The sequence below is a fragment of the Streptomyces sp. NPDC046862 genome (genome assembly GCF_040704615.1).
GTDB lineage: Bacteria > Actinomycetota > Actinomycetes > Streptomycetales > Streptomycetaceae > Streptomyces.
Genome location: NZ_JBEYXP010000053.1, coordinates 1 through 57671, shown reverse-complemented (window position 1 = coordinate 57671; position 57671 = coordinate 1). Strand labels below are relative to the sequence as shown.

At 72.2% G+C, this 57671-nt stretch carries 45 protein-coding genes and 1 pseudogene (1 of these 46 running past the window's edge); 33 read left to right on the top strand and 13 right to left on the bottom strand.

Translation table 11 applies throughout. The features are described from left to right. On the bottom strand, positions 1 to 96 hold the 5' portion of the coding sequence (locus AB0959_RS41495; protein WP_366832008.1) for a sulfite oxidase-like oxidoreductase. It extends 510 nt beyond the left edge of the window; only the first 96 of its 606 coding nucleotides appear in the window; it begins with the start codon at positions 94 to 96; the stop codon falls past the left edge of the window. 247 nt (positions 97 to 343) lie between these two features. Between AB0959_RS41495 and AB0959_RS41490 the strand changes: the two genes are divergently transcribed. The 5 genes from AB0959_RS41490 (at position 344) to AB0959_RS41470 (ending at position 5830) form a co-directional block, all read left to right on the top strand. Then, a complete protein-coding gene (locus AB0959_RS41490) occupies positions 344 to 1264 on the top strand; it encodes an NADP-dependent oxidoreductase (protein WP_366832007.1) in 921 nt (306 codons plus the stop codon). Beyond that, positions 1261 to 2025 (top strand): GNAT family N-acetyltransferase, encoded by a 765-nt coding sequence (locus tag AB0959_RS41485; protein WP_366832006.1) that lies wholly within the window; start codon positions 1261 to 1263, stop codon positions 2023 to 2025. Before AB0959_RS41490 ends, AB0959_RS41485 begins: the two co-directional genes overlap by 4 nt. A gap of 200 nt (positions 2026 to 2225) precedes the next feature. Beyond that, positions 2226 to 3014 carry a putative protein N(5)-glutamine methyltransferase gene (locus AB0959_RS41480; protein ID WP_366832005.1) on the top strand — a complete coding sequence of 263 codons (789 nt, stop codon included), beginning with the start codon at positions 2226 to 2228 and terminating at the stop codon, positions 3012 to 3014. Between the two features lie 111 nt (positions 3015 to 3125). Further along, positions 3126 to 5141: an NADPH-dependent 2,4-dienoyl-CoA reductase gene (locus AB0959_RS41475; RefSeq protein WP_366832004.1), complete on the top strand. Its 2016-nt coding sequence runs from the start codon at positions 3126 to 3128 to the stop codon at positions 5139 to 5141. A gap of 134 nt (positions 5142 to 5275) precedes the next feature. After that, positions 5276 to 5830: a PadR family transcriptional regulator gene (locus AB0959_RS41470; protein ID WP_366832003.1), complete on the top strand. Its 555-nt coding sequence runs from the start codon at positions 5276 to 5278 to the stop codon at positions 5828 to 5830. Between the two features lie 247 nt (positions 5831 to 6077). Here the strand turns inward: AB0959_RS41470 and AB0959_RS41465 are convergent, their stop codons facing one another. Both AB0959_RS41465 and AB0959_RS41460 read right to left on the bottom strand, forming a co-directional pair. Continuing rightward, on the bottom strand, positions 6078 to 6647 hold the full coding sequence (locus tag AB0959_RS41465; protein WP_366832002.1) for a hypothetical protein: 570 nt from the start codon (positions 6645 to 6647) through the stop codon (positions 6078 to 6080). Positions 6648 to 6828: 181 nt separating this feature from the next. Then, positions 6829 to 7791: a fibronectin type III domain-containing protein gene (locus tag AB0959_RS41460; RefSeq protein ID WP_366832001.1), complete on the bottom strand. Its 963-nt coding sequence runs from the start codon at positions 7789 to 7791 to the stop codon at positions 6829 to 6831. 428 nt (positions 7792 to 8219) lie between these two features. On the opposite strand from AB0959_RS41460, the pseudogene AB0959_RS41455 reads away from it, so the two are divergent. Continuing rightward, positions 8220 to 8909, top strand: a pseudogene (locus tag AB0959_RS41455) (glycoside hydrolase family 75 protein); the annotation flags it as partial. Between the two features lie 112 nt (positions 8910 to 9021). Here AB0959_RS41455 and AB0959_RS41450 read toward each other — a convergent pair. The 4 genes from AB0959_RS41450 to AB0959_RS41435 all read right to left on the bottom strand — a co-directional run bounded on the left by AB0959_RS41450 (position 9022) and on the right by AB0959_RS41435 (position 12854). Beyond that, positions 9022 to 9453, bottom strand: coding sequence for a PTS fructose transporter subunit IIA (locus tag AB0959_RS41450; RefSeq protein ID WP_366832000.1), 432 nt, complete (start codon positions 9451 to 9453; stop codon positions 9022 to 9024). A 4-nt stretch (positions 9454 to 9457) separates the two neighbouring features. Continuing rightward, complete coding sequence (gene dhaL, locus AB0959_RS41445; RefSeq protein WP_366831999.1) at positions 9458 to 10066, bottom strand: dihydroxyacetone kinase subunit DhaL; 609 nt, start codon at positions 10064 to 10066, stop codon at positions 9458 to 9460. 81 nt (positions 10067 to 10147) lie between these two features. Beyond that, positions 10148 to 11140 carry a dihydroxyacetone kinase subunit DhaK gene (dhaK, locus tag AB0959_RS41440; RefSeq protein WP_366831998.1) on the bottom strand — a complete coding sequence of 331 codons (993 nt, stop codon included), beginning with the start codon at positions 11138 to 11140 and terminating at the stop codon, positions 10148 to 10150. Between the two features lie 520 nt (positions 11141 to 11660). Next, entirely contained in the window at positions 11661 to 12854 is a 1194-nt protein-coding gene (locus AB0959_RS41435; protein WP_366831997.1) for an FAD-dependent monooxygenase, read from the bottom strand. Positions 12855 to 13343: 489 nt separating this feature from the next. On the opposite strand from AB0959_RS41435, the gene AB0959_RS41430 reads away from it, so the two are divergent. From AB0959_RS41430 to AB0959_RS41395, 8 genes are all read left to right on the top strand, one after another. After that, positions 13344 to 14402, top strand: a complete 1059-nt coding sequence (locus tag AB0959_RS41430; RefSeq protein ID WP_366832038.1) for a LacI family DNA-binding transcriptional regulator — start codon at positions 13344 to 13346, stop codon at positions 14400 to 14402. A 412-nt stretch (positions 14403 to 14814) separates the two neighbouring features. Beyond that, the gene (locus AB0959_RS41425; RefSeq protein ID WP_366831996.1) at positions 14815 to 16200 is read left to right on the top strand and encodes an extracellular solute-binding protein; all 1386 of its coding nucleotides are present in this window, start codon (positions 14815 to 14817) and stop codon (positions 16198 to 16200) included. A 130-nt stretch (positions 16201 to 16330) separates the two neighbouring features. Next, the gene (locus AB0959_RS41420; RefSeq protein ID WP_366831995.1) at positions 16331 to 17272 is read left to right on the top strand and encodes a sugar ABC transporter permease; all 942 of its coding nucleotides are present in this window, start codon (positions 16331 to 16333) and stop codon (positions 17270 to 17272) included. Further along, positions 17269 to 18204, top strand: a complete 936-nt coding sequence (locus tag AB0959_RS41415; RefSeq protein ID WP_366831994.1) for a carbohydrate ABC transporter permease — start codon at positions 17269 to 17271, stop codon at positions 18202 to 18204. Before AB0959_RS41420 ends, AB0959_RS41415 begins: the two co-directional genes overlap by 4 nt. Positions 18205 to 18294: 90 nt before the next feature. Next, complete coding sequence (locus AB0959_RS41410) at positions 18295 to 20454, top strand: beta-galactosidase (protein WP_366831993.1); 2160 nt, start codon at positions 18295 to 18297, stop codon at positions 20452 to 20454. Positions 20455 to 20638: 184 nt separating this feature from the next. Then, positions 20639 to 21577 (top strand): 5-dehydro-4-deoxyglucarate dehydratase, encoded by a 939-nt coding sequence (locus AB0959_RS41405; RefSeq protein WP_366831992.1) that lies wholly within the window; start codon positions 20639 to 20641, stop codon positions 21575 to 21577. Between the two features lie 57 nt (positions 21578 to 21634). After that, positions 21635 to 22972: a gluconate:H+ symporter gene (locus AB0959_RS41400; RefSeq protein WP_366831991.1), complete on the top strand. Its 1338-nt coding sequence runs from the start codon at positions 21635 to 21637 to the stop codon at positions 22970 to 22972. Between the two features lie 132 nt (positions 22973 to 23104). Then, positions 23105 to 24433 carry an enolase C-terminal domain-like protein gene (locus tag AB0959_RS41395; RefSeq protein ID WP_366831990.1) on the top strand — a complete coding sequence of 443 codons (1329 nt, stop codon included), beginning with the start codon at positions 23105 to 23107 and terminating at the stop codon, positions 24431 to 24433. A gap of 61 nt (positions 24434 to 24494) precedes the next feature. On the opposite strand, the gene AB0959_RS41390 is transcribed toward AB0959_RS41395, so the two are convergent. Beyond that, positions 24495 to 26924 (bottom strand): family 43 glycosylhydrolase, encoded by a 2430-nt coding sequence (locus tag AB0959_RS41390; RefSeq protein ID WP_366831989.1) that lies wholly within the window; start codon positions 26922 to 26924, stop codon positions 24495 to 24497. Between the two features lie 190 nt (positions 26925 to 27114). Next, entirely contained in the window at positions 27115 to 27957 is an 843-nt protein-coding gene (locus AB0959_RS41385; RefSeq protein WP_366831988.1) for a (2Fe-2S)-binding protein, read from the bottom strand. A 221-nt stretch (positions 27958 to 28178) separates the two neighbouring features. Between AB0959_RS41385 and AB0959_RS41380 the strand changes: the two genes are divergently transcribed. The 10 genes from AB0959_RS41380 to AB0959_RS41335 all read left to right on the top strand — a co-directional run bounded on the left by AB0959_RS41380 (position 28179) and on the right by AB0959_RS41335 (position 41019). Next, on the top strand, positions 28179 to 29207 hold the full coding sequence (locus AB0959_RS41380; protein ID WP_366831987.1) for an iron ABC transporter permease: 1029 nt from the start codon (positions 28179 to 28181) through the stop codon (positions 29205 to 29207). Continuing rightward, positions 29204 to 30265 (top strand): iron ABC transporter permease, encoded by a 1062-nt coding sequence (locus AB0959_RS41375; protein ID WP_366831986.1) that lies wholly within the window; start codon positions 29204 to 29206, stop codon positions 30263 to 30265. The genes AB0959_RS41380 and AB0959_RS41375 overlap by 4 nt, the downstream gene beginning before the upstream one ends. Positions 30266 to 30460: 195 nt before the next feature. Beyond that, on the top strand, positions 30461 to 31345 hold the full coding sequence (locus AB0959_RS41370) for an ABC transporter ATP-binding protein (RefSeq protein WP_366831985.1): 885 nt from the start codon (positions 30461 to 30463) through the stop codon (positions 31343 to 31345). Then, positions 31315 to 32334: an iron-siderophore ABC transporter substrate-binding protein gene (locus AB0959_RS41365; RefSeq protein ID WP_366831984.1), complete on the top strand. Its 1020-nt coding sequence runs from the start codon at positions 31315 to 31317 to the stop codon at positions 32332 to 32334. Before AB0959_RS41370 ends, AB0959_RS41365 begins: the two co-directional genes overlap by 31 nt. 164 nt (positions 32335 to 32498) lie before the next feature. Then, positions 32499 to 33680 carry an ATP-grasp domain-containing protein gene (locus tag AB0959_RS41360; RefSeq protein ID WP_366831983.1) on the top strand — a complete coding sequence of 394 codons (1182 nt, stop codon included), beginning with the start codon at positions 32499 to 32501 and terminating at the stop codon, positions 33678 to 33680. 62 nt (positions 33681 to 33742) lie between these two features. Continuing rightward, positions 33743 to 35533, top strand: a complete 1791-nt coding sequence (locus AB0959_RS41355) for an IucA/IucC family protein (RefSeq protein ID WP_366832037.1) — start codon at positions 33743 to 33745, stop codon at positions 35531 to 35533. After that, entirely contained in the window at positions 35530 to 36717 is a 1188-nt protein-coding gene (locus AB0959_RS41350; RefSeq protein WP_366831982.1) for an MFS transporter, read from the top strand. The genes AB0959_RS41355 and AB0959_RS41350 overlap by 4 nt, the downstream gene beginning before the upstream one ends. Then, complete coding sequence (locus AB0959_RS41345; RefSeq protein ID WP_366831981.1) at positions 36717 to 38438, top strand: IucA/IucC family protein; 1722 nt, start codon at positions 36717 to 36719, stop codon at positions 38436 to 38438. The genes AB0959_RS41350 and AB0959_RS41345 overlap by 1 nt, the downstream gene beginning before the upstream one ends. Then, entirely contained in the window at positions 38435 to 39646 is a 1212-nt protein-coding gene (locus tag AB0959_RS41340) for a type III PLP-dependent enzyme (protein ID WP_366831980.1), read from the top strand. The genes AB0959_RS41345 and AB0959_RS41340 overlap by 4 nt, the downstream gene beginning before the upstream one ends. Before the next feature lie 173 nt (positions 39647 to 39819). Beyond that, complete coding sequence (locus AB0959_RS41335; protein WP_366831979.1) at positions 39820 to 41019, top strand: 4-hydroxybenzoate 3-monooxygenase; 1200 nt, start codon at positions 39820 to 39822, stop codon at positions 41017 to 41019. Here the strand turns inward: AB0959_RS41335 and AB0959_RS41330 are convergent. Continuing rightward, positions 41013 to 42425 carry a glycoside hydrolase family 43 protein gene (locus AB0959_RS41330; protein WP_366831978.1) on the bottom strand — a complete coding sequence of 471 codons (1413 nt, stop codon included), beginning with the start codon at positions 42423 to 42425 and terminating at the stop codon, positions 41013 to 41015. The two genes, AB0959_RS41335 and AB0959_RS41330, sit on opposite strands and share 7 nt — an antisense overlap. A gap of 326 nt (positions 42426 to 42751) precedes the next feature. Between AB0959_RS41330 and AB0959_RS41325 the strand changes: the two genes are divergently transcribed. The 7 genes from AB0959_RS41325 (at position 42752) to AB0959_RS41295 (ending at position 55148) form a co-directional block, all read left to right on the top strand. Further along, positions 42752 to 43558: an SDR family oxidoreductase gene (locus tag AB0959_RS41325; RefSeq protein ID WP_366831977.1), complete on the top strand. Its 807-nt coding sequence runs from the start codon at positions 42752 to 42754 to the stop codon at positions 43556 to 43558. Between the two features lie 73 nt (positions 43559 to 43631). Beyond that, positions 43632 to 46886, top strand: coding sequence for an ABC transporter permease (locus AB0959_RS41320; RefSeq protein ID WP_366831976.1), 3255 nt, complete (start codon positions 43632 to 43634; stop codon positions 46884 to 46886). A 280-nt stretch (positions 46887 to 47166) separates the two neighbouring features. Further along, on the top strand, positions 47167 to 49980 hold the full coding sequence (locus tag AB0959_RS41315) for a hypothetical protein (RefSeq protein ID WP_366831975.1): 2814 nt from the start codon (positions 47167 to 47169) through the stop codon (positions 49978 to 49980). A gap of 65 nt (positions 49981 to 50045) precedes the next feature. Then, entirely contained in the window at positions 50046 to 51068 is a 1023-nt protein-coding gene (locus AB0959_RS41310) for an ABC transporter ATP-binding protein (protein ID WP_366832036.1), read from the top strand. A 209-nt stretch (positions 51069 to 51277) separates the two neighbouring features. Next, positions 51278 to 52633, top strand: a complete 1356-nt coding sequence (locus AB0959_RS41305) for an FAD-dependent monooxygenase (protein ID WP_366831974.1) — start codon at positions 51278 to 51280, stop codon at positions 52631 to 52633. A 322-nt stretch (positions 52634 to 52955) separates the two neighbouring features. Then, on the top strand, positions 52956 to 54317 hold the full coding sequence (locus AB0959_RS41300; protein ID WP_366832035.1) for an MBL fold metallo-hydrolase: 1362 nt from the start codon (positions 52956 to 52958) through the stop codon (positions 54315 to 54317). A 90-nt stretch (positions 54318 to 54407) separates the two neighbouring features. Then, positions 54408 to 55148: a sulfite exporter TauE/SafE family protein gene (locus tag AB0959_RS41295; protein WP_366831973.1), complete on the top strand. Its 741-nt coding sequence runs from the start codon at positions 54408 to 54410 to the stop codon at positions 55146 to 55148. 55 nt (positions 55149 to 55203) lie between these two features. On the opposite strand, the gene AB0959_RS41290 is transcribed toward AB0959_RS41295, so the two are convergent. Further along, complete coding sequence (locus AB0959_RS41290; protein ID WP_366831972.1) at positions 55204 to 55491, bottom strand: metal-sensitive transcriptional regulator; 288 nt, start codon at positions 55489 to 55491, stop codon at positions 55204 to 55206. A gap of 90 nt (positions 55492 to 55581) precedes the next feature. Between AB0959_RS41290 and AB0959_RS41285 the strand changes: the two genes are divergently transcribed. Next, the gene (locus tag AB0959_RS41285; RefSeq protein ID WP_366831971.1) at positions 55582 to 55998 is read left to right on the top strand and encodes a YgaP-like transmembrane domain; all 417 of its coding nucleotides are present in this window, start codon (positions 55582 to 55584) and stop codon (positions 55996 to 55998) included. A gap of 64 nt (positions 55999 to 56062) precedes the next feature. Here AB0959_RS41285 and AB0959_RS41280 read toward each other — a convergent pair whose 3' ends face one another. Further along, positions 56063 to 56413, bottom strand: coding sequence for a hypothetical protein (locus AB0959_RS41280; RefSeq protein ID WP_366831970.1), 351 nt, complete (start codon positions 56411 to 56413; stop codon positions 56063 to 56065). Positions 56414 to 56518: 105 nt separating this feature from the next. Beyond that, positions 56519 to 56866 carry a DUF6479 family protein gene (locus AB0959_RS41275; protein WP_366831969.1) on the bottom strand — a complete coding sequence of 116 codons (348 nt, stop codon included), beginning with the start codon at positions 56864 to 56866 and terminating at the stop codon, positions 56519 to 56521. 301 nt (positions 56867 to 57167) lie between these two features. Here AB0959_RS41275 and AB0959_RS41270 point away from each other — a divergent pair, with 301 nt between their 5' ends. Further along, positions 57168 to 57548: a ferredoxin gene (locus AB0959_RS41270; protein WP_366831968.1), complete on the top strand. Its 381-nt coding sequence runs from the start codon at positions 57168 to 57170 to the stop codon at positions 57546 to 57548. Positions 57549 to 57671 lie beyond the last annotated feature (123 nt).

Genomic DNA, 57671 nt, shown 5'->3' with positions numbered 1-57671 from the left:
CAGCACCGGCCAGTCGTCGCGCGCGTCGTACTGGCCGGGCGGCAGTCCGGCGTCGGGGACGCGCGGGCGTCCGGTGAAGCCTCGGGTGACGTGCATGACGGGTGGGTGCCTCCAGGCCGGACGTGGTGAGGGGTGCGAGGGGGTGACCGTGCGCACGCGTCCCACGGTACGTCCGCGGGCACGGTGCTCCGGTCCGCGGGCCCGCGGTGATCATTGCGGCATCATGAACTCTCCGGACCGACGGGAATAGCCCGCGCGCGATCTTCCTTGCCGCAAGGTGCCGACCACGGTGGTTCCGCGGTGCGACCGGTGACCTGGTGACAGCGAAGGAGAGTGGAAACCCATGCCCAAGGCGTATGTCTTCACGCGGTACGGCGGCCCGGAGGCCGAGGCCCTCGTCGAGCAGGAGAAGCCGGTCCCCGGCCCCGGCGAGCTGCTCGTCGCGGTGCGCGCGGCCGGCGTCAACCCCGTCGACTTCAAGCAGCGCAGCGGCTATGCCCGCCCCGGCCAGAGCGCCCGGGAACTGCCCGCCGTCTTCGGCAACGAGGCCGCCGGAGTCGTCGAGCAGGTGGGCCCGGACGTGACCGGATTCGCCGTCGGTGACGAGGTGTTCGGCAACCCGGTCGCCGGCGGATACGCCGAGTACGCGCTGCTGCCCGTCGCCGTGACCGCCCACAAGCCCGCGGAGATCTCCTTCACGGACGCCGCCGCCCTGCCCGTCGCGGCGGCGACCGCCTACGACGGCGTCCGCCAGCTGGACCTGCCCGCCGGTGCCACCCTCGTCGTCACCGGCGCGGGCGGCGGCGTCGGCGTGGCCGTCGTGCAGATCGCCCGGGCCCTCGGGGCGAAGGTCATCGGTGTGGCGGGCGCGGGCAAGAAGGCGTTCGTCGAGTCCCTCGGCGCCGTGCACGTGCCCTCCGGCCCGGACTTCGTGACGGACGTACGGGCCGCGGCGCCCGACGGCGTGGACGCGGTCTACGACCTGGTGGGCGGCGAGGTTCTCGAGGCGGCGGCCGAGTTGCTCGACGACCGCACGAAGCTGATCACCGCGGGCGGCAAGGACATCGTGGGACGACTCGGCGGCGCGCCCGTCGCCCGCGCCCGCACCGCCGCCGTGCTGGACGAGGTGGCCAAGCTGGTAGTCGACGGCAGCCTGCGGCCCCATGTGACGCGGACCGTCCCCCTCGACCGGGCCGGCGAGGCACTGCGCACGGTCGAGGAGGGCCACGCCCGGGGCAAGATCGTGATCGAGGTCGGCACATGAGCCGTACGAGTCGCACGATCCGCACGAACCGCACGAGCGCGGTCCCCGCGAGTCATGTCCTGGACAATCCCGCCCTGGCCGCGCTGACCGGCCCCCACGCCCATTTCGCCGAGCGGCGCGGCCGGGTCCTCCGCTACCCCGTCGACGTGTCCCCGTGGCTGGCCCTGCCCGACGAGCCCGACGCCGGCGACTGGGCGGACGTGGCGGCGCTGGCGGGCCCCGGCGCGGAGGTCGAGCTGCCGGGCTTCCGGGGGACGCTCCCGGACGGCTGGGACGTGACGTTCAGCCTCGACGGCGTCCAACTCGTCGACGACAACGTGGACACCGCCCCCGACCCGGAGGCCGTACGGCTCGGACCCGCCGACGTACCCGACATGCTCGACCTGGTCGCACGCACCAGACCCGGCCCCTTCCTGCCCCGCACCGTCGAGCTCGGCACCTACCTCGGGATACGCCGCGGCGGCGCCCTCGTCGCGATGGCGGGGGAGCGGATGCACCCGCCCGGATGGACGGAGATCAGCGCGGTCTGCACCGACCCGGACTTCCGCGGTGAGGGCCTCGCGACCCGGCTGATCCGTGCCGTGGCCCACGGCATCCGCGAGCGCGGCGAGACCCCGTTCCTGCACACGGGTGCGGGCAACACCGGCGCCATACGGCTGTACGAGTCGCTGGGCTTCCGGCTGCGTCGTACGACCACATTCCGGGCGGTGCGGGTGCCCGCGAGTGAAGGGCTGGAGGAGCGCGTGACTGTCGGGCGGTGAGACGTGACGGTGCGTCGGCGAAACGGGAGTGGCGGTGGGCGCCCGTGAGGTACTGTGGACGGCCAGTCGTCACGTCTTCGGGGGAGGTGGGAACCATCACCGCTGTGTCAGGTCGGGTGCTCTCACCTCAATGCGGCACGGTGCGCTGAGACCGCACCGCCAGAGCACCCTTCGGCCCACCGAAAGGCTCTCGGCTATCCATGCGTTTTCTCTCGACTCCCGCCGTCGTCACCGCGCTTCGCTCCGCGGGCTGCGTCTTCGCCGAGGACGAGGCGGAGTTGATCCTTTCCTCCGCCCGTACGCCCGACGAGGTCACTGCCATGCTGGACCGGCGCATCGCGGGCCTGCCTCTTGAACACGTCCTCGGCTGGGCCCGGTTCCGGGGGCTGCGCATCACCGTCGATCCCGGCGTGTTCGTACCCCGCCGTCGTACGGAGTTCCTCGTCGAACAGGCACTGGCCGCGGCGCCCGGCGCGTCCCTCGTCGTGGACCTGTGCTGCGGCTCGGGCGCGGTGGGGGCGGCGCTCGCCGCTGCCCTCGACGGTGCCGCACTGCACGCCGCCGACATCGAGCCGACGGCGGTGCGGTGCGCCCGCCGCAACGTCGCCGACTTCGGGGGCCACGTCCACGAGGGCGATCTCTTCGCCGCCCTGCCCGGCACCCTGCTCGGCCGGGTCGACCTCCTCGCGGCCAACGTCCCGTACGTCCCCACCGACGAGGTCCCCCTCCTGCCGCCGGAGGCCCGCGACCACGAACCGTGGGTCGCTCTCGACGGCGGCGCGGACGGGCTCGACATCCTGCGCCGGGTCGCGGCCGAGGCGCCCCGCTGGCTGGCGCCCGGCGGTCACCTGCTCGTCGAGACGAGCGCACGGCAGGCACCGCTCGCCGTGGAGACCTTCAGGCACTGCGGGCTGAGCACACGCCTCGCGGTGTCGGAGGAGTGGGACGCCCACGTCGTGATCGGCACCAGAGCCGAAACCCTCGGTTAGCCGTGCCCTCCGCCCGGATGTGGGCTTGCCCTCACCCGTTGTGCAACTAGTTGCAAAAACCGCGTGGCGTCGTCTACAACGGTCGGGACGACGCCACGCACGGAGGGCCCGATGAGCCGATTTCCCCACCTGCTTCAGCCCCTTGACCTGGGCTTCACCACGCTCCCCAACCGCGTGCTCATGGGCTCCATGCACGTCGGCCTGGAGGAGGCCGAGCGCGGCTTCGAGCGCATGGCGGAGTTCTACGCGGCGCGGGCGCGCGGGGGAGTGGGCCTCATCGTCACCGGCGGCATCGCGCCCAACGAGGCGGGCCGGCCGTACGAGGGCGGCGCCAAGTTCACCACCGACGCGGAGGCCGAACAGCACCGGCAGATCACCGACGCCGTGCACCGCGAGGGGGGCCGGATCGCCCTGCAGATCCTGCACTTCGGGCGCTACGCCTACCACCGCGATCTCGTCGCCCCGAGCGCCCTCCAGGCGCCGATCAGCCCCTACGTGCCGCACGCCCTCACCGACGCCGAGGTCGAGCAGACCATCGACGACTACGCGCGGACGGCCCGTCTCGCGCGCCGGGCCGGCTACGACGGCGTCGAGATCATGGGCTCCGAGGGCTATCTGATCAACGAGTTCATCGCCCGCCAGACCAACCGGCGCGAGGACCGCTGGGGCGGCTCGTACGAGAACCGCGTGCGCTTCCCCGTCGAGATCGTGCGGCGGGTGCGCGAGGCGGTCGGCGAGGACTTCATCGTCGTCTACCGCCTGTCGATGCTCGACCTGGTGCCCGGCGGCTCCACGCTCGACGAGGTGATCACCCTCGCCAGGGCGGTGGAGGCCGCCGGAGCGACGATCATCAACACGGGCATCGGCTGGCACGAGGCACGCATCCCCACCATCGCCACGTCGGTGCCGCGCGGCGCCTACACGTGGGTGACGAAGAAGGTCATGGGCGCCGTCTCCGTACCGCTCGTCACGACCAACCGCATCAACACCCCCGAACTCGCCGAGCAGTTGCTCGCCGAGGGCCACGCCGACATGGTGTCGCTGGCCCGGCCCATGCTCGCCGACCCCGACTTCGTCGCCAAGGCGCGTGAGGGCCGGCCCGACACCATCAACACCTGCATCGGCTGCAACCAGGCCTGCCTCGACCACACCTTCAGCGGACAGATCACCTCCTGCCTGGTCAACCCGCGCGCCTGCCACGAGACGGAACTCGTCCTCTCCCCGACACGGCGGCGCAAGCGCGTCGCGGTGGTTGGCGCCGGCCCGGCCGGACTCGCCTGCGCGGTCTCCGCCGCCGAACGCGGCCACGACGTCACGCTCTTCGACGGCGCGAAGGAGATCGGCGGCCAGCTGAACGTCGCCCGCAAGGTCCCCGGCAAGCGGGAGTTCGACGAGACGCTGCGGTACTTCCGCGCCCAGCTCGAACTGCGCGGTGTGGACGTGCGGTTGGGTGCCTACGTCACCGCGGACGACCTCACCCCGTACGACGACGTCGTCGTCGCCACCGGTGTCACCCCGCGCACGCCCGACATCCCGGGCGTCGACCACCCGAGCGTCCTCGGCTACCTCGACGTCCTGCGCGACGGCGCGCCGGTCGGCGAACGGGTCGCGATCCTCGGCGCGGGCGGCATCGGCTTCGATGTCGCCGAGTACCTCACCGACGGCGGAGACGAGGCGAGCGAGGACCCGGCGGAGTACTTCCGCCAGTGGGGCGTCGACATGGACTACCGCGCCCCCGGCGGCCTCGCCGCACCCGAGCGGCCCGCCCCGCCGCGCTCCGTGCACCTCCTGCAGCGCAGGACCACCAAGGTCGGCGCCGGCCTCGGGAAGACCACCGGCTGGATCCACCGCACCGAGCTCAAGCACCGCGGGGTCGCCATGGTTCCGGGCGTCCAGTACGACCTGATCGACGACGCCGGACTGCACGTCACCGTCGACGGCGTCCGCCAGGTCCTCCCGGTCGACACGGTCGTGCTCTGCACCGGACAGGAACCGCGCCGCGACCTGTACGAGACCCTGGTCGCCGCGGGCCGCAGCGCGCACCTCATCGGCGGCGCCGACGTGGCCGCCGAACTGGACGCCAAGCGGGCCATCAAGCAGGGCACCGAGCTGGCGGCGGCGCTCTAGCCCTGTCGCCGAACTCCCGTCTGCCCTGCGGCGCCATGCACGCACTCTGACGTCGCAGGGCCCGCCCTTCCGCGGACGACGGGAGTTCGGCGACAGGCCCTGGGAGGCCGGCGGGGCGAACCTAGGATGAGGCCATGTCACTCCCGCACGCGATCCTCACCGCTCTGCTCGAGAAGCCGTCGTCGGGGCTCGATCTGACCCGCCGGTTCGACCGCTCGATCGGCTACTTCTGGTCGGCGACGCACCAACAGATCTATCGCGAGCTGGGAAAACTGGAGAACGAGGGCTACATCCGTGCCCTGCCGTCCGAGCAGCCGACCCGCGGGCAGAAGAAGAGTTACGAGGTGCTGCCCGCGGGCCGTGCCGAGCTGGCCCGCTGGACGGCGGCCTCCCAGGACCCCAAGCCGCCGCGGGACACCCTGCTGCTGCGGCTGCGCGCCTCGGCCGTGGTCGGCACGACGGGCATCGAGGACGACCTGCGCCGCCATCTCGCCCTGCACCAGCGGCAGCTGGCGGAGTACGAGGAGATCCAGCGGCGTGACTTCGGACGCGACAGGGACACGCCCCAGGACCGCCTGCAGCATCTGATCCTGAGGGCGGGCATCGACCTGGAGACGTTCTGGACGCGGTGGCTGACCCACGCCCTGGAGGAGTTCGAGCGCCTGCCCGCGCCCGAGGGCTCCTCCTAGGGCCTGTTCGACAATTCCCGTCTGCCTCGCGACGCCCTGCACGTTCCCCCACTGCCTTAAGGGCGTGGGAGGTGCCCCCACTCGCCGCACCGGGCGTAGACCCAAGTGCATCCAGTACGAGGGTCTAAGCCCGGCACTCCCCCAACCTTCGGCCGGGGGGACCCCCAGAGCACGCACCTGACGCCGCGAGGCCGCCCTCCGGGCGACGACGGGAATTGTCAGACAGGCCCTGGCGCGGCACCAGGTGTCACAGGCGGTGCGGCTTGGCCCGGCGGCGCAGGTACCAGACCGTCGCGCCCAGGCCTGAGGCCACCAGGACCCCGCCGCCCACCAGCGTGAGGGTGCCGTAGTCCTTGGCGGCCCCGCCGACACCACCCATGACGCCGCGCGAGGGTGAGGCGGTCGCGGAGATGGTGCGCGTGGGTGTGGGTGTGGGGGTACGGGTGGGCGTGGGGGTGCCGGAGACGATGATGGACTGCGTGCCGGCCGTGGTTCCGTCGTTGCACACCACGGTCACGGTGTAGGTGCCCGGACTGACGTTGCCGAAGACGGCCGACTGGGTGGTGCTCGACCCGGTCAGCGTCGCCTGGCGTCCCTGGGCGGAGCTCGTCTGCCCGCTGGACATCAGCGAGGCCCTGCCGAACCTGCCGTTGGCGTCCATGGTGGGGCACGCGCTGGTGGTGACCGTGACGGTGGACCCGCTGGTGCTCACCGAGATCCCCGGCGCGGCGATGGCCGGAGCGGCCAGGGCGAGCGGCAGCGCGGCGGCGGCGGTCGTGGTCAGGCAGGAGCGGACGAGTGGCTGAATGCTGCGCATAGGACTGCCCTCCAGCGGCACGGTTGGCGGTACGTCCCTTGCGCCGCCGAGGATCGGGAAACCCCGTGCTGCCTCAGGGCGAGCCAACGTGCCTCCGGCTCCCGCCGCATGCGGACCGCCCCCGGCCAGGTGACGGATTCCTTCCTCCGGGGGACCCCTACAGGTGCATACGCGGGACCGCTCATCGTCCCGTGGTCACGGTGCGCTCCGCCGAGAACCCGCCCCACGTTCCGTCCGGCAGCTTCGCCCTGATCCGCACCCGGTGCGTCTCTCCGGCCTCGCGCCCCAGGTAGAAGCCGTACTCGGCCCGGTCCTGGGGCGCCGTGCCGCCCCACACGAGCGAGGTGGCGACCTTCCCGTCGAGGTGGACCTCGTACTCCGTGATCGCCCCGTCGGCGCGCGGCGGGACCCAGGCCAGGTCGATGTAGTACGACCCGTCGGCGCGCCGCGTCGTCGCACGGAACCCGGTGGGCGCGGTGCCCCGGCCGTCGTCCGTTCCCGGCGCGGTGGTGAGCCGCACGGCTTCGCTCACGGGTGAGACGTTGTCCGTCGCGTCCCGGGCCCGCACGGTGAAGGAGTAGCGGGTGCCGGGCCGCAACCCCGTCACCACGGCCGCGGTCTGTCCGCCGCCCACACTGTGCACCTTGGACTCCCCCTGGAGGATGTCGTACGAGACCACGCCCCGGTCGTCCGCCGACCTCCCCCAGGACAGCTGAACCGCCCGGCTGCCGGCCACCGTGCCCTTCGGGCGCTCCGGCCGGCTCGGTGCCCTGCTGTCGGCGGCGACCGCGTGGGGCGTCGTGGCCCGTATCCGCCGGCTGGGTGGCCCCACCTCCCCTGCGGTGCTCCGCGCCCGCACCGTGAACACGTACGTGGTGGCCGGGGCGAGGCCGGTGACGTCCACCATGTGCTCGCCGCCGGGCACGTCCTTCACCTTCGTGGTGCCGCGATACACCTCGTACCCGGCGACCTCCGGCTTTCCGGACGCTCGATTCCACATGACGTGCACGCTGGTGGCGCTGCCCGCCGCGGCGGTGACTCCGACGGGCGCCCCGGGCGTGCGGCCCTCGGGCGCCCCGTCCCGGCCGCAGGCCACGGCGAGGACCAACGAGCCACAGATCACCAGCACAGGAACGCGACGCACGGCTCTGCCCTCCCCGACACCGGATTGGTCTGTACCTATAGGGCGCCTGTCAGCATGCTCTCGTCAAGGGGGGCGGTGGGTCATGGCCCGGAGGTGTCGCTCACGCGGCCGATGGCGCGTCCTCACGCGCGCGACCATTCCGCGGGATCGGCACGACGACTACGTATGCTGAGGCTCTGACGCGGCGTGAACTCACCCTCGCCCGAGGACGCTTCACGCTGCCCGGCGCGGCCCGCTGTCGTCGCTGATCCCGCGCCGACGAGAGTGGCCGAGTCGCCCGGCCCGCAACGGGCCGGGCGCTCGGCCGCACGCGTGCACCGAGGTGACGTCGTGCCGCATCCGGACGTGTCGCACTGGCCTCGCGCCGTGACTTTCCCTCACCGTGGGCGGGTGATCATCCCTGTCCGCCGACGAGAGGATCCCTCATCGTGCGTGCCCAGTCGCTGGCGCCGGCCACGGTCGGCGCCGTCCTGCTCGCCCTCACGACGGTGCCCGCCGAGGCACACCGACGGGAGTCCGCCCGGTTCGAGGGGGGTAGCTTCGAGGGGGTCAGCGCCGCCGACCTGCTGACCAGGCTGGACGAGTGCCGGCCTGTCTCGAAGGGCCGCTACCGGAGTGACGCGGGCGCCCCGGCCGACATCCCCGTCTGCGACACGGAACGCGCGGTGTTCTGGAAGGCCGACATGGACATCGACTGCGACGGCCAGTCGGGCCCCCGCTGCAACCGCGGGACCGACCCCTGGTTCACGCCCACCACCGCCTACACGCAGTCCGACGGGCGCTACCTGAACGCCGAGACGCTCCCCTTCATCGTCATACCCGCTCCGAGCGGCATCTGGGACCACCGCGCTCACGGTGTCCGGGGCGGTTCCGTCGCCGCCGTCATCTACGGCGACCGCGTCCAGTACGCCGTCGTCGGGGACACCGGCCCCCGCCACCTCATCGGCGAGGCCTCGTACGCCACGGCCAAGGGCCTCGGGATCCGCCCCGACCCACGCACCGGCGGCGCCGCCTCAGGGGTCACGTACGTCGTCTTCAAGAACACGCGCGTGACCCCCATCGAGAACCAAGCGGAAGCCGTTGCCCAAGGGGAGGTGCTGGCGCGCAAGCTTGTGGGGGAGGGGCGGACCGGGGGGCTGCCCGGTGGGCGCGGTGCCGTGCGCACGAGCCGGGGCGGGCCCGGCGCCGGAACCCGCCCCGGGCGGGCCCCGGCCTGGCTGCGGGCTTGGATCACTCCTTCCGGTAGGAGTACGCCTCCGTGGCTGCCGCCTCCACTGTGGCGAGGTCCGCTCCCGCCGAGGCCGTGACGACCGCGGCGACGGCGCCCTCGACGAAGGGGGCGTCGATCAGGCGGGTGTCCACGGGCAGCTCGTCGCCCTCGGCGAGGAGGGCCTTCACGGTGAGGACGGCGCTGCCGAGGTCGGCCAGGACCGCCACCCCGGCACCGCGGTCCACGGCCGCGGCCGCCGCCGACACCAGCTCGGTGCTGGTGCCCAGTCCGCCGTCCGGGGTGCCGCCCGCGGGGGCGACCGGGGCGGTGGGGCCGCCGCCCGCGAGGCCCTTCGCCAGTTCGGCGACCGAGGATGCGACGGCGGCACTGTGCGAGACGAGCACGATGCCGACCAGGGTGCCCGCGGCGTCTGTGGCGTCTGTGGTGTCCATGGCGTCACTCACCGGCGGCCTCGGCGGCCTCGACGAGGGTCGCGATCAACAGCGCGCTGGACGTGGCGCCGGGATCCTGGTGCCCGATGCTGCGCTCGCCCAGGTAGCTGGCCCGGCCCTTGCGGGCCTGCAGAGGTGTCGTCGCCTCCGCGCCCTGCTCGGCGGCGGCCCGCGCCGCGGCGAACGAGTCGCCGAGCGCCTCGACGGCCGGCACCAGCGCGTCGATCATGGTCTTGTCGCCGGGGGCGGCACCGCCGAGGGTCATGACCGCGTCGACGCCCGTACGCAGCGCGTCCGTGAGCTGCTCCTCGGTGACCTCGGCGTCGTCACCCAGCGCCTTGCCGGTACGGCGCAGCAGCGTGCCGTACAGCGGACCGGAGGCGCCTCCCACCGTCGAGATCAGCTGCCGCCCGGCGAGCACGAGGACCGCGCCCGGCGTCCCGGGGGACTCCTTCCCCAGCGTGGCCACCACGGCGGTGAACCCGCGTTGCAGGTTGCTGCCGTGGTCGGCGTCCCCGATCGGTGAGTCCAGGGCGGTGAGCCGCTCGGCCTCACGGTCCACGGCCGCCGCGGTGGCCGTCATCCAACGGCGGAAGAAGTCGGCGTCGAGCACGGAATCTCCTTGCGTGGTACGGAAGTTGATGCGCTGAACGAGTTCGGGGCGTGGCCGTCGGCGAGTGCCTGGGCGCGACGCTCAGACACCCCACCGCAGCCCCGGCGTCTTCACCGGCGCGTCGTACAGCCGCAGCAGCTCCTCGTCGACCTGGCACAGGGTCACCGACGCGCCGGCCATGTCGAGCGAGGTGACGTAGTTGCCGACGAGGGTGCGCGCCACGGCCACTCCGCGGTCGGTGAGCGCGCGCTGCACCTCCGCGTTGAAGCCGTACAGCTCCAGCAGCGGTGTGGCGCCCATGCCGTTGACGAGGAGCAGCACCGGGTTGCGCGGGTTCATGTCCTCCAGGATGGCGTTCACCGCGAAGTCGGCGATCTCGCCCGAGGTCATCATCGCGCGCCGCTCACGCCCCGGTTCACCGTGGATGCCGATGCCCAACTCCAGTTCCCCGGGCGGGAGATCGAAGGTGGGGCTGCCCTTGGCGGGGGTCGTGCAGGCGCTGAGCGCGACACCGAAGGTGCGGGAGTTCTCGTTGACCTGCCGTGCCAACGCCTCGACGCGCTCCAGCGGCTGCCCCTCCTCGGCGGCGGCCCCGGCGATCTTCTCCACGTACAGAGTGGCACCGGTGCCGCGCCGCCCCGCGGTGTAGAGACTGTCGGTCACGGCGACGTCGTCGTTGACGAGCACTTTGGCGATCTGGATGCCCTCGTCCTCGGCGAGCTCCGCCGCCATGTCGAAGTTGAGCACGTCGCCGGTGTAGTTCTTCACGATGAACAGCACGCCCGCGCCGCTGTCCACCGCGGCGGCCGCACGCGCCATCTGGTCCGGCACGGGTGAGGTGAACACCTCACCGGGGCATGCCGCGGACAGCATTCCCAGGCCCACGAACCCACCGTGCAACGGCTCGTGTCCCGACCCCCCACCCGATACCAGCGCCACCTTTCCCGCGACCGGAGCGTCCCGCCGCACGATCACCCGGTTCTCCACATCCACGTTCAGCTCGGGATGCGCCGCCGCCAGTCCGCGGAGCGCGTCCGCGACGACGGTTTCCGCGACGTTGATCAGCATCTTCATGGGTACCTCCTGGAAAGAGTGGCAGATGGCCCTCTGGTCTCAATTATCGCTGGTCAGAGTGGTTGGGGCCAGTTCTCGATCTTGGCGGTCGGTGGTGGGTGGGAAGGGGGCTCGGCGGTATGGCGCCGACCTGTCGCCGACGGTGATGACGGGTCGTCAAGATCCTTTGCTGCGTGGACGTGGGCCTGCTGACGCGCTGCTGTCGGCAGTATCGACCTTGTGGCAGCGAAGGTCACGTGCGGGGGCAGGTCCGGGCGCGCCCCGGCCCTGAAATCGGCGGCTCGCTCAAGGGGGTGACCGGCGGAGGCCGGACGGGGTGCGCAGGTTGATCAGCAGGGTTAGTGTGAGAGCTGGGCGATGCGGGGCGGGTGTCTTCGCGCGGGGCCGACCCTCTGCGTGACCGGGAGCCAATGGGCGCCGTCCGGCGCCGAGTTGGCGGCGACCCGCTCGCTCGTCTGCCCGCCACGGCGGGAGCCCCGTTGCCTGCCCCCTGCCGTTTCGGCTCGGTCCGCGATCCCGGTCAGGGGGTGAGCGCCGCCTCGGCGTCGTGGCCGTAGATCCAGCCGTTGCTCACCAGGGGGTCGGAGCCGGCGAGTGCCGTGTCACGGGCCTGCTGTTCGGGGCCGTCGGGCAGGTGGTTGATGTCCCGGCGGGCGTGACTGACCTGCTGGAGCCGAGTGGTGCGTTCGATCCGCGCCGACTGGTACCGCTTCAGCGCCTGCCCGGGGTCGTCCGCGGACGCGGCCAGGCAGTGCGCCAGTACCGCGGCGTCCTCGATGGACTGGGCCGCGCCCTGGCCGAAGAAGGGGAACATGGGGTGGGCGGCGTCACCGAGCAGCGTGACCCTGCCCCGACTCCACCGACGCAGGGGCGCCCGGTCCATCAGCGCCCACCGCCCGGGGGCACCGCCGGCGGCGATCAGGTCCGTCACGCGCGGATCCCAGCCCGCGAACTCGGCGCGGAGCTCCTCGATCGTGGCCGTCGCGCTCCAGGACTCGTCGGTGAAGTCCCCGGCAGGGGCGACAGCGACGACGTTGACGGCCTGCCCGCCCGCGATCGGATAGTGCACGAAGTGCCGCCCGGGCCCGAGCCAGAGGGTCTGGGCCCGCCGAAGGGCGAAGTCCGGCGCGGCGTGGCCGGGCACGATGGTGCGGAAGGCACAGAGGCCGGAGTACTCCGGCGGCGCGGGTTCGGTCACCGCTTCGCGGACGACGGAGTGCATGCCGTCGGCGCCGACCACGACGTCCGCCTCGATGTGGCCGCCGTCGGTGAAACGCACGAGCGCCCCGTCGGAGACCGCTTCGACCGAGGCGCACCGCGCGCCCAGACGGATCCACTCACCGGGCACGGCCGCCAGGACGGTGTCCAGCAGGTCGGCCCGGTGGACCACGTAGGTGCGCTCGCCGTAGAGCCGTTCGCACACTCCGCTCAGGTTCTCCACCGACAGCACGCTCCCGTCCGCCCAGCGGCGGAACTCCCAGCCCCAGTCCAGCGGCACGGCCCGGCGCAGCAGCTGCTCCATGACGCCGAGGCGGCGCACCAGCCGTACGGCGTTGGGAGCCACGACCAGCCCGGCGCCGACCTCGGTGAGCGCGCTCGCCTGTTCGTGGACGGTGGCGGTCAGCCCCGCGCGGCGCAGGAAGGCGGCGGCGGCCAGACCGCCGATGCCGCCGCCGATGATGACGATCCGCGGGCCGTGTACGACGTCGGGCATGGATCCACTCCTCTTCCTGGAGGGCGAACATCACGGTGGGGCCTCGACCTCGGCGATGTCCCGCATCGCTGAGGACGGGTCGTGCTCATTCAATGAACGCCCCCTTTCGGCAGTCGTCACGGTCAGTCCCGGCCTGATACGGGGAGTCCCGGCCTGATGCCGCTTTCCGGCCGGCCCTGTCGCAGCGTGGGTTCACGGCTGTTCGGACACCGCTCTGAAGCACCTCCGAGCTGCGCGGATCGCTGCCTCCGGCGCGGTGGGGGCCCCGCCCGCTGCCGGGAGGGACATTACGGATGCGTACCGGAGTCTTGACGGCCGCCTTATGACTGCGTAGACATGACTGCGTAGACATGACAGCGCAGTCAGGCACGCGACCGTCTGACATCATGGGCTCGGTATCGGGCCCTTGTCGGGCACTGTCGTCGGCCACCGGGAGACACCATGACGCGAGGAACAGGGCGGGGCGGAGGTCCCGCCGCGCCGCGCAGTGTGGACGTCGCCCGGCTGGCCGGTGTCTCGCAGAAGACGGTGTCGAGGGTCTTCAACGACGAGCCGTACGTCTCCGCCGACGTGCGCAGGCGCGTGCTCGAAGCCGCCGGCCAACTCGGCTACCGGCTCAACAACGCGGCCCGGGCCCTGGCCTCCGGCCGGACCCGTTCCATCGGTGTGGTGACGCTGGGGACCGCCCTGTACGGTCCTGCGACGTTGCTCATGGGCGTCGAGCGGGTCGTCCGGGACACGGGGTACGCGCTCCGCGTGGTCAACACGATGGAGGGCGACCCCGCGGGCATCGCGGGCGCCGTGGACTCGCTCCTCGACCAGGGAGTGGACGGCATCGTCATCTCCGAGCCGATCGACGAGGAGGGGGGCGGGGGAGAGGTCTCCGTCCGTGTCTCCGTGCCCGTCCTGGTCATCGGAGCGCCGCCGCCGTTCCCCGCCACCACGGTCCTGACCGCCGGAGGCCGTGCCGACCTGATGGCACGGGCGGCCACCGAACACCTGCTGGACCTGGGGCACGCGACCGTGCGGCACCTCGCCGGTCCGCAGCGGTGGTACGCCGCACGGGACCGCCTCGAGGGCTGGCGAACCGCGCTGGCCGCGAACGGCAGAGACGTACCGCCGGTCGTCGAGGGCGACTGGTCGGCCGCGTCCGGCTACGCGGCGGGCCGCGCTCTGGCCGCCGACCCGGAAGTGACCGCGGTGTTCGCCGCGAACGACGACATGGCGATCGGGCTGATGCGGGCGCTGGTGGAAGCCGGCCGCCGGGTGCCGGAGGACGTCAGTGTCGTCGGCTTCGACGACATCCCGGTCGCCGGCTATGTGACTCCTCCGCTGACCACGGTGCGGCAGCCGTTCGACACCGTGGCGCAGGAGGGGCTCAAGCGCCTTGTGCACGCCATCGAGAACCCGCAGGCGGATCCCCTGCCGGCGAGCGACCCACCGGTCGACCTCGTCATCCGTTCCTCGACCGCGCCTCCGACGCCCCGGACGACCCCGGGCCACGGGCGCCGCACCGCCGCCGGCTGGCGAGGGGAGGACCGCCCCTGACGCTGCTCCCCGTGACACCTCCATGACGACCCCTGGCGTCCCATGGCGTCCAAGAACGACCCATGGCGTCCCATGACGACCGCTGACCAGCGCTGATCAGCTCGGCCACCACAGCTCACAGCCGGGCATACGGCCCCGGGGATGAGCCGCCCATCCGGCTGCTGCTCGGTGCCGCCCTCCCCGGCCGCGTTCCGCGGGCCCCCAGCCGGGCTTGCGCACCGGTCCCTGTTCCCACCCGCATTCTCCTGCCGGCGGCGGCTTTCCACCTCGGCAGCACGTGGCCCGACCACGGTAATCGCCTGCGTCCTGACCGCAGGACCGTGACGTCCGCGCCAACCCTCCCCTTCCTCACCTCCGTTCGGCATGCCCTCGCCAGGCGTGCCGTCACCCTCACCATCGGCGGGAGTTCACCATGCCCAGTTCCGGATCCTTCGCCAGTTCCTCCCCGATGAGCCGCCGGCTCTTCCTCACCGCGACCGGAGCCGTGTCGCTCGGCGCCGCGCTGACCGCGTGCGGCGGCGACTCCGGCGGCTCCTCCTCTTCCTCCAAGCCGGTCAGCCAGGCCGACATCGACAAGGCCATGAAGACGCCGACCGAGCTGACGTTCTGGACGTGGGTCCCGAACATCGCGCAGGAGATCGCGCTCTTCGAGAAGAAGTACCCGGCCATCAAGGTCAAGGTCGTCAACGCCGGCCAGGGAACCCCGCAGTACACCAAGCTGCGCACGGCGCTCAAAGCCGGCAGTGGTGCCCCGGACATGGTGCAGATCGAGTTCCAGGCCATCCCGACGTTCACCATCACCAACAGTCTGCTGGACCTCGGGCCGTACGGCGCCTCCGCGCTGAAGGACAAGTTCGTCGACTGGACGTGGGGCCAGGTCAGCGGCGCCAAGGGCGAGGTGTGGGCGATTCCCCAGGACACCGGCCCGATGGGCATGCTGTACCGCAAGGACATCTTCGACAAGCACGGCATCCAGGTTCCGGAGACGTGGGACGACTTCGCCGCGGCGGCCCGTAAGCTGCACAAGGCCGATCCGGACGTCTACCTCACCAACCTGGCGGCCAACCAGGTCGCCGCCTGGCATGGTCTGTTGTGGCAGGCGGGTGCCAAGCCGTACGCCACCTCCGGCAGCGACATCACCATCAGCGTCGACGACGCGGTCTCGAAGAAACTCGGCGACTACTGGGGCACCCTCGCCAAGGAGGGAGTCATCGGCGTCGAGCCGGACTTCACCGACTCCTGGTACGCCGCGCTCAACAAGGGCAAGTACGCCACGTGGCTCACCGCGGCCTGGGGCCCGGTCTTCCTCTCCGGCTCCGCCAAGGCCACCGCGGGCAAGTGGCGGGCGGCCCCGCTGCCCCAGTGGGACGCCGCCAAGCCGAGCTCCGGCAACTGGGGCGGCTCCACGACCGCGGTGATCCGGTCGACCAAGAACCCGATCGCGGCGGCGCTGTTCGCGCAGTTCCTCAACAGCGACCCCGCCAGCGCCAAGATGTTCGCCACCGAGCAGTTCTTCTTCCCGGCGACGAAGGCACTGCTCACCGACCCCGAGTTCGTCGGGGACACGCCGTCCTTCTACGGCGGCCAGAAGGTCAACCAGGTCTTCGCCGACATCGGCGCGACGGTCAACTCCTCCTTCCAGTGGCCGCCGTTCCTGGACCAGGCGGCGACGGACTGGACCGAGACCGTCGGCAAGTCCCTCGCCGACAAGAGCGACACCGTCGCCGCACTCGGCACCTGGCAGTCGCGCCTGACCAAGTACGCCAAGGCCCAGGGCTTCAGCGTCAAGTCGTCGTGACCGTGTGCGGGTCCCGGGCTCCCGTCCTCACCGCTGCCTTCCCGCTGCTCCCATTCTCGCCGTTCCCGCGTTCCGGCGGGAGTGCGGGACCCGCTCCCCGGACAGTTCCACCCCACAGAAAGGCCCGACGATGACTGCCACAACCGCGGCCTCCGCCAAGGGCCCGCGCCGAACGGGGCCGACGCGTCGCCGGCTCGGTGGTGCGCGTCGCCACGGTGCGGCAGGGCCGTTGTTCGTCGCACCGTTCCTGGCGCTCTTCCTCCTGCTCTTCCTCGCCCCGCTCGGTTACGCCGCCTACCTCAGTCTCTTCCAGGAACGCCTCATCGGCGGCAACGTGTTCGTCGGCCTCGACAACTACGTCAAGGCCCTCCAGGACCCGCTGCTCCTCCACGGCGTCGGACGCGTCGCCCTGTTCTTCCTGATCCAGGTGCCGCTGATGCTGGTCCTGGCCCTGCTCTTCGCGCTCGCCCTCGACAGCGGCCTGCTGCGCCTGGCTCGCGTGATCCGCCTCGGGATCTTCGTCCCGTACGCCGTCCCGAGCGTCGTCGCGACCCTCATGTGGGGCTATCTGTACGGCCCGGACTTCGGCCCCTTCGCCCAGCTCAGCCGCGAACTCGACTTCTCCGCCCCGCACTTCCTCAGTGACAGCTGGATGCTCGGCAGTCTCGCGAACATCGTGACGTGGGAGTTCGTCGGCTACAACATGATCATCCTGTACGCCGCCCTGCGGACCATCCCGTCCGAGCTGTACGAGGCGGCCGCGATGGACGGCGCCGGCGCCTGGCGGGTCGCCTGGTCCGTCAAGCTCCCCGCGCTGCGGCCGGCCCTGATGCTCACCCTGCTGTTCTCCGTGATCGGCAGCTTCCAGCTGTTCAACGAACCAAGCCTCCTGATGAAGATCGCGCCGGACGTCATCAGCAGCTCCTACACCGCCAACCTCTATGCCTACTCCCTCGCCTTCACCGGCAACCAGCTCAACTACGCGGCCACGGTGTCCTTCCTCCTGGGCCTCGTCATCGTGATCGCCTCCTACGCCGTACTGCTGACCGCCAACCGCAGGAGGACCCCGTGACGACCACAGCTCCCACGGCCGCCCTCACGCCCACGGCGGAGAAGACCCGCGGCGGGGAAGGGGGGAAGCGACGCCGACCGTCGTCCCGCCGCAGCACCCCGCTGACCATCGCCATGCTGGCTGCCCTCGCCTACTTCCTGCTGCCGCTGTTCTGGCTGCTCATCGCCTCCACCAAGAGCACCCAGGACCTGTTCAACAGCTTCGGCCTGTGGTTCTCCGACGCCCCGCAGCTGCTGACGAACATCAAGGAGACCTTCACCCAGGACAACGGCGTCTTCGTCCACTGGCTGGTCAACACGGCCCTCTACGCCATCGTCAGCGCCGTCGGCGCGGCGCTGCTCGCGGCGGCCGCCGGATACGGGTTCGCCAAGTTCCGCTTCCGCGGCGACCGGCTCGCCTTCAACCTCGTCCTGGGCGCGGTGATGGTCCCGGCCACCGCCCTGGCGATCCCCACCTACCTGCTCTTCGCCAAGGCGGGCATCGTCAACACGCCGTGGGCCGTCATCCTGCCGTCCCTGGTGAATCCCTTCGGCCTCTACCTCATGCGTGTCTACGCCCAGGACGCCGTCCCCGACAGCCTCCTGGAGGCCGCCCGCATCGACGGCGCCGGCGAGGCCCGGATCTTCTTCACGATCGCCCTGCGACTCCTCGCCCCGGGCCTGGTGACCGTCCTGCTCTTCACGCTCGTGGCGACCTGGAACAACTACTTCCTGCCGCTGATCATGCTCAACAACCCCAACCTGTACCCCATCACGGTCGGCCTCTCCTCCTGGGCGGCCCAGGCGCAGAACGGCGGCGCGGGCTCCAGCAGCGACATGTTCGCTCTGGTCGTCACCGGATCGCTGATCTCGATCGTGCCGCTCGTGGTGGCCTTCCTCCTGCTCCAGCGCTACTGGCAGAGCGGCCTGGCCGCTGGCGGCGTCAAGCAGTAACGCCCCTTCGCCCCCACTCCCCGACCGACCGCCGCCCCGTCGCTCTCGCGGCCGCGCACCCCCACATCCCGATCTCCCGGAGGTCCCTTCATGGCGGATCTGCCCGCCCGTGTCCTGTTCGGCGCCGCGTACTACCACGAGTACCAGCCCGCCTACGGCTCCCCGCCACCGTCGGACGAACAGCTCAAGACCGACCTCGACCTGATGGCCGGGGCCCGCTTCACCGTGATCCGGGTCGGCGAGTCGGTCTGGTCGACCTGGGAGCCCGAGAACGGCCGTTTCGAACTGGACTGGCTCCATCCCGTCCTCGACGGCGCCCACGAGCGGGGCATCTCCGTGATCCTCGGGACGCCGACGTACGCCGTGCCGCCGTGGCTCGCCCGCCAGTACCCGGAGATCACGGGTGAGCGCGCGACGGGGCAGCGCATCGGCTGGGGCGCCCGCCAGGAGGCCGACTTCACCCACCCCGCCTTCCGCTTCCACGCCGAGCGGGTCATCCGCCGGATCGTCGCCCGGTACGCCGACCACCCGGCCGTCATCGGCTTCCAGGTCGACAACGAACCCGGCCTGCACCTCTTCCACAACCACGGGGTCTTCCAGCGCTTCGTCGACCACCTCCGCGAGAAGTACGGCGACGTCGAGACCCTCAACCGCGAATGGGGCCTGGTCTACTGGTCGCACCAACTGGCCACCTGGGCCGACCTGTGGACCCCGGACGGCAACGTCCAGCCGCAGTACGACGTCGCGTGGCGGGAGTTCCAGGCCCGCCAGGTCACCGAGTTCATCGGCTGGCAGGCCGACATCGTGCGCGAGTACGCCCGCCCCGGGCAGTTCGTCACCACCTGCATCTCGTACACCCGCCAGGGGGTGGAGGACGACGAGATGACAGACCGCCTCGACATCGCGTCGGGCAACCCGTACTACGACATGCAGGACGGCCTGCTGCTGCCCGACCCCACGCCCGACCGCCACGAACAGAAGTGGAAGACCACCGGGGTGTGGTCGATGTACCAGACCGCGGACTGGATGTTCTCCTCCCGGCAGGCGCCCTTCCTGGTCACCGAGACCAACGCGAACTCCATCGGCTTCGCCTGGGACAACCGGCCCGGCTACGACGGCCAGTGGCGGCAGGCGGCCTGGGCCCACGTCGGACGCGGCGCGCGGATGATCGAGTACTGGCAGTGGCAGACGCTGCGTTTCGGCGCCGAGACCTACTGGGGCGGCGTCCTGCCGCACAGCGGCCGCCCCGGCCGTACGTACGCCGAAATCGCCCGCCTGGGCGCGGAGTTCGAGGCGGCCGGACCACTTGTCGCCGGGATCGAGCCGGACGCCGACATCACCCTGGTCTACTCGATGCCGAGCAAATGGCTGATGCAGAAGCATCCACCGCTGGCGACCGCCGACGGCGAACCCGACCCCGCCGCCTACCACCGCCTCTTCGACCCCTTCTACCGCGGCGCCTTCGACGCCGGCCGCCAGGTGCGCATCGTCCACGCCCGGCAACTGACCGACCCACACGGCGAAAGGGAGGGGCTCGCACCCGAGGAGGCGGCGCGCCGCCACCCCGTCCTCGTCGTCCCGGCCCTCTACATCGCCGACGACACGACCCTCGACTGGCTGGCCGCCTACGCCCACGCCGGCGGCCACCTGGTCCTCGGCCCGCGCACAGGGTACGCCGACCACGAGGCCCGCGCCCGGCAGGAGCCGGCTCCCGGACGCCTCAGCGAGGCCGCGGGCGTCACGTACGACGAGTTCAGCAACCTCGCCCGCGACCTCGCCGTCCACGCCGCGCCCGGCAGCCCGTTGCGGCTGCCGGAGACGGCTACGGCGACGCGCTGGGCCGACGGCCTGACCGTCGTCGACGCCGACGTCCTCGCCGCTTACGACCACCCGCACTTCGGCCGCTGGCCCGCCGTCACCAGTCGCGGCCACGGGCAGGGGCGCGTCACGTACGTCGGCACCGTGCCCGGACGTGATCTCGGGCGGGCACTGGCCGCATGGCTGGTACCGGCCGCGGGCAGCGGCTGGCAGGACCTGCCGCCGTCCGTCACCGCGACGACCGGCACCGCGCGGGACGGCCGCCGCGTCCACATCGTCCACAACTGGAGCTGGCAGCCCGCCCGGGCCCTGACTCCGGTGGACCTGACCGACGTCCTCGACGGCAGCCCCGTGCCCGCGGGGACGGCACTGGAGCTCGGCCCGTGGGACGTACGGGTGCTCGTGTCCGGCGACAACGTCATCTCCCCCTGAGGGTTTCCGGGCCCGGAGGCCGGTCCCGTGCGACACGAACTGTCGCACGGGACCGGCCTCTTCGTTGTCGTCCGATCGCAATCAATACCTGCACACCCATTGACCTGGCGCGTCCACGGATCTAGCCTCCGTCCTCATATGTAGACGTCGTCTTCATATGAGGACCCCATTCAATGGAGTGAACATGGTGGAAACAGCCGGTGTCGTCGGACGCCTGAGCCAGGGCATGGCGCAGGGCGTCCTCTCCTTCCCGCTCACCAGCTTCCGCGAGGACGGCACCCTGGACCTGGACGCGTACCGCTCCTACCTCGCGCTCCAGCTGGCCGCCGAGCCGGGCGCGGTCTTCCCGGCCTGCGGCACCGGGGAGTTCACGGCTCTGGACGAGGACGAGTACCGCCAGGTCGTCACGGCCGCGGTGGAGGCGGCGGACGGGCGCGTCCCCGTCGTCGCGGGCATCGGCTACGGCTGGGCGCAGGCCCTGCGGTTCGCGCGCATCGCCGAGCAGGCGGGCGCCGACGCCGCCCTCGTGCTCCCGCACTACCTGGTGAAAGCCCCGCAGGACGGCCTGGTGGAGCAGCTGCGCCGGATCGCGTCCGGCACTGGCCTGCCCCTCATCGCCTACCAGCGCGACCAGGTCTCCTTCACCGCCGGCGGACTGCGCCGTATCGCGGAGATCCCCACCGTCATCGGGCTGAAGGACGGACACAGCGACCTCGACCGCCTCCAGCGGCTGACGCTCGCCGCACCCGAGGGCTTCCTGTTCTTCAACGGGGCGGCGACGGCGGAGATCCAGGCACGTGCCTACGCCGCCGTGGGCGTCCCCGCGTACTCGTCGGCCGTCCACGCCTTCGCCCCGGAGATCGCACGCGCCTTCTTCGGCGCCTTCCAGGAGGGCGACACGGCCCGGATGGACGAGCTGCTGAGCGGCTTCTACATCCCGTTCGTCGAACTGCGCGACAGGGTCCCCGGCTACGCGGTCTCCCTCGTCAAGGCCGCCGCCCGGCTGCGCGGCCTGCCCGTCGGCCCCGTGCGCGCACCGCTCACGGATCCCGGCCCGGAAGACCTCGCCGAGCTGACCAAGCTGCTGGACCACGGTCTGGGGCTCGTCGGCGCCGAACGCTGACCTTCACTTCACGCACGCACGCACCACCGCACCGCCAGTTCAAGGGAGAGCTGACACATGCCGCTCGTCGTTGTAGGGATCAGTGTCCTGGTCCTGCTCCTCCTGATGACGAAGCTCAGACTGAATGGCTTCGCCGCCCTGCTCCTCGTGGCCGTGGGTGTCGCCGTGGTCCAGGGGATAGGCCTGGAGGACATCCCGGACGTCCTCTCCGCCGGCATCGGCGACCAGATCGGTGACACCATGCTCACCATCGGCCTCGGCGCCATGGTCGGCCGGGTGATGGGGGACTCCGGTGCCGCCCAGCGGATCGCCGACAAGATGCTGGCCATCTGCGGCCCGCGCTGGGTCCAGGTCGCCATGGTCGTGACCGCCATGCTCATCGGCGTGACCATGTTCTACGAGGTCGCCTTCGTCATCATCGTGCCGATCGCCTTCACCCTCGTACGGGTCACCCGCTCGAACCTGCTGTGGGTGGGGCTGCCCATGTCGATCGCCCTGTCCACCATGCACAGCTTCCTGCCGCCCCACCCCGGCCCGACCGCCGTGGCCGCGACCTTCCACGCGTCCGTCGGACTGACGCTGTTCTACGGCCTGTTCATCGCCGTCCCCGCCGGGGCGCTGATCGCCCTGCTGTGGCCGCGCCTCCCGTTCGTCCGGGCCATGAACCCGTCCATCCCCAAGGGCCTGGTCAGCGAGCGCGTCTTCGAGGACGAGGAGATGCCCGGCCTCGGCTGGTCCCTGGCGGTGGCCCTGCTGCCCGTGGTGCTGATAGCCGGCGCCGCGGTGGTCGACCTGTCCACTTCCGCCTCGAACCCGTTCCTGCACTTCGTCGCCTTCATCGGGTCCGCGCCGATCGCTCTGCTGCTCACGCTGCTCGTCGCGATCTGGGCGTTCGGCCCGCGCATCGGCCGCAGCCTGACCGAGGTCAGCAACTCCTGCAAGGAGGCGGCCCAGGCGATGGCGATGATCCTGCTGGTCATCAGCGCGGGTGGAGCCTTCAAGAACGTCCTCGTCGAAGGCGGGATCGCCGACTACATCAAGGACACCACCGACGGCTGGTCCATCTCCCCGATCATCCTGGCCTGGCTGATCGCGGCCGTCCTCCGTGTGGCCCTCGGCTCGGCGACCGTGGCCGTCGTCACCGCCTCCGGCGTGGCGCTGCCGCTGCTCGCGGGCAGCGGTATCCACCCCGAGGTCATGGTGCTGGCCGTCTCCTGCGGCTCGATCGCCTTCTCCCACGTCAACGACCCGGGCTTCTGGATGTTCAAGGAGTACTTCAACCTCTCCGTCCTGGACGCGATCAAGGCGCGCACCACCTACACCACGGTGCTCGCGATCCTCGGCCTGGGAGGTGTACTGGTCCTGGAACAGGTCCTCGACGCCCTGAGCATCTGACGCCTTGATCGTCCGGTGCCCTGAGCATCCGATGTATCCGACCGACCGTCGACACGGCTGACACAACCGACACAACGGCACAACCGACACAGCCGCCCCGTCAGCCCTCCTCACGAGAATGGCATCGCCGTCATGAGCCAGCCCGTCGTCACCAAGTTCTCCGTCCATCCGGTCGCCGGCCGCGACTCCATGGCGCTCAACCTCTCCGGCGCGCACGCCCCCTACTTCACCCGCAACGTCGTCGTCATCGAGGACTCCGAGGGGCGTACGGGCCTGGGTGAGGTGCCGGGCGGGGAGAAGATCACGCGCACCCTGCGCGACGCCGCGTCACTCGTCGTCGGTGCGCGCGTGGGCGACTACAAGCGCGTCCTGCGCACGATCGAGGCCACGTTCGCCGACCGCGACTCCGGCGGACGCGGCGCCCAGACCTTCGACCTGCGCACCACCGTGCACGCGGTCACCGCCGTCGAGTCGGCGCTCCTCGACCTGCTCGGCCAGCACCTGGAGCTCCCGGTCGCGGCCCTGCTGGGCGACGGCAAGCAGCGCGACGCCGTACGGGTCCTCGGCTACCTCTTCTACGTCGGCGACCCCGACCGCACCGACCTGGACTACCTCCGCGAACCCGACGCGGACGTGGAGTGGTACCGGATCCGGCGTGAGGAAGCGCTGACCCCCGAGGCGATCGTCCGCCAGGCCGAGACCACCCACGCGCTCTACGGCTTCCAGGACTTCAAGCTCAAGGGCGGCGTGCTGGCGGGCAGCGAGGAGGTCAAGGCGATCCAGGCGCTCAAGGAGCGTTTCCCCGAGGCCAGGATCACCCTGGACCCCAACGGCGCGTGGTCGCTGCGCGAGGCCGTCGAGCTGTGCCGTCCCCTCGTCGGCACGCTCGCCTACGCCGAGGACCCCTGCGGAGCGGAGGGCGGCTACTCCGGCCGGGAGATCCTCGCCGAGTTCCGCCGGGCCACCGGCCTGCCCACGGCGACCAACATGATCGCCACGGACTGGCGCCAGCTGACCCACGCCCTGGCCCTGCAGTCGGTCTCCATCCCGCTCGCCGACCCCCACTTCTGGACCATGGAGGGGTCGGTGCGGGTCGCCCAGCTCTGCAACGCCATGGGCCTGACCTGGGGATGCCATTCCAACAACCACTTCGACATCTCGCTGGCGATGATGGCGCACTGCGGGGCCGCCGCACCCGGCGAGTACAACGCCCTCGACACCCACTGGATCTGGCAGGAGGGGCAAGAACGGCTCACCGTCGAACCGCCGCGCATCGTAGGCGGCGAGGTCGGCGTCCCGGACACGCCCGGCCTCGGCGTACGGCTCGACATGGACCGGCTCCTCGCGGCCCAGGAGCTTTACGAGGAGAAGGCTCTCGCGGGCCGCGACGACGCCGTCGGGATGCAGTACCTGATCAAGGACTGGACCTTCGACAGCAAGCGTCCCTGCCTCGTGCGCTGAGTACGGCTGAGTACGACGGAAGCGGCGCTCCGGCGCAGGAGGCAGCGGCCTGCCAGCGGCTTCAGCGGCGGAGCGGCGCGACGGACTCCAGCGTCGGGACCACCGCCTCGATGGAGCCGTCCGCCGCGAACGTCAGCCGGTCCAGGGCGGCTTCACGGTGCATGCCGTCGCCGCGCGGGGTGCCGGGGCCCGGGACCGCGAAGCGGTGGTAGACGATGTACCAGTCGTCGGTGCCCGGGACGTTGACCACCGTGTGGTGGCCGGTGCCCAGGATCCCGTACTCCGGACGCTTGTGCAGGATCACCCCCCGCTCGGTCCACGGGCCGAGCGGGGAGGGGCCGGTCGCGTAGGCCACCCGGTAGTCCTCGCTGCGGGTGTCGTCCTCCGACCACATGAAGTGGTAGACGCCCCCGCGTTTGATGACGAAGGCACCCTCGCGGAAGTCACCCGGGGTGAACTGCCGTACCTTCGACCGGTCGAACGAGACCATGTCGTCGTTCAGCGGCACCCCGAACCCGTGGCCGTTGCCCCAGTACAGGTAGACGGTTCCGTCGTCGTCCCTGAACACGGCCGGGTCGATCATCTGGCCGGCGAAGTCGTCACGCGCGATGAGCGGCCGGTCCAGCGCGTCCCGGAACGGGCCGGTCGGGCTGTCCGCGACGGCCACGCCGATCTGCTGGTCGGCGCAGAAGTAGAAGTAGTACCTGCCGTCCCGCTCTCCGGCAGCCGGGGCCCAGGCGTAGCGGTCCGCCCAGCTCACATCGGACTCGAGGTCGAGGACGACCCCGTGGTCCCGCCAGGTGACCAGGTCGTCGGACGAGTACGCCTTGAACGTGGTGCTGCCCCAGTGCTCGACGCCGTCCGTTGTCGGATAGACGTAGTAACGGCCCCCGAACTCCTGGATGTTGGGGTCCGCGTGGAGCCCCGGCAGCAGCGGGCTTCGCATGTGCAGGGCCTCCACGGTCCAGGTGCGCCGTGTTCCGTCGCCCGCTGTGACGGTGTACGTCTGCGGCGTACGGAAGTCACGCGGTGTTCCGGAGGCAGGGCTGAGCCGCGCACCCGTCGACACGTCGAACTCCGGGGAGAGGCCGTCGAGTTCGGTCCCCGGTCGCAGTGGCAGGACGACCCTGGAGCTGCCGTCGTCGATCACCGCGCAGGCCTTGAGGCCCTGGGGGACGGTGGCGTCGGCGATGGCCGCCCCGGGGGTGTACGTGCCGGCCAGCCGATCGTACTCGGCGCGCGTCACCGGCAGTACGGCACCGTGACGGGCGCCGGGCGGCAGCTGGAAGTCCTCGCACGGCGTCCACTTCCCGGAGTCGAGATCGGTGGTCTCGAAGGGGAGGTAGCCCTGTCCGGTGAACTCGTCGACGAACAGGTACCACTTGTCCTCGGTGTTGGACTTGAAGACCGTGGGGCCCTCACCCTGCTCCATCACGCCCTGACCGATGCCGTCGGCCACGAAGGCGTACGACGTGGCGCGCAGGTCGGCCGACTTCTCCGCGGTGATGAACTTGCCGCCCGGCACGGCGGAGCTGTTGCTCCGCTCGTCCTTGGTGAAGCGGTAGTAGGTGCCCTGGTGGCGGATGACGGTGGAGTCGATGACCGAGTGCCCGGGATCGTTCCAGACCGCCGGCTCACTGAACGTGCGGAAGTCGCGCGTGGTGGCGTACAGCATCGTGTTGTACGTGTCGGCGGTGTGCTCCGGATCGTCCTCGGCATAGAGCTTGGAGGCCCAGAAGACGACGTACGCGTTCAGATCGGGGTCGTAACAGGCCTCGGGGGCCCAGGCGTTGCCTGCGGTGACGGGGGCGAGCCGTACCAGCCGTTGCTCCGTCCAGTGCACGAGGTCGGTGCTCTCCCAGACGGCGATCGACGTGCTGCCGGTGCGCTGGACCTCGTCCCAGCCGCCGTCCTGCTCGCCGTGCATCCTGAGGTCGGTGGCGATCAGGTGGAACGAGTCGCCGGCCGGGGAGCGGACGACGAACGGGTCGCGCAGTCCCTTGGCACCGAGGCCCGACGTCAGTACCGGCGCACCGCCGTTCAGCTCGCGCCAGCGCAGCGGGTCGTCGCCGCGGCTCAGCGCGAAGCGGATCTGTTCGCCGTCCGGGGCGCTCTCGCCGGTGAAGTAGACGAAGAGATATCCCGCGTAGTCCTGGTCCCGCGGGGCCTCGGGCACGGTGGCGTCGAAGAACCGGACGGCCCGGGCGGACCCGCGGGTGACCGTGGCGGTGAGCTGGACGAACGCGGGGCCCTCGCCGGGCCGGGGACGGGTGACGACGCCGGTCGCGTCGATGACGTGGGGTTCCCCGGAGGTCCAGCTCACACAGGTGCCGTACGGGCCGGTGCGGGGCAGGGTGAGGGAGCCGCGGACGTCGTCGATGCCGTGGAGCGTGAGCCGCTCGGCGGCCCCCGTCACGGCTCGCGCGTCGTCGTACTCCGTGGCGTCGTACGTCACGCCGTCATGCTCCGGGTGCTCGGCCTCGGCGTGCACGGCGACCTCCTGTGCTGTTCTGTGGTGACACTGGTTGCTGGACCGCAGTGAGTGTTCCCACCTGCGACGACCGGCGTCAATCGCTCCGAGCCTCCGTCCGTCCTCCGAAAGTTTCGGAGGACGGGCGACGGGCTTCCAGGCGTCGGGTCGACCGGGGGGACTGAGGCCGCGTACCGGGTGCGACCGCGGCTCATCCGCCGAGCCGGCGTACCCGTTCCGCGTCGCAGGTGCGGGGGCAGGTCGAGCAGGCCTCGCCGGGGCGGATCGTGTAGTAGAGGCAGCAGCCGGTGCGGGTGCGGGTGGGATGTTCGCGGCCGTCGGCGGTGCGCAGGTGACGGAAGCCGGCGCCGCCAGGGAAGGGGCCCAGGGCGGAGGGCAGTACGTCGGTCGCGGCGCGCACGGCGGCGGCCTCCTCGCCCAGAACCCGGCCGAGGTGCCAGATGCCCGAGACCAGGTCGTCGGCGACCATGCCCCACAGGGCGCGTGAACCACGCCGTGCGCGGGGGCCGATCGCGTCCAGTACCGGGCCCATGTGACGGGCGACCGCCTGCCTCAACTCGCCCCGCAACGCCTCCTCGTGGGCCAGGGGCAGCGCACCGGGCAGTGCGGCGGCCCGGTCGTCCGGCAGGCAGGCGAGACGGGTGCCCGGTGTGACCTCGAACGTTCCGGAGGCGAGGTCGAGCCGTACGTCCTCGGGCGCGATGCGCGGCACCCTCCGCTCCAGGTACCAGATTCCGCCCATCAGCAGGCCCACCGACCAGGCGTAGTCGTGGAGGGCACGCGATGCGGCGACATGACGGGGTGCCGTGTGGCCGTGGCGGTCCTGGATGCGCGCGGCCTCGGCGTCGACGAAGGCCTCGACGTGTTCCTGACCCTCCACCAGACACGGTCCGCTCGCGCCAGGTTGACCGGCGTACGTGACGCGCACCGACAGCACCTCGCAGAGCGAGGCCAGTCGTCGGTACGACGCGGCGAGGAGTCCGGGCACATCCGTGTCGGCGTCTGCCGGCGCGAGGTCGAGGGCCGCGGTCATCGGAACTCCAGAGAGTGAGGGTTCAGAACGAGACAAGAAGGTAAGCCTTACCTTAGTCTGAAGATCGCGTACTGATGACCAAGGGGGCCGGGTGGTGACGGGTGAGGTGGCACACATCGATGACCTGCAGAGTTGTCAGCCGGTGATCGCGAGAAGTCCGCGTCGCAGTGATCGCATGGGTGGTTGAAAGCTAAAACATGCCTCGCCTAAGCTCACGCCTCGTGACCGCCACCGAACAGGCCGCACCTACCGGTGTGCCACCCTTCCGTGCCCTCCGACACGTACCCCTCTTCCTCGCCGGCCTCGGTGCCCTGGCGCTCTGCGCCGCGCTGAGCCTCGCCCTGGGAGCCCGATCCGTGCCGCTGAGCACGGTGCTCGACGCCCTCTCGGGAACCGCCCACGGGCGCGAGGCGCTCGTCGTGACCGGACTGCGGCTGCCGCGTACGGTCATCGGGCTCGCCGTCGGCGCCGCCCTCGGCGTCGCGGGAGCGGTCGCACAGGCGATCACGCGCAATCCGCTCGCGTCACCGACCACGCTCGGCATCAACGCGGGCGCCGGATTCGCCGTCGTCGTCGCCATCTTCGCGCTGCGGCTCACCGACCCCGTCGAGTACATGTGGTTCGCGTTCGCCGGCGCGGCCGGTGCCGCGCTGTTCGTCCAGGCGCTCTCCCGCCGAGCCGGGGACACCGACCCGGTGCGGCTCGCACTGGGCGGCACCGTCCTCCAACTCGTGCTGCTCTCCTGGACGTCGGCGGTGATGCTGGCCAGTCAACGCACCCTCGACGAGGCCCGGTTCTGGCTGGCGGGATCGCTCGCCGGACGCACCCTCGACGTTCTGTGGCCCGTCCTGCCGACCCTCGCCCTCGGCCTCCTCCTCGCCCTCGCCCTCGCGCCCGCCCTCAACGCCCTTGCCCTGGGCGACGATGCGGCACAGGCGCTCGGCGTGCCCGTGGCGCGCGTCCGGCTGGCGGGCGGCATCGCGGTCGTCCTGCTGGCCGGCTCGGCGGTGGCCGTCGCCGGACCGGTCGCCTTCATCGGGCTCGCCGCGCCTCACCTCGTCCGTCCTCTCCTCGGCGGCGACCACCGGCTTCTCGTACCCGGCTGTCTGATCGCCGGCCCGCTTCTGCTGCTCACCGCCGACATCCTCGGCCGGCCCGTCGTCCGGCCCTCCGAGCTGGAGGTCGGCATCGTCACCGCGTTCCTCGGCGCTCCGCTGCTGGCGCTGCTCGCCCGGAAGGTGGCCCGATGACCGCCCCGCACACGACTGCCGCCCCGGCCACCCCACCGGCCGACGCGCGCCGTGCACCGCTACGCCGACGCCTCGTGGCGTACGCCGTGACCGGCCTCGCCGTCCTCCTCCTGCTGCTCACCGCCTCCGTGGCGAGCGGAGAGATGAGCATTCCTCCCGCCGCCGCCCTGCGCGCGCTGGTCGGGCTCGGTGACCCCGGTGACGTCCTCGTGGTGCAGCAGTTCCGGGCGCCCCGGGCCGTCGCGGCGATCGTCGCCGGAGCCGGGCTGGGAGCGGCGGGGTGTGTGCTCCAGCGGCTGTTCCGCAACCCGCTCGCCTCCCCGGACGTGATGGGCGTGACGGGCGGTGCCTCGCTCGGCGCGGTCGCGCTGCTCGCCGCGGGCGCCTCGCAGGCGCTGATCCCGCTCGGCGCGCTGGGCGGGGGACTGCTGGCCGCACTGCTGCTCGGCGTGTTCGCCTGGAAGTCCGGACTCGCCGTCACCCGGCTCGTCCTCACCGGCCTCGCGGTCCAGGCGGGCCTGGCCGCCGCCGTGAACCTGATGATCGTGCGCTTCCCCGCCGAACTCGCGGGCTCGGCCCTGCAGTGGACCACCGGCTCGGTGTACGGCCGCACCTGGACCGAGGTGTGGGGCGCCGCCGCGGCCATGGTGCTCGCGCTGACCGCCGCCCTCGCGATGCACCGCCGCCTGGCCGTGCTGGACCTGGGCGACGACTCGGCGGGAGCCCTCGGCCTCAACACCTCCACCGCACGACTCCAACTCCTCGTCACAGCCGTAGCGTTGGCCTCACTCGCCGCCGCGCTCGCCGGCCCGGTCACCTTCGTGGCGCTCGCGGTACCGCACATCGTGCGCTTCGTCACCGGCCCACCGACGGCAGCAACCCTCGCCTTGGCCGCAGTTGTCGGGGCCGTCCTGCTGCTCGCCTCCGACCTCGTGGTGCAGCACCTGCTGCCCGTCGAAGGGCTGCCCGTCGGAGCGGTCACCGCGACGCTCGGGGCGCCCTGGCTGCTGGTGCTGATGTTCCGCCAGAGCTCGGCCGTGCGGAGGAGCCAGACATGACCGGCGCTCAATCCCTGGTCCGACCAGCCCGACCAGCCCGACCAGCCCGACCAGCCCGACCAGCCCGAGCGGTCCGAGCGGTCCCGGGGAGTCACCCATGACCGGCCCCCCGACGCACGTCCCGCCCGCCCGGTCGCGACGCACGGCCGACCGGTGTCCCGACCCCGCCCGCCAGGCCCGCAGGAGCCGCACCGCATGACCACAGCCAACCAGCTCTCCACCCAGGGCCTCGACCTGCGCTACGGCGACCGCCTCGTCGTCGGTGGACTCGACCTCACCCTGCCGGGTGGCGCCGTCACCGCCATCGTGGGCCCCAACGCCTGTGGGAAATCGACCCTGTTGCGGGGCCTGAGCCGACTGCTCGCCCCCGCCTCCGGCACCGTCACCCTCGACGGCGCCGACATCCACCGCATGCCCGCGCGCACCCTCGCGCGCCGCATGGGCCTGCTGCCGCAGCAGCCCGTCGTCCCCGAGGCGATCACCGTGGAGGCGCTCGTACGGCTCGGCCGGTACCCGCACCAGCGGCTGCTGAGTCCCTGGTCGGCCGCCGACCAGAAGGCGGTGGACGAGGCGCTGGACCGCACCGGCACCACCGCGCTGCGCGACCAGCCCGTCGACCGGCTCTCCGGAGGACAGCGTCAACGCGCCTGGATCGCCCTGGCCCTGGCGCAGGACACGGAACTGCTCCTGCTCGACGAACCCACCACCTTCCTCGATCTTCGGCACCAGCTCGACGTCCTCGACCTGGTGGCCGCCCTGCACGCCGAGGCCGGCCGCACCGTGGTGATGGTGCTGCACGACCTGGGGCAGGCCGCCCGCTACGCCGACCACATGGTCGTCCTCAAGGAAGGGCGCCTCGCCGCCACCGGGCCGCCCGGCGAGGTGCTCGACGCGGAGCTGGTCAGGTCCGTGTTCGACGTGGACTGCCGGGTCGTCCCGGACCCGGAGACCGGCACCCCGCTGGTCGTCCCCAAAGCAGCGCGGCACGGCGCACCACCGCACCCGCGTGACCGTACGTCCCGTACGCCTACCAGAAAGTGCAACCCCCCATGCTCAAGCGATCACCCCTGCGCGGAATGAGGCGGTTCCTGGCCGCGCTGCTCGCCGTCCTCGTCGGCACGGCCGTGCTGACCGCCTGCGGCGGCGACAGCGCCACCGACGCGAGCGACACCGCCCAGGCCGGCGCCGAGAGCGCCGGCTTCCCCCACACCCTGAAGACCGTGATGGGTGACGTGAAGATCCCGGCCAAGCCCGAGCGCGTCGTCGTGCTCGACACCGGCGAACTGGACGACGTCACCCTGCTCGGCATCGACGCGGTCGGCGCGGTCGCCCCGCACTTCAAGAGCCAGGGCGGCTTCCCGACGTACCTGAAGGGCGAGTTGAAGAACACCAAGGACGTCGGCCCGCTGCTGGAGCCGAACCTGGAGCTCATCGCCTCCCTCAAGCCCGACCTGATCCTGTCCTCCAAGGTCCGGCACGAGAAGATCTACGACAAGCTCAGCGCCATCGCCCCGACCGTCTTCACCGAGACCACCGGCGGTGTCTGGAAGGAGAACCTCAAGGTCCACGCCGAGGCTCTGGGCCTGGAGTCCGAGGCCGCCGCCAAGCTCAAGGAGTACGAGACGCGGGCCGCGGCCCTCGGCACGGCCGTGCAGAAGAAGTACGACGGCACCATGCCCGCCGTGTCCGTCGTCCGCTTCGTCGCCGGACCGACCCGCCTCTACCAGTCCAACTCCTACAGCGGCGTCGTCCTCGACGACATCGGCTTCGAGCGGCCGAAGTCCCAGGTCTCGGACGACCCCGAGGTCACGATGAAGGACGTCAGCCCGGAGGAGATCGACCAGGCCGACGCCGACCTGATCTTCGTCACGACCGCCGACACCCCGGACAAGACCCAGCAGAAGCAGGTCACCTCCAACCCCGTCTGGAAGGACCTCGACGCCGTCAAGGACGGCCGGGTCTTCGAGGTCCCCGACGAGACCTGGATGTCCGGCATCGGCGTCCAGGCGGCCGAGCAGATGCTCGCCGACGTGGCGAAGGCCACGGGTGTCGAGCTGCCGGAGAAGTAACTCCGTGCCGGAGACACGGCTTCCGGTCGGAGAAGTAACTCCCCGTCCGAGAAGCAAGCCCCTGTCGGAGAAGTAACTCCCGCGGTCCGGGGGCGGGCCGTCCACGAGCGGCCCGTCCCCTCACAACCCCCCACCCGCTCATGAAAGTCGTGCACCGAACGCCCATGCGTCTGTACCTGCTCGCCCTCAACCCCACCGACTCCGTCACCGAGGGCTTCCTGCCCGCCGCCGCCCGGCTCGGCCTCGACGTCACCGTCCTCACCGACCAGCCCGACGCCCACCGCCGCACCTACCCCGACATCGAGATCCTGGAGTGCGACGTACGCGACTTCCGCGCCGTCATCACGACGGTCTCCACGCACCGCACCCCGGACGCCGTCTTCACCAACAGCGACCACCTCCAGACACAGGCCGCCCTCGCCGCCCACTACTTCGGCCTCCCCGCCAAGGACTGGCGGGCCACCCTGCGTGCCAAGGACAAGGCCGAGATGCGCCGCCGGCTCTCCGCCGCGGGCGCCGACACCGTCTGGTCGGCGGAACTCACCGAACGTACCGACCTCGTCGCCCTCGACGCCCCGTACCCCTGCGTCGTCAAACCCCGCGAGGGTGTGGCGAGCGAGGACGTCGTCCTGGTCGACGGGCCCGAGGAACTCGTCGCGCGGAGCAAGGAGATCTTCGCGCGCCGCCCCGGAGCCACACTGGTCGTGGAGGAGTACCTGCCGGGAGAGCTCTACACGCTGGAGACCCTGGGCGACGGCCGCGTCCGCCACGTCCTGGGCGGCTTCCACACCGAGGTGTCCCCACCGCCGTACTTCATCGAGGAGCGGATGACCTTCGTCCCCGCCCACCCCGAGCCCGTCGTCGACCAGGTTCTCGCCCAACTCGACGCGCTCGGAGTCGGATTCGGCGCCAGCCATACCGAGTTCGTGGTCCACGAGGGCCGGGCCCGCCTCATCGAGGTCAACTACAGGGCCATCGGCGACCAGTGCGACCTGCTGCTCGCCCAGCTCCTGGACATCCCGCTCTTCGAGCACATCCTGCGCACGCACCTGGGCGAGCTCCTGCCCGCTGACCTGGGCGCGCGGCGCGACGGAGCGGCCCGGCTGGAGTATCCGTGCGCCGGGCGGGCCGGGACCCTCACCGCCGCACCGGAGTCCCTCGAACTCACCGACAACGGCGTGCACCTGACGTACCGTCCACTGCGTCGGGTCGGCGAGCGACACGAGCTGTACCGCACCAACCGCGACTACCTGGGCGTCCTGCGCGCGGTCGGCACCGACCAGGAGGCCGTGGACCGGACGGCGGCCGGGTTCCTCGCGGCCCGGAGCTGGGTGATCGAGCCGTGACGACGACCACGACGACGACCACGACGACGACCACGGCGACGACGGCGGCCAGGGCGACATCCGTGGACGTGGATCCCGTCGAGGCCGCACTGCTCACGCGCGTGCTCAGCGCCCTGCTCCGCGAGGACGTCGTAGGCCTGCGCACCCGCAGCGCGCTCGTCCAGCGCCCCGACGGTCCCTGGCTGAGGTTGCCCACCGAGGGCGACGCCCTGCTGCTGCCGGTGGCCGAGGATGGGTTCCAGTGCGCGTACGCGGCTCGACTGCCGCTGCTCGTACGGGAGTCCGACGGTACCGAGGCGACGACGTACGAGACCGTTCTCGCCGAACTGCGTGCCCTGGCCGAGCCCGTCGACCGCGACGGCTTCGACGCCTTCGCCGAGGAGTGCCGCCAGACGCTGGCCACGATGCGGCTGCACGCCGAGACGGCCGAGGCGGTGCGCGACGGACTCACCGAGCGCTACGGCGCCGACCCCGCCCAGTGGACCGGCCTCACCGGCGGCCTCGCCCACGACACCCTCGCCGCCCGACTCGACCACCCGGTCTACCCGACCGCTCGAGGGCGCTCCGGGCTCGGCGAGGACCAAGTCCGGTCGTACGCACCCGAGTTCCACTCGCGATTCGCTCTCCGCTGGCTCGCCGTCCCGAGGGACGCGCTCACCGTGGCCGGGAGTCTGCCCCAGTGCTGGCCCACGCCCGCCGTCCTCGGGCTCGCCGAACTCGACCGCACCCATGTCGCCCTGCCCGTCCACCCGTTGACCTTCGGCGCCCCGCTGGACGAGGCGCTCCGCGAGACGGGACTGACCGGCCGCGCGGTGCTCGCAGACCACGGGTACCTCGAAGTGGTCCCCACGCTGTCGACCCGTACGGTCGCACTGGCCGCCGACCCGGCACTGCATCTCAAACTCCCGTTGCCCACCTCCACGTTGGGCCTGCGCAACAAGCGTTCCATCAAGCCCGGCACGCTGGTCGACGGCGCGGCGGGGCAGCGGCTGCTGGAAGCGGTCGTCGAACGCGAACCGCGCTTCCGGGAGACGGTCCTGCACGCCGACGAGACCGTGTACGCGCACGCCGGGCACGAGATGCTGGCCGTGCTGTGCCGCCGCTACCCCCAAGGGCTCGACGAGTCGGTGGTCGTCCCCATGGCCGCACTGCTCGCGGAGGCGCCCGGCGGGCGACTGGTGATCGACCACCTGGCCGACCGCTTCCACGGCGGTGACGTGGCCGGACTCCTGGACGCCGTCCTCACGCGCCTCTTCGACTGGCAGACCACGCTCTTCGGCTACGGGATCGCTCTGGAGTCGCACCAGCAGAACGTCTCGCTCGTCCTGGGACCGCGCCCCCATGACCTGCGTCTGCTGTTCAAGGACAACGACGGGCCGCGTATCAACACCGCACGGCTGGAGGCGCTGATCAGCGGTCCCTGGGGCTTCGACGACCCGCGGACCTTCTGCTCCGACGACCGTCCGGTCGCCGACGTGTTCGCCACCATCACCCTCCATCTGTGCGCCGGCGCCCACGCGTTCGGGCTCGCCCACCACGGCCGGGCCTCCCTGCCGCTGCTGCTGGGCCTCGTCCGCGACCGGCTCGCCGACGCCGTGGACCGGCTCGGCGGCGAACCCGGAGCGGTGCTGCGTGCGCGGGTGCTGGACGCCCCCCGGCTGCCGGTGAAGGCGATGGTCACCGCCGGGACGCTGCTCAGCAAGGAGCGGTCGGGCGCGACCGACATCAACAAGCACTACACGACCGGCCCCAACTACCTGCTGCCGGAGGGGAACGCGGCGAACGCGGTCAACCAGGCGAACGCGGTCAACCCGGCGAACGCGGCCAGCGGGTCGAACGGGGCGGCGGCATGAGCGCCGAGACCCTGCGAATGCCCGGCCGCGCGTTCGGCCGCCGACAGGTGCACGCCGTCGCCGGCTGCTACTTCGTGGCGTCCTTCGCCGCGCTGGGGTTGCCTCCGTACCTGACCGAGATCCTGCCGGAACTGGGTGACCGGACGGCGCGCTGGGCGGGAGTGCTGTACGTGGTGCCCACGGTGTTCGGCGCGCTCGCCGCCCCGCTCTGGGGACGGCTCGCCGACCGCTTCGGGCGCAAACGGCTGCTGCTGCGAGCCCAGTTGGGGCTCGCCCTGTCCTTCCTGCTCGCCGGGTGGTCCGGCTCGATCGGCACGTTCACGGCGGCGCTCGTGCTGCAGGGCATCCTCGGCGGCACGTTCGCGGCCTCCAACGGTTACCTGGGCGCCGGGCTGGACGGCCCCCACCTGTCGAAGGCGCTCACCCTGATGCAGGGCAGCGCGCGGGCCGCGCTGGTCGTCGCCCCGATCGTCGTCGGCTCCCTCTCGCCCTGGCTGTCACCGCACCGGCAGTACGCGCTACTGGCCCTTCTCCCGCTCGCGGCGGCCGTGTTGCTGGCGGTGCTGCCCGAACCGGCGGACGCGCAGCCCGAGATGACGGAAGAGGCGGGCACGCCGTCGGCGTCGACGGGCTCCCTGCGGACGCTGTACGCGCTCGAGTTCGCCTTCGTCTTCTCCACCGTCATCTCCTTCCCCTACCTCATATCCCTCATCGAGGAACGGCTTCCGGGCACGTCACCGACGCTGTCCGGGGTGCTCTTCGCGCTGCCCCACCTCTGCTACCTGGTGTCGGCCCTGCCCGTGCACCGAGCGCTGCGGGACCGCCCCCGAACCGGGATCGCGTTCGGCTTCGGCTGTATCGCACTCGGCCTGGCCGGACACGCGACGGCCGACTCGCTCCCGGCCCTGGTCGGCGTCCGGCTGCTGCTCGGCACCGGGCTCACCCTCGGCCTGGTCGGCCTGTCGATCCTCGCCGCCGGCTGCGTCCAGGGCCGAGCGCCCGGCGGGCTGTTCGGGTCGCTGGAGTTCTTCTCCAAGGCCGGGGCCGTCGCCGCCGGAGTCGCCGCCGCCACCGGCAGCGCCCGCTTCGGTCCGACCGCTCCCGTCCTCCTCGGTGGCGCCGCCGCGGCGCTCACCGCCCTAGCCACCGTCACCGTCGCTCTGAACCCCCGCTGGAGCCGCTGATGTCCCCCCTCACCGACGCCCTCGGTACCGCCGCCCTCCCCACCGCCGACGAGGCAGTGGCCCACACGCTCCTCAACTGCCTGCTGCGCGAGGTGTCCGGCCCCGAGCGGCAGACCGCCGTCGCCGACGGCCACCTGCTGCTGCGGCTGCCCCGCCGCGGCGTCCTGCTGCGGGCCGCCCTGCGCCGTACGTCGCTGCTCGGCGCCCACCGCTTCACCGGCCCCGTGCACGAGGAGACCGCCACCGGCTGGCGGGAGGCCGACTGGCGCCGCCTCGCCACGTACACCCACGACGAGCTGTTCCTGCGCACGGGCGTGCGCAACGAGGAGTTCCTGGAACAGATCGCCTCCAGCCACCACACCGTCTCCGCCGCCCTCGCAGCCCTCCCCGCACGCGGCACCGCCGACGCCGACGGCGACGGGCGCCCCGACTACCTCGCCTCCGAGCAGTCCCTCCTCTTCGGGCACCGCTTCCACCCCACGCCGAAGGCCCGCACCGGCGACGTGGAGGCGTGGCGGGAGTACGCGCCCGAGGCCGGGGCGTCCTTCCCGCTGCGCCACCTCGCCGTGCGCGACCACCTGATCGCCGAGGAGAGTGCCGAGCCCGGCGCCACCGCCGTCCTCGACAGCCGGCGCGACGCCGTCCCCGACGGGTACCGGCTGCTGCCCACGCACCCCTGGCAGTACGAGATGCTGCGCACCCACCCGGCCCTGAGAGATGCCCTCGGCCGCGGCGACGTCCTCGACCTCGGCCCCGGCGGCACCTCCTTCGCCGCCACCGCGTCCGTGCGCACCCTCTTCGACGGGGACGCGTTCCTGAAGTTCAGCCTCAACGTCCGCATCACCAACTGCCTGCGCAAAAACGCCAGTTACGAACTCTCAGGCGCCGTCGCCCTCACCCGGCTGCTCGCCCCGGTACTGGCCGGTCTGGAGGACCGCTTCCCCGGCAGCGCCATGCTCCGCGAACCCGCCTACCGCAGCCTCGCCCTGCCCGGCCCCGACGGCACCCCCGACCGGACCCTGCTGGAGGGCTTCGGCGTCATCGTGCGCGAGGGCCTCTCCCGGAGGCTGCTGCCCGGCACGATCCCGCTGCTCGCGGCCGCCGTCGCCGACGAGTACCCCAGCGGGCCCGCGCACCTGTCCCGTCTCCTCGACGGAGCGAGCCCGCAGCGGGCACTCGACTGGTGGGACGCCTATCTGCGGCTCCTCGTCCCGCCCGTCCTTGCCGCCTACTTCGACCACGGCCTGGTCCTCGAACCCCATCTGCAGAACGTGCTGATCTGCGTCGACGCCGACGGCATGCCCGCCCAGGTCCTCTTCCGCGACCTGGAGGGCACCAAGCTCGTCCCCGACCACCACGCCGACGCGCTCGCCGCGCTGCCGCCCGAGGTCGCGGGTCCGATGGCGTACGACGCCCAGCGGGGCTGGGACCGTGTCGTGTACTGCCTGCTCGTCAACCACGTCGCCGAGCTCCTCGCGGCCCTCGCCGACCTGCACCCCGAGATCGAGGCCGACCTGTGGGCGAGGGTCCGGGCCGCCCTGAGGACGTACGCGGACCGTGACGGCTGTCCGCCCCGCCTCGCCGCCCTGCTCGCTGGAGTGCCGCTGCCCGCCAAGGCGAACCTGCTCACCCGCTGGGAGCGCAAGGCCGACCGCGAGGCCGGCTACGTCCGCCTGCCCTCCCCCCTCGCCGAGGACATCCTGCGCTGGAGTGCCCGATGACCCGTCCCACGCCCCCCGTCCGCGACCGCGTCCTGTCGTTGCCGGGCGCCGAACTCCCGGCGTACGTCTACGACCTGGACGCCCTGCGCGAGCACGCCGCCGTCGTGCGGTCCGCGCTGCCGCCGCGCGTCGAGCTGTACTACGCCGCGAAGGCCAACCCCGAGCCGGAGATCCTGACCGCGCTCGCGCCCTACGTCGACGGCTACGAGGTGGCCTCCGGAGGCGAGCTCGCCCATGTGGCGAAGGCCGTGCCGGCGCACCCGCTGGCCTTCGGCGGCCCGGGCAAGACCCCGGACGAGATCACTGCGGCACTGGAGCGGGGCGTCAGCCGCTTCCACGTGGAGAGCGAACACGAGCTGCGCGTGCTGGCCGAGATCGCGCGGCACGTCGTACCGGGGGAGCGGGTGGCGGTCCTGCTCCGCTTCAACCTCGCCGTGGCCGACGGCACCCTGGCGGGCAGCTCCCTCGCCATGGGCGGGCGCCCCACCCCCTTCGGCCTGGATCCCTCCCGGGCTGCCCCGGTGCTCCGCGCCCTCACGGACGGCACCCACCCGCACCTCGAACTCCGGGGCATCCACGCCCACTTGGCCAGCGGACTCGACGCCCCCGACCTCCTCGCGGTGGCCCGAGCCGTCGTGACCTGGGCGGCGGAACTCGGCGTCCCGATCGGCGAGGTCAACGTGGGCGGCGGCATGAGCGTGGACTACGCACGCCCCGGGAGCCGCTTCGACTGGGCGGCGTACGGCGCGGGCCTCGCCCGTTTGGCCGACGAGTACCCGGACCTGACCCTGCGCATCGAACCCGGCCGTGCCCTCACGGCGTACTGCGGCTGGTACGCCACCGAGGTGCTGGACGTGAAGCACAGCCACGGCGAGGAGTTCGCGGTCGTCCGCGGTGGCACGCACCATCTGCGCACTCCCGCGACCAAGGGGCACGACCAGCCCTGCTCGGTGCTGGAGGTGGACGGCTGGCCCCACCCCTGGCCGCGCCCGGCGGCGGGCGGCGACCGCGTCACGCTCACCGGTCAGCTGTGCACCCCGAAGGACGTCCTCGCCCGGCACGTCCACGCCCCGGGGCTGCGGGCGGGGGACCGGGTGGCGTTCGCCCTGGCGGGGGCGTACGCGTGGAACATCTCCCACCACGACTTCCTGATGCACCCACGGCCCGGGTTCCACTTCCTGGGGGCCGTCGGGGCCGCAGGACGTTGACAGGGGACGAGCGGGGGCGCAGACTCAGGGCAAATAAGTGAAGCAAGTTTCACCTGGCGAACGGAAGCCTTGATGGGTGACCAGTCAGGTGAGGCCACAATGAGAAGGCGCACCCGTTCGTGTCCCGGGGTCATCACGGGCGCGGGCCCGTCCTCGACGACGAGGAGAAGTTCATGCACACGACCGTCGGGATCGTCGGCGGCGGCCCGTCCGGGCTGCTGCTCGCCCGCCTGCTGCACAACGCCGGGATCGACAGCGTCGTTCTGGAGAGCCGCGACCGGGCGTACGTCGAGCAACGGCAGCGGGCGGGGATCCTGGAGCAGGCCACCGTGGACGTCCTGCGCGCCGCGGGCGCGGGGGAGCGGCTGGACCGCGAGGGCATGCCCCACGACGGCATCGAGCTGCGCTACGGCCGCCGCGCCCACCGGGTCGACTTCCCCGCGCTGACCGGCGGGCGCCGGGTGTGGGTCTACGCCCAGACCGAGGTGGTGAAGGACCTCATCGCCCTCCAACTCGCCGACGGCGGCCCGCTGCACTTCGAGGCGGAGGTGCACGCGGTGGAGGGCGCCGACACCGACCGCCCCGTGATCCGTTACACCCATGAAGGCCGCGAGCAGACGCTGACCTGCGACTACGTGGTCGGCTGCGACGGCTTCCACGGCGTGACCCGGGACGCCGTCCCCGAGGGCGTGCGCACGACGTACGAGCGGACCTACCCGTACTCCTGGCTGGGCATCCTCGCCGACGCCCCGCCCGTCTACCACGAACTGATCTACGCCCACTCCGAGCGCGGCTTCGCCCTGGCCAGCATGCGTTCGGAGTCCGTCAGCCGGCTCTACCTCCAGGTGCCGAACGGCACGGATCCGGCCGACTGGTCCGACGAGCGGATCTGGGACGAGCTGGACGCCCGCTTCGCGCTCGACGCGAACCCCGAATGGCGGCTCAAGCGCGGCACCGTCACCTCCAAGGCGGTGCTGCCGATGCGCAGCCACGTCACGGAGCCGATGCGGTGCGGCCGGGTCTTCCTGGCCGGCGACGCCGCCCACATCGTGCCGCCCACCGGAGCCAAGGGCCTCAACCTGGCCGCCGCCGACGTCATCGTCCTGGCCCGCGCCTTCGCGCACTTCAAGGACACGGGCTCGACCGACCTGCTCGACTCCTACTCCGACACCTGCCTGCGCCGGGTGTGGCGCGCCGAGCACTTCTCGTACTTCATGACGACGACCCTCCACGCCGACCCGGAGCAGTCACCGTTCGAGACGAAGCTCCAGCTCTCCCAGCTCGACCGCGTCGCGACCTCCGAGCACGCCGCGGCCGAGCTGGCCGAGAACTACACGGGGCTGCCGCTCGGCCCGGTGGACGACCGTCAGTAACCGACGCGGAAGGTAGCGTCCTGTCGCTCGGTGGCCGTGGAGACCGGGTCGATGCGCAGGGCGTAGTCGGAGTGCCGGATGTAGCGGGTCGGGTTGTTGTACGAGCGGAAGGACGCCCAGCCGGAATCCGCGAGGCCCGCCGTGCGGTAGAAGGTCGCGTCCGCCGCGAACGTCGACGTGCCGTCGCTCACGTCGAGGCGCAGCTCGTAGTTGTAGTGCCGCAGGTAGCGGGTGGGGTAGTTGACCGACTGGAAGGACACGGCGGAGCTGTCGGCGAGACCGGGGACGAGCTTCCACTGGGAGTCGGTGTACAGGTCGAACGGATAGGTGTCGATGCGGCCGACGAAGTTCGCGTGACGGACGTACCGCGCCGGATAGTTGTAGGACTTGAGCCGGTTCCAGGCCGGTGCGCCCCACTTGGCGAGCAGGTTGTTGTACTCGGTGCTGCTGATCGTCGCGATGCCGCAGTGCTTGGAGTTGACCGGCTGCGTGTAGGTCTTCTGGTCGAGGGCGGTCCAGGTGCCGGACGCGAGGTCGGACGTCTGCCACGCGTAGAAGACGCCGTTCGGGGTGTAGGTGTCTCCCCACAGGTACCAGGTGTTCGACGTGAGGGACTTGATGACCTCGGGTGCCTCGGTGCCGCCGTGCGCGACACCGGTGCTGAACTCGGTGAAACTCCCCGGGTTGAGTGAGGTGGAGCGTGCGGCCACCAGGGTCTGGTTCTTCTTGAAGTGGAGGTAGTTGACGCCGTTCACGCCGACGGTCATGTTGCCGTCGATGACGTCGTAACCCGGGTCGAAGAAGACCTGTGGGGCGGAGGCCGTGACGAAGTCGCTGGTGTAGTTCACCATGATCACGTTGTGGCCGCTGGAGTTCACCGATGAGTAGATGACCGCATACTGTCGGCGCCCGGCGTCCCAGAACGCCTCGGGAGCCCAGCTGTGGGTGGCCATGTCGTGCAGCTTGAGGCGGCGGTAGCCGGTGAAGGTGCGCAGGTCCACGGAGTCCCAGACATGGATGTACTGGCTGTTGTAGCTCCAGTCGGTGCCCTTGAGGTCGGTGGCGATGACGACGAAGGTGCCGTCCTGCTTGCGCATGACGAAGGGGTCGCGCAGGCCGAGCGCGCCCGCCGTGGGGGTGGCGACGGGGTTGTTCTGGTTCAGCGGCGTCCAGTTCAGCGCGTCGGGGCTGACCGCGAGGTGGAGACCGTAGTCGGTGCCGGCCCCGAGGCTGGTCGACTCCGTGAAGTAGACCATCACGTAGGCCGAGTCGGCGGCATGGGCGGTGCCCGCGCCGAGGCTCATCACCCCGGTCATGGCCAGGGGAGTCGCGGCGGCCATGCCGAGGAAGAGCCGGCGCGACGGCTGGGGGGCCGGGTGGGGGTCCGGCTGGGGTCTTGCGCTCATCTGGTCTCCAAGGGACGTGCGGGGGATGGGGGGAAACGTGCGGCAACCGGGGAAATGGCCGGTATTTCGAACGGAGTTCGGCGAATCGATCAGAAGGTAGGGGTGTGCCGCGAGCACGTCAATTGTTCTGCCGTACTTCGAAGATTTCTGTGAAGTGGGTGGTCAGGCCGTCACGGCGACGGTGTTCGACGCGACACGCTCCCGGCCCGGGGAGAACTCCCGCGCGCCCGGGAGTGCCGAAGGTGGCCGCGCCACTCCTACGTTCACCACTCCCAGGGTGCGGCACAGCCTGGTCGCCCCTGCTGACAACCACCACGGTGGTGTTCATGAACCAGCACACCCACCTGAGCACGAACCACAACGACGCCCCCAACCGCCGCCCCCTGGACGGCCGGACCGCGGTCGTCACGGGCGCCTCCAGCGGCATCGGCGCGGCCACCGCCCGCCGGCTGGTCGCCGACGGGGCGAGCGTGGCCCTGCTGAGCCGCCGCGAGGACCGCCTGAAGGACCTGGCCGGCGAACTCCTCCCCACGGCCGGCGGCCGTGTCCTGCCCGTCGCCGCGGACATGGCCGACCCGGAGAGCATCGCGGCCGCCGCCCGCACCGTCACCTCGGCCCTCGGCAACGTCGACCTCGTGGTGGCCAACGCCGGAGTGATGCTCGGCGCCCCCTTCGTCACCGCGGAGACCGACGAGTGGGACCGCATGATCGACGTCAACCTGCGCGGTCTGCTGCACACGGCCCGCGCCTTCACCGCCGACCTGGTCACCGCCGCGGCCGAGGGCGGCCCGGCGGACCTCGTCCACGTCGGCTCGGTGGCCGGGCACCTCCTCTACCCCAACTGGTCGGTCTACAGCGCGACCAAGGCCGCCGTCGCCCACCTCACCCGCAACCTGCGTGCCGAACTCGGACCCCGCGGCGTCCGCGTGAAGAACGTGGAGCCAGGCGTCACCGTCACCGAACTCGGCGACGACATGCGGGACGAGGACATGCGGACCTCCCTCGCGGGCATGCGCAATTCTCTGCGCCCGCTGTCCGCCGACGACATCGCCGAGACCATCGCCTTCGCAGTCGCGGCTCCCGCGCACGTCAATGTCGCCGAACTGGTCGTCGTACCCGTCCAGCAAGGCTGACCGGTTTCCATGATTGCCAGCGCCGCCGGGTCGTGCCCATACTGTGCCGTTCGCACGGGGGGAGACCACTGGCTTGAGCGGGAGACGTACGCCTGCCGCGTTACGGGGAACCGGGCACCACGCCCTGGTGCTCGGCGCCGCGGGGCTCGCCGTGCTGCTTGCCGCGACCGTCCTGGCCGCGCTGGCCGCCCTCACCGAGAAGGCCGTCGAGGGCGGGGTGCAACGGCGGCTCGCGAGCGACCCCGAGGCCGTGATCGAGGTCTCCGGGCAGTACGGGTCGCGCGACAACGAGTCGGGTGACGACGGGAGCCTGGACGGTCTCGTACGGGCCGCCGTCGACCGCACGTTCGGGGGCGTACCGCATCACACCTGGTCCGCGCTCCGGTCCCCGGACAGCCGCTCCGCCCAGCTCGCGGTCACCGAAGCGGGCGGGCGGCAGCGCGACGACGCCGGCGTGTCCCTGGTCGCCCTCCAGGAGCAGTCCCGGCACGCCCGGCTGGTGGCGGGACACTGGCCGCGCACGACCGGGGACGCGGGCACCGCTGAGACCGCGCTCACCGACGTGTACGCCGCGCGCCTCGGGGTGCGGCCCGGCGACGAGTTGCGGGTCCAGGCGAACGACGGAACGCAGATCCGGATACGGGTGACCGGCCTGTACCGGACGGACGGCCGCAGCCCGGCCGTCTGGGCGAACCTGAGCAGCGCCCTCGGGAACTCCGAGTCCATCGCCCTGGTGCCACGGGCGGCACTGACCGCGACCCCGTCCCTGGCCCGGGACGCCGACGCGCTCTGGCTCGCCGTACCGGACGCCGACAGGCTGGGTCTCGCCGACATCCGGCCACTGGAGCGGCGCGCCGACGCGTTCGGCGGCAGCGACGCATCGCTCTCCGTCTTCCGCGGTACGCGGCCGGCGGACGGACTGAGCGTCGAATCACAGCTGGACGACGCACTCGACGCCCTGACGACCCCCATCGCCGTGGCCCGGGCCGGCCTCTACGTCCCGGCGACCCTGCTGGCCGCCCTGGCCGCGGCCGCCCTCGTGCTGACCGCGCGCCAGATCGCCGAGCACCGCCGCCCCGAACTGGCGCTGCTGGCCGCGCGCGGCGCCGGAACACCACGGCTGGCCTCGGCGACGGTGGCTCAGTGGGCGGCGGTCGCCGTACCCGCGGGACTCTCCGCGCCCTTCCTCGCCGGTCCGCTGCTGCGCGTGCTCGACCGGGCCGGGCTGATCCCCGGTGACGTGCCCGCGACGGGGACCCTGGCGGTGGGCTGGGCGGCGGCACTCCTGGCCGTCGTCGTGCACGGCGTCTCCCTGCTGCTGCCCACCGTACGGACCGTGCGGGACCGGCAGGCGGTGCGCCGGCTCCGGCTTCGGCTCGGCCGGTTCGCGGGAGCCCAGCGGCTGGGCGCCGACCTGGCGCTCGCGGCCGTCGCCGTGCTCGGCTGGCTCCAGCTGCGGCAGTACCGCTCCCCGGTCACCGACGGCGGCGTCGATCCCGTACTGGTGCTCGCCCCCGTCGCGATGACCTGCGCCGCCGCTCTCCTCGCGCTGCGGGCCCTGCCCCTGCTCGCCCGCTTCACCGACCCCCTCGCACGGCGCGGCACCGGACTCGTGCTGCCCCTGGGCGCCTGGCAGATCGGGCGGCGCGCGGCACGGCACGCCGGGCCCGCGCTGCTGGTGACGCTGGCCCTGGCCGTCGCCGCGCTCAGCAGCACCGCGCTCGCCATCCTCGACCGCGGCGACCACGACCAGGCGGTCTTCCAAGTGGGTTCCGACCTGAGAATCGAGCCGAGCGACCGGCTCGCGACCGGTGAACGGCGCACGGCGTACACCGCGTTGCCCGGCGCCCGGTCCGTCACCCCCGTCGTCGACACCAACGGCTACATCGGCCAGAGCTGGATCACCGTCACCGGGATCGACACCGCGCGCGGCCCCGCACCCGCCCTGCGCCCCGACCTCGCCGACCGACCCGTACCCGACCTCGTCGCCCCCCTCGGCCGGAACGTCCCCGACTACGGACTGCCCCTCGACGGCGCCCCGCGCGAACTCCCGCTCCGCGTCCGCCTGTCCGCCGACGGACCCGGCATCCCCGCACCCGTCCGCCTCTCGGTGTACTTCGTCGACGCCGACGGCCTCACCCACACCAGTGGGGTGGCCCTCGACGACACCGGCGGCAAGGCCCGCACGGTCCGGCTGAAGGTCCCGGCCCGCGGCGACGGCCTGCGCGTCGTCCAACTCGGCGTCAGCATGAAGGGCGAGAGCGTACGGCGCACCTACCGCCTCACCGTCGACCGCGTACCCGGCCTCACCCGTCCCGCCACCTGGCACGACCTGCGCGCCGACACCCCCGACCTGCGCGTCGCGGGGTGCCCGGACGCCAAGCCGGGCAGGCGGACCGGGCGCGCCCCGGGACCCGTGCTCTGCGCCGACCGCCCCGGCCCCGGCACTCTCCTGGACGCGGTGCTGCGGGGCCCCGACGTCTCGGTCAAGTACCCGACCTGGAACCTGCGCCTCGGCACGGACCGCGCCAAGGGCCGCCCGGCCGCGCCCGCCCTCGCCGATCGCTCGCTGCTGAACTCCGGAGTGGTCCGTGTCGGCGACACGGTCACGTTCCGGCGCGCCGGTGGCGGCATGGCCCGTATCAAGGTCGTCGGGGAGATCGACGCCGTGCCGGGCGGCGAACGGGACCACCCTCGGATGCTCGTCGACTCCGGGGCGATGGCCGCCCAGTTGGCGTTCGACGGCGTGCTGCCCGGCGTCGAGACCGCCTGGTGGGTCGCGGCCGACCACGGGGACGCCACCGCCGCGCTGCGCGCCGTCCGGGCCGACCCGCGCCTCGGCACGGCCGTCGACGTGCCCCACGCGCGGGCCCTGCTGGCCGCCGATCCGCTCCGGCAGGGCGCGCGCGGCGCGCTCACGCTGTGCCTGCTGCTCGCGCCGGCGTTCGCGGTCGTCGGCTTCACGCTGCACACGGCGCTCTCGGCCCGCGCGAGGGCGGGCGAGTTCGCGCTGCTGCGGGCACTTGGCGTACGACGCGGCCAACTCGCCGCGTACCTGTGGACCGAACAGCTCGTCCTCGCCGGCGTCGCGGCCGTGCTCGGCACCCTGCTGGGCACCGCGCTGGCCGCGCTGATCATGCCGGTGGTCACCGTCGACGACACCGGCCGGCCGGTCTACCCCGGACTGCTCACCGACGTGCCGTGGGTGCGCGTGGTCCTCACCGCGGGCGCGACGACCCTCGTGATCTGCGCGGTCGTGTCCGTCACCGCCAGGTTCCTGGGGCGGGTCGACCTGGCGCGGGTGCTGCGGGCGGGGGAGGACCGATGACGCGATCGTGTGCGGCGCACGGGAGAAGACCGATGGCGCGGCCGGGTGCGGCGCACGGGAGAAAGCCGATGGCGCGATCGTGTGCTGTGCACGGGAGAAGACCGATGGCGCGGCCGGGTGCGGCGCACGGGACAAGACCGATGGCGCGATCGGGTGCTGCGCGCTGGGGTAGGCCGACGCGGCGACGTGCCGTGCCCGGGACTGGGCCGATGTGGCGACCGGATGCCGCGCTCGGGACAGGACCGTGGACGCCTCGGTTGCCGCGCCCGAGGGAGGGCCGATGAGGCGCCCGACACGGCGGCCCGCCCCCGCCGCCCTGCGCGAGGCACGGGCCGAACTGCCCCTCCTGGCCTGCCTCATGGTCCTGACGGCACTGCTCACCGCGATCGCCGCCGCGAGTCCGGTGATCCTCGACCGGTTCGCGGGGCAGGCACTCGCCTCACGGCTGGAGGTCGAACAGCGCGCCGAACCCGGAATCCAGCTCAGTGCGGCGTTCGACCCGGCGGTCCAGGGCACCCCGGCCGGGGACCTCGACGAGGACCTGCGCCCCGTCACCGCGGCGATCCGCGACGCCGTACCCGGCGCCCTCGACGGCAGCCTCGTCCACGACTCCACCCGCGTCGAAGTGCCCCTCGTCCGCACCAGAACGGCCGCCGGAGAGGTCGGCCTGGGCCTGGTGTACGCCTCCGACGCACCCGGCCGCGCCGCCTACGCCGAAGGACGGCCCCCCGGCCCGGACGCCGAGGCGCTGGAGATCGCCGTGTCCACCCGCACCCGCGACGCGCTCAAACTGCGGCTCGGGCAGCGACTGCCCATCGAGCCACGCGCGTTGGGGAAAGTGCACGACACCGTCGTCGTGGTGGGGTTCTTCCGGGCGGGCGGCGACAGCACGGCCGAAGCCACCGGCGTCGAGCGCACCGCACGCGGGGACCGCCTCGTACGCGAACTGCCCCAGCTGGCCCGCCCCGCCCAGTACCCGACCGACAACGACTCGGGGCTCGGCTGGGAGGCCCGCGCCCTCGTCGCCCCGCGCACCGTCACCACCCTCCAGACGCAGGCCGAGGCCACGCTCACCGTGACCTGGGGCATACGCCTCGACCTCGACGCGCGCACCGCCGCGCGGTTCGCCGACGACCGGGGACAGGCCGACCTCGGGCGGTTGCTCTACCAGTACCCGCAGGACGCGCGCGACGGCTACTGCGGCGCCGTCGGACTGAGCATGGCCTGCCAGATCGGCCCGCACCCGTCCTCCGCACTGCAGTACAACACCCGACTCCCCGACGTGCTCGGCGAGTTCGCCCCGCAGTGGCGGCAGGGCCGTACCGTGATCTCCTTCGCGCTCGCGTCCCTGATCGCGGTCGGGCTGCTCGCCACCGTCGTCACCGCCCTCCTCGCGGTGCGCCGCCGCCTCGCCGCCCACCGGCTCCAGCGTGCCCGCGGTGCCTCCGCGACCGGGATCGCGCTGACCCGGGCCGCGCAGACCGCGCCCGCCGTGCTGCTCGGGCTCGCCGCGGGCCTCCTGACGGCATGGTCCCTTCCTGAGGCGTCCCCCGCCTACCGTTACGGGCTGCTCGTCGCCCTGCTCGTCTGGCTGCTCCTTCCCGCACTCACCTGGCACGCCCTGCGCGACGGCGCCACCACCCTCCGCCACGAACCCGCCCCGCGCGCGGCGGGCCGCAGGATCGTGGCCGAGGCGACGGTGCTGCTGCTCGCCGCGGCCGGCGTGGCCGCGCTGCGGTCCCGGGGCACGACGGAGGCCGCCGGGCCCGACCCGCTGCTCGCCGCAGTCCCCGCCCTGCTGGGGCTCGTCACCGTAGCCGTCCTCGTGCGCTGCTACCCGCTGCCGGTACGGCTCCTGGCGCGCTGGTCCGCACGGCGGCGCGGTGTCGTGGCGGTCGTCGCGCTCTCCCGCGCCGCGAAGGACGCCCCGGCCCGGGCGCTCGCGCTGCTCGTCCTGGTGGTGACACTGGCCGGAGCGGTGTTCGGCGGGCTGGTCGCCGGGACGCTCGCGGACGGGCGCCGGGAGGCAGCCGCCTGGCAGGTCGGAGCCGACGCGTCCTTCCGCGGCGCGGAACGCAACCCCGGCATGGCCGCACTCCTGCCCCGCGTCGACGGGGTGCGCGACACGGTCAGGGTGCGCCAGTTGCGCGTCGACCCGACGAGCGGAACCAGCGGCGAGCGGTACGGCATCGCGAGCCTCGTCGGCGTCGACGGCGCCGTACTCCGCAAGGCCGCACCCGACTCGGCCGCGGCACGCGCGCTCGACGCCGCCGGGCTCACCGGAGGAGCACGCGACGACAGCAAGGACATTCGGGTCCTCGCCACCGGCGCCCGGGCCGGCGATCTGCTGACCATCACCTCGCACGCCCGCACCCTGCGCCTGCGCGTCGTCGGCGCCCTCCCCGACGACGTGCTCCAGGACCCGGCGCTCGGCCCCGTCCGCAGCGCCACCACGCCCCGGGACCGGCTGCTGCTCACCGACAACCGCGAACTCGGCGCCTTCGAGGGAAACGACTTCGAGGAGTCCGCGCTCCTGCTGTACGGCCCGCGGCTGGACGCGGAGAAACTGCGGGCCCTCGTGCCGCGCGCCGCCGCCGAGACCGCGGTCGGTGAACTGCGCCTGCGCGCCGAGGAGGTGGCCGACGCCGACACCGACGGCATGATCGGCGTCCTGAGGACCGCGCACACCGCGTGCACCGCGCTCGCCGTGATCCTCGCCCTGCTGGCCCTCGTCCTCGACCTGCTGCTGTCCGCGCCCGAACGCGGCCGCACCGCCTCCTATCTGCGCACCCTCGGCCTGGGCGGGCGCGCCACGTCGGCACTGCATCTGGTGCAGTTGCTGCCGATGGTGCTCGCGGCGCTGGTGGGCGGCACCGCACTGGGCCTGACGCTGCCCGTGCTCCTCGGATCCGCCCTGGATCTGCGGGAGTTCACCGGCGGCCCCACCGCGCCCACCCCTCATCCCGACCTGCTGCTGACCGCCGCCCTGGGCGCCGGCCTCGGCGTGCTCGTGGTCGCCGCGGTGGCCGTGGAGACCTGGATCGGCCGACGCCGCGGCCTCGGCGCGGTCCTGCGCCTCACGGAGGAACGGTGACCGGAGATCAGGAACACCAGTCTGGAGGAGCGGTGACCGAGCCCCACGAGAGCGACCTGCGCGTCCTGGAGGAGCGGGCCCGCGACGCGCGCCGCCCGCGCGTCGACGACGGGGACGGACTCGTCGTCTGCGACAACCTGGTCCGCGTCTACCGCACCGAGGAGGTCGAGGTACAGGCCCTCCAGGGGCTCGACCTCGTCGTCGAGGAGGGCGAGTGCGTGGCGCTCGTCGGGGCGTCCGGCTCCGGCAAGTCGACGCTGCTGTCCATCCTCTCCGGCCTCGACCTGCCCACCGCGGGCCGGGCCAGGGTCGCCGGACACGACCTGCTCGCCATGGGGCGGCGCGAACGCCTCGGCTACCGCCGGCACACCGTCGGCTTCGTGTGGCAGCAGACGGGCCGCAACCTGCTGCCCTACCTCACCGCCCTGGAGAACGTGGCGCTGCCCATGAAGTACACGCGCGTGCCGCGCCGCGAACGGGCCACGCGCGCCACGGAACTCCTCGACGTGCTGGGCGTCGCCCACTGCCGCGACCGGCGTCCCGCCGAACTCTCCGGCGGCGAGCAGCAGCGTGTCGCCGTCGCGGTCGCCACGGCCAACGCGCCGCGCGTGCTGCTCGCCGACGAACCCACGGGCGAACTCGACACCGCCAGTGGCGAGGACGTGTTCGCCGCGCTCCGCCGCGCCAACGAGGAACTCGGCGCCACCGTCCTCGTCGTCACCCACGACCCGCTCGTCTCCGGGCAGGTCCGCCGCACGATCCGCATCCGCGACGGCCGCACGTCGACGGAGACCCTGCGCGGCCCCGGGGGCACGTCCGCCGAGGAGTACACCGTGCTGGACCGTGCCGGCCGCCTCCAGCTGCCCCGCGAGTACGTGGACCGCTACGGCCTGCGCGGACGGGTGCGCCTCACCGCCGAACCGGACCACGTGGGGGTGTGGCCCGACAGCTCCGACCGCGGGGACGGAGTCGGAGACGCGGGCAAGGGCTCGGCCGACAAGGACTGGGCAGGCAAGGACCCGGCAGGCAAGGACCAGGCAGGCAAGGACCCGGCGGGCAAAGGCGAGGCAGGCAACAAGGGGCGGTGAGGGGGCGGACGCGATGTCGTGCCCGGCGCGGATCCGCCCCGATGCGCCCCGCGAACCGGGCCGGAATCCGATCAACCACATCTCGCGCGCGGGAGACTGGACCGTCGGCATCGACGGTGATGGATCAGGGGAGCGAAGACAACGTGAACTCTGCGCAAGGAACGGGCAGTTGGGGGCGGAGCAGCTCGGCTGGGCGTCATGCGGTCGTCGTGGGAGGCAGTATCGCGGGCCTGCTCGCCGCCCACGTCCTCGCCGAACACGCCGACCGGGTGACGATCGTCGAGCGCGACCGGTACCCCGAGGGCGCCGGTCAGCGCCCCGGGGTGCCGCAGAGCCGTCACCCGCACGCCCTGCTCGACGCCGGGCAACGGGCCCTGGACGTACTGCTGCCGGGGTTCACGGACGAGCTGCGCGCGGCGGGCGCACCCCGCCTCGGGATGCCGAGCGACATGGTGCAGTGGCAGATCGGACGCTGGATCCGGCGCACCACGGCATCGACGCACATCTTCACCGGCTCGCGCCTGCAGGTCGAGGAACTGGTTCGGCGGCGCGTGCTCGCCAACCCGGCCGTCACCACGCTGGAGTCGACCGACGTCGTCGGGCTGCTCGGCGACGCGTCGCGGGTGAGGGGCGTGCTGGTGCGCGAACGCGGAGACGACGCCCGCAAGGAGGAACGCCCGCTGGCGGCGGACCTGGTCGTGGACGCCTCCGGGCGCGGTACGAAGGCCCCGCGGTGGCTCGTCGCGATCGGCGCGGAAGCCCCGCACGAGGAGACCATCGACACCGGACTCGCCTACGCCTCACGGGTCTACCGCGACACCGACGGCACCCTGGGCGCGGAGACGCGCGGCCTCTACATCGTCCCCAATCCCGCCCAGGTCTACGGAGTAGTCGTCCTGCCCCTGGAGGACGGTAACCATCTGGCCACTTTCTCGGGCCTGCGCGGCGACGAGCCGCCCACGAACGAGGACGAGTACGTGGCGTACGCGAAGCGGCTGCCGCACCCCTTCGTGCACCGTTGGATGCGCGAAGCCGAGCCGCAGTCACCGGTGTTCGGGTTCCGCAGCACGGCCAACGTACGGCGCCGCTACGACCTGCCCGGCCGGCGCCCCGCGGGCTTCCTGGCCACCGGGGACGCGCTGTGCACGTTCAACCCGATCTACGGCCAGGGCATGGCCGTCGCCGCGATGACCGCCGTGGCCCTGCGCGACGCCCTCGCCGATGAGCGCCGCACCCCGACGACACACCGGGTGCAGAGTGCCCTTCTCGCGGCATCCCGGCAGGCCTGGGACATCTCGGCCGGCTCGGACAAGAACATGCCGGGTGCCATCGGGAACGCACTCGGCTCGCGGGCGGTGGACCGGCCTGTCGCCTGGTACATGCGGCGTCTGCAGGAACGGTCCCCCGGCGACCCCGTGGTGGGCAACGCCTTCCGCTCGGCCCTGTCGCTGAGCGAGCCGATGAGCGCCCTGTTCGCCCCGGAGGTGGCCCGGGCCGTGCTCTTCGGCCCGCCCGCCCCCACGCCCGCCGAGCCCCCGATGAGACGGGAGGAGCCGGACGCCTGACGGCGCCCACGGCACACGCTCCGGCAACACACGTTCCGGCAACACACGCTCCGAAGACACACGCTCCGACGACGAGGCGGACGGGCTCACCACGAGCCCGTCCGCCTCGCCTCGTTTCCGCAGGCCGTACGAGCTCCGGGACATCCCGTCCCACCGGGGTACCCGGAGCACGACGGAAGCCCACGCCTGCGGCACGCACGTGTCCGAACGTGCTCTTCCCGGAGAGCCGTACAACCTCGAAAATACCCCCGGGGGTAACCGTGTTAGGGTCGCCACATACCCCCCGGGGTAATTGCTCATGATCCGTGAAGGGAGTGCGCAGGTGTTCTTCGTCGACACCATTGAGCTGACAGGGCTCGGCAACCGCAGCTATCTCGCCGGCGGTGCGCACACGGCTGTCGCCGTCGACCCGCCGAGGGATCTCGACCAGGTGATCGCGGCGGCCGTACGGCGCGGGGTGCGCATCTCCCACGTGGTCGAGACGCACATCCACAACGACTACGTCAGCGGCGGTCTGGAACTGGCCCGCGTCACCGGGGCCGCCTATCTGGTGCCCGCCGCGGCGGACGTTGCCTTCGAGCGGACCGCGGTGCGCGACGGCGACACGGTGGAGATCGACTCAGGCCTCACACTGCGTGCCATAGCCACGCCGGGGCACACCCCGCACCACACCTCGTACGCGCTCCAGGAGGCCGGAGCGGCCGTCGCCGTCTTCACCGGCGGCTCCCTGCTCCTCGGCTCCGTCGGCCGCCCGGACCTCGTCGAACCGCGCCTGACCGAGCGGCTCGCGCGCGCCCAGCACACCTCCGCGCACCGGCTCGCCGAGGAGCTGCCCGACGAGACACCCGTCCTGCCTACGCACGGATTCGGCAGCTTCTGCACCTCCGGAGGGCACTCCGAGGGCGACCACACCACCATTGGCAAGGAGAAGTCCGGCAACCCGGCTCTCGTGCAGGACGTGGACACCTTCGTCGCCGAGCTGCTCGCCGGCCTGGAGGACGTGCCCGCGTACTACGCGCACATGGGTCCCGCCAATGCCGCCGGTCCCGCCCAGATCGACCTGACCCCTCCCGCGGTCGCCGACGCCGACGCGATCGCCGCCCGGCTGGCCGCGGGGGAGTGGGTGGTGGACCTGCGGAGCCGTGTCGCCTTCGCCGAGGGCCACGTGGCGGGATCGTTCAACTTCGAGGCCGACGGCATGGTCGCCACCTATCTGGCCTGGCTGATCCCCTGGGGCAAGCCGGTGACCCTGCTCGCCGAATCGCCCGAGCAACTTGCCACCACGCAGCGCGAGTTGACGCGCGTCGGGATCGACCGCCCGGCCGCCGCGGCCGTAGGCGGACCCGAATCCTGGATCCGGGACGGCGAGACGCCCGCCTCCTTCCCCCGCGCCACCTTCGCGGACCTCGCGAAACGCCGCGGTGACGACGTGGTCGTCCTCGACGTCCGCCGCGACTCCGAGCGTGCGGACAGGTACATCGAGGGCTCAGTACACGTCCCGATCCACCAGCTGTACAAGCGACTTGACGACGTTCCCGCCGGAGAGGTCTGGGTCCACTGCGCGAGCGGCCTGCGCGCGGCGATCGCGGCGTCGCTGCTGGACGCGGCCGGGCGGGAGGTCGTCGCGATCGACGACGGGTTCGCCGCGGCCACGGAGGCCGGACTCACCGTGCCGACCGGGTGAGCCGCGCCCCGAACGACCCGCATCCGCGCCCGCCCTCGCACCCGCGCGCCGCCTTCCGCCCCTGGTCCTCAGACATGACAGGAGTACCGCGTGACCGTCCTGGCCCTGTCGGCCGGCGGCGTCATAGGACTGACGCTCGGCGCGCTCGGGGGCGGCGGCAGCGTGCTGGCCGTGCCCGCCCTGATCTACCTGCTCGGCTTCACCCCGGTCACCGCCACCACCGCGAGCCTGGTCATCGTCACCGTCACCTCCGCGACCGGTCTGGCCGCGCACGCCCGCGAGGGCAACGTCCACTGGCGCACGGGAAGCCTCTTCGCCCTGGCGGGGATCGTCCCGGCCATGCTCGCCGGGATCCTCGCGGCCGACGTTCCGGAAGCCGTGCTGACCGGTGCCTTCGGCGTTCTCGCGGCCCTGGCGGCGCTGCGGATGCTGAGACGCCGTGCCGTTGCCGACGGCGACACCCCGGTACGCCCCGGAAGGGCCGCCGCGGCCGGCGCCGGACTCGGCGCGGTCACCGGGCTCCTGGGCGTCGGGGGCGGCTTCCTCGCCGTACCGGCGCTGGTGGGCGTCCTCGGGCTGCGGATGCGGGTGGCGGTGGGCACCAGCCTGCTCGTCATCACGGTCAACTCGCTCGCGGCGCTCGCGGCCCGCACGGGTACGGTGCACGGACTGGACTGGGCGGTCGTGGCCCCCTTCGCGGGAGCCGCCGTGCTCGGCGCGTGGGACGGGAAGCGGCTCAGCGCCCGTGTCTCCGGGGGCCTGCTCCAGCGGATCTTCGCGGGCGTGCTGCTGGCGGTGGCCGTGTTCATGCTGATCGATGTGGCCGTGTGAACCAGCGGAACAGCGCTGCAGGTGCCCCGACGGCTCACCGGCCGGCTCAGTGGCCTCAGGCCAGCGACAGGAACAGCTTCTCCAGTCGCGCCCGCATCGCGTCGCGGTCCTCCTCGGGCTTCTCGCTGCCGTCGATGTCCGTCAGGCACTGCTGCAGACCGGTGGCGATGATCGCGAACCCCGCCCTGTCGAGGGCCCGTGACGCGGCGGCGAGCTGGGTGACGACCTCCTCGCAGTCGCGGCCCTCCTCGATCATCCGGATCACCCCGGAGATCTGGCCCTGAGCCCGGCGCAGCCGGTTGAGCACTGCTCGAAGCTCGGCGCCCGCGAGATCCAGCTCCACGATCAACTCCCTCGAAGAAAACCAGGGAAATACCCCTGGGGGTAATGTACTCCCGCTTCAGGGTCCCGTCGAAGGACAAGGGTGACACCCGTGACCAGCCCGATCGCCCTCGACGTCATCGAGGCCCGTGCCCAGCTGTCCCAGCTGACCGTGATCGACATCCGCACCCCGGCCGAGTACGCCTCCGGCCCTCTGCCCGGCGCTCTGAACATCCCCCTCGACGAACTCCACCGGCCGGAGGCGGCGGCCCGCGCCTTGCGGGGTATGGAACGCCGGGTCCGGTTCACCGCCGGCGTGATCGTCCTGCTCGGCCTCGGACTCGGCGCGGTCGTCCCCCCGGCCTTCCAGCTGCTGGCGGCCGCGGTCGCGGGCGGCCTGGCCTGCTCGGCGCTCAGCGACACCTGCGGCATGGCGTTCGTGCTCGGCAGACTGCCGTTCAACCGGCCGCGCGGCGCCGATCTCGAGTCAGCGCTCGCCCACTGCGCGAGCGCTGAGAGACGCGGGTGAGTACGGACCAGCCTTCCGTCTGGACGGTCTGGACGGTCTGGACGGTCTGGACGGTCTAAGCGGTCTAGGCGGTGCGATTGCCCTTCGGTCGACCGCGCTGGTCGGGAGTGCCGTGCGGCGGCGGGCTGTGGGGCTCCGGTGACGTCGCCGGGGACACGGGCGAACCCGCACGGGGCCGCCCGGACTCTTCCGGGCGTACGGCGCCGGGGTCGCCCGAGGTCGGCTCGGCGCCGGAGTGCAGCTGCTCCAAGCGGGCCGACAGTAGTTCGGTCACCTGGACGCGATCGGCGTGGGCACGCTCGTAGGCGAGCAGTTGCTCCACCTCGTCGGCGGTGAGCGCGCGGACGCGGCTCTCCAGACCGCCGATCGGCAGATGGTCGTAGTCGGGCAGCGGCAGCGCGGTGCGCTGGGCCATGTTTCTCACCCTCCCTGGGCGCGGTCATGGTGCGGGGGTGCGGCGAAATCGCGGCGTGCGCGTCTGTGGCTGGGCACGTTTCGTCGGCTGCGCTCTCCGGCCACCTCAGTGGGCGCCCAGGCCGCCGCTCCCGAAGGAGCCACTGCCGCCCTTGCTCCAGCGCGACCGCTCCTTGGACTCGCTCGGCCGGGAGCCCAGGTTGCCGTGTACCTGGTAGGGCGTGAGCCGCAGATCGCTCCGGGGGATCTCGTCGGGCTCGAGGTTGTGCTGCTCCTCATGGACCGGACCACCCTCGGGCAGCCGGGGCTGCTCCTCCGGGCTCGGCCGACGCGGCTCACGGCTGCGTACACGGTTGCCCATCCAGAAGGCGCCGCCCAGCAGCGCCACGACGAGCACGCCCATGATGACCGACCAGAGGCCGACCAGTGCGCTTCCCCCTGCGGCAATATGCACCCATTCCGTACCTATGTGGCTCATATGTGATGAATACCCTCGTGGGCATCGGCGAACCGGCTCGGCGCACGGATTCCGCACGTCCTGCGTTCGGTCGTCCTCCCCGCGATCCGGGAGGCGCACGGGTGCCCGGGCGTGCGGCGGGGGAAACACGGGCGGCGGTGGGCGGTGGGCGGTGGGCGGTGGGCGGCGACGGCAGACGGGGCGGCCTCCCATGCCTGCCTCCGTGCCCACCCGATGCCCGCCCCGTGCCAGTTCCGCGGCCGGGTTTGACGAGTTTCCGCTCGGCTACCCGCCCGGTGTGACATCGACGACGACTTCTCAGCAGGAGCTCTTCCGGTTCCTCGAGGACCGCTTCGCGTGCGCACAGGCGTGCACGGAATGTGCGCGGGCGTGCGCCCTGCGCGCGAGCCTCGCCGATCCGGACGGGCCCATGGATCAGGAACGTGTGCGGCGCAAGGGCATCATGTGCGCGGAGGTGTGCGACGCGACGTGCCGGGTGCTTTCCGAGCAGGCCCACCAGGACGAGGCCGCCCTCCGGGCCCAGGTGGAGTGGTGCCGTGAGGTCTGCCTGGAGTGCGCCCATGCCTTCGACACCGACCCCGGCGCCGAGGACAGCGCCAAGGCCTGCCGCGACTGTGCCCGCGCCTGCACGGACTTCCTCGCGACGCTCGCAGTCTGACGCCCCTGTCCGTTCGCGTCTCCTGGGGGCTGCGACCCCAGCCTCCGCATCGGCCTGACGGTTTGAGGAGCGGGGGTCCGGGGGCTGGCCCCCGAAACGGGGTCCGGGGCGGAGCCCCGTGGC

Excerpts from the sequence above, each read along its gene's own strand:
- AB0959_RS41400 (WP_366831991.1), top strand. The coding sequence starts at position 21,635 with ATGCCGCTCGTCGTTGTAGGGATCAGTGTCCTGGTCCTGCTCCTCCTG.
- AB0959_RS41490 (WP_366832007.1), top strand. The coding sequence starts at position 344 with ATGCCCAAGGCGTATGTCTTCACGCGGTACGGCGGCCCGGAGGCCGAG.
- AB0959_RS41315 (WP_366831975.1), top strand. The coding sequence starts at position 47,167 with ATGAGGCGCCCGACACGGCGGCCCGCCCCCGCCGCCCTGCGCGAGGCA.
- dhaK (WP_366831998.1), bottom strand. The coding sequence starts at position 11,140 with ATGAAGATGCTGATCAACGTCGCGGAAACCGTCGTCGCGGACGCGCTC.
- AB0959_RS41345 (WP_366831981.1), top strand. The coding sequence starts at position 36,717 with ATGTCCCCCCTCACCGACGCCCTCGGTACCGCCGCCCTCCCCACCGCC.
- AB0959_RS41470 (WP_366832003.1), top strand. The coding sequence starts at position 5,276 with ATGTCACTCCCGCACGCGATCCTCACCGCTCTGCTCGAGAAGCCGTCG.
- AB0959_RS41475 (WP_366832004.1), top strand. The coding sequence starts at position 3,126 with ATGAGCCGATTTCCCCACCTGCTTCAGCCCCTTGACCTGGGCTTCACC.
- AB0959_RS41385 (WP_366831988.1), bottom strand. The coding sequence starts at position 27,957 with ATGACCGCGGCCCTCGACCTCGCGCCGGCAGACGCCGACACGGATGTG.
- AB0959_RS41420 (WP_366831995.1), top strand. The coding sequence starts at position 16,331 with ATGACTGCCACAACCGCGGCCTCCGCCAAGGGCCCGCGCCGAACGGGG.
- AB0959_RS41360 (WP_366831983.1), top strand. The coding sequence starts at position 32,499 with ATGCGTCTGTACCTGCTCGCCCTCAACCCCACCGACTCCGTCACCGAG.
- AB0959_RS41450 (WP_366832000.1), bottom strand. The coding sequence starts at position 9,453 with ATGGACACCACAGACGCCACAGACGCCGCGGGCACCCTGGTCGGCATC.
- AB0959_RS41395 (WP_366831990.1), top strand. The coding sequence starts at position 23,105 with ATGAGCCAGCCCGTCGTCACCAAGTTCTCCGTCCATCCGGTCGCCGGC.
- AB0959_RS41435 (WP_366831997.1), bottom strand. The coding sequence starts at position 12,854 with ATGCCCGACGTCGTACACGGCCCGCGGATCGTCATCATCGGCGGCGGC.
- AB0959_RS41405 (WP_366831992.1), top strand. The coding sequence starts at position 20,639 with ATGGTGGAAACAGCCGGTGTCGTCGGACGCCTGAGCCAGGGCATGGCG.
- AB0959_RS41340 (WP_366831980.1), top strand. The coding sequence starts at position 38,435 with ATGACCCGTCCCACGCCCCCCGTCCGCGACCGCGTCCTGTCGTTGCCG.
- AB0959_RS41425 (WP_366831996.1), top strand. The coding sequence starts at position 14,815 with ATGCCCAGTTCCGGATCCTTCGCCAGTTCCTCCCCGATGAGCCGCCGG.
- AB0959_RS41280 (WP_366831970.1), bottom strand. The coding sequence starts at position 56,413 with ATGGCCCAGCGCACCGCGCTGCCGCTGCCCGACTACGACCATCTGCCG.
- AB0959_RS41465 (WP_366832002.1), bottom strand. The coding sequence starts at position 6,647 with ATGCGCAGCATTCAGCCACTCGTCCGCTCCTGCCTGACCACGACCGCC.
- AB0959_RS41365 (WP_366831984.1), top strand. The coding sequence starts at position 31,315 with ATGCTCAAGCGATCACCCCTGCGCGGAATGAGGCGGTTCCTGGCCGCG.
- AB0959_RS41330 (WP_366831978.1), bottom strand. The coding sequence starts at position 42,425 with ATGAGCGCAAGACCCCAGCCGGACCCCCACCCGGCCCCCCAGCCGTCG.
- AB0959_RS41350 (WP_366831982.1), top strand. The coding sequence starts at position 35,530 with ATGAGCGCCGAGACCCTGCGAATGCCCGGCCGCGCGTTCGGCCGCCGA.
- AB0959_RS41480 (WP_366832005.1), top strand. The coding sequence starts at position 2,226 with ATGCGTTTTCTCTCGACTCCCGCCGTCGTCACCGCGCTTCGCTCCGCG.
- AB0959_RS41485 (WP_366832006.1), top strand. The coding sequence starts at position 1,261 with ATGAGCCGTACGAGTCGCACGATCCGCACGAACCGCACGAGCGCGGTC.
- AB0959_RS41335 (WP_366831979.1), top strand. The coding sequence starts at position 39,820 with ATGCACACGACCGTCGGGATCGTCGGCGGCGGCCCGTCCGGGCTGCTG.
- AB0959_RS41410 (WP_366831993.1), top strand. The coding sequence starts at position 18,295 with ATGGCGGATCTGCCCGCCCGTGTCCTGTTCGGCGCCGCGTACTACCAC.
- AB0959_RS41370 (WP_366831985.1), top strand. The coding sequence starts at position 30,461 with ATGACCACAGCCAACCAGCTCTCCACCCAGGGCCTCGACCTGCGCTAC.
- AB0959_RS41375 (WP_366831986.1), top strand. The coding sequence starts at position 29,204 with ATGACCGCCCCGCACACGACTGCCGCCCCGGCCACCCCACCGGCCGAC.
- AB0959_RS41325 (WP_366831977.1), top strand. The coding sequence starts at position 42,752 with ATGAACCAGCACACCCACCTGAGCACGAACCACAACGACGCCCCCAAC.